This is a genomic window from Mesorhizobium sp. M1143, from assembly GCF_040318435.1.
Lineage (GTDB): Bacteria > Pseudomonadota > Alphaproteobacteria > Rhizobiales > Rhizobiaceae > Mesorhizobium.
In genome coordinates this window covers 108759-163158 of the sequence record NZ_JAMYMJ010000005.1, presented here as the reverse complement: position 1 = coordinate 163158, position 54400 = coordinate 108759, and the positions used below count along the sequence as shown (strand labels likewise).

Annotated in this window: 63 protein-coding genes and 1 tRNA gene (2 of these 64 only partly in view); 33 read left to right on the top strand and 31 right to left on the bottom strand. The window is 62.8% G+C overall.

Annotated features, from left to right (window positions below):
- Both NKH35_RS06665 and NKH35_RS06660 read right to left on the bottom strand, forming a co-directional pair.
- A protein-coding gene (locus tag NKH35_RS06665; RefSeq protein WP_352913865.1) for an alpha/beta hydrolase crosses the window boundary here: on the bottom strand, positions 1-38 show its 5' portion. 808 nt of this gene lie to the left of the window's left edge; 38 of the gene's 846 nt are visible here — the first part of the coding sequence; its start codon is at positions 36-38; its stop codon lies beyond the left edge, outside the window.
- A 53-nt stretch (positions 39-91) separates the two neighbouring features.
- On the bottom strand, positions 92-460 hold the full coding sequence (locus tag NKH35_RS06660) for a VOC family protein (protein ID WP_352913862.1): 369 nt from the start codon (positions 458-460) through the stop codon (positions 92-94).
- A gap of 146 nt (positions 461-606) precedes the next feature.
- Between NKH35_RS06660 and NKH35_RS06655 the strand changes: the two genes are divergently transcribed.
- The gene (locus NKH35_RS06655) at positions 607-915 is read left to right on the top strand and encodes a hypothetical protein (RefSeq protein WP_352913859.1); all 309 of its coding nucleotides are present in this window, start codon (positions 607-609) and stop codon (positions 913-915) included.
- Between the two features lie 32 nt (positions 916-947).
- Positions 948-1838 (top strand): sigma-70 family RNA polymerase sigma factor, encoded by an 891-nt coding sequence (locus NKH35_RS06650; RefSeq protein WP_352913856.1) that lies wholly within the window; start codon positions 948-950, stop codon positions 1836-1838.
- A gap of 30 nt (positions 1839-1868) precedes the next feature.
- On the opposite strand, the gene NKH35_RS06645 is transcribed toward NKH35_RS06650, so the two are convergent.
- The gene (locus tag NKH35_RS06645) at positions 1869-2597 is read right to left on the bottom strand and encodes a GntR family transcriptional regulator (RefSeq protein WP_023714481.1); all 729 of its coding nucleotides are present in this window, start codon (positions 2595-2597) and stop codon (positions 1869-1871) included.
- Positions 2598-2745: 148 nt separating this feature from the next.
- On the opposite strand from NKH35_RS06645, the gene NKH35_RS06640 reads away from it, so the two are divergent.
- Complete coding sequence (locus NKH35_RS06640; RefSeq protein ID WP_352854072.1) at positions 2746-3288, top strand: autotransporter; 543 nt, start codon at positions 2746-2748, stop codon at positions 3286-3288.
- A 254-nt stretch (positions 3289-3542) separates the two neighbouring features.
- Here NKH35_RS06640 and NKH35_RS06635 read toward each other — a convergent pair.
- Positions 3543-3619 (bottom strand) — tRNA-Arg (locus NKH35_RS06635).
- 195 nt (positions 3620-3814) lie between these two features.
- Positions 3815-5347 (bottom strand): ATP-binding protein, encoded by a 1533-nt coding sequence (locus NKH35_RS06630; protein WP_023732745.1) that lies wholly within the window; start codon positions 5345-5347, stop codon positions 3815-3817.
- A 367-nt stretch (positions 5348-5714) separates the two neighbouring features.
- On the opposite strand from NKH35_RS06630, the gene rpmH reads away from it, so the two are divergent.
- The 6 genes from rpmH to yihA all read left to right on the top strand — a co-directional run bounded on the left by rpmH (position 5715) and on the right by yihA (position 10567).
- The gene (rpmH, locus tag NKH35_RS06625) at positions 5715-5849 is read left to right on the top strand and encodes a 50S ribosomal protein L34 (RefSeq protein ID WP_008833937.1); all 135 of its coding nucleotides are present in this window, start codon (positions 5715-5717) and stop codon (positions 5847-5849) included.
- A 16-nt stretch (positions 5850-5865) separates the two neighbouring features.
- A complete protein-coding gene (rnpA, locus tag NKH35_RS06620) occupies positions 5866-6219 on the top strand; it encodes a ribonuclease P protein component (protein ID WP_023681360.1) in 354 nt (117 codons plus the stop codon).
- Between the two features lie 14 nt (positions 6220-6233).
- Positions 6234-8048 carry a membrane protein insertase YidC gene (gene yidC / locus NKH35_RS06615; protein WP_023681359.1) on the top strand — a complete coding sequence of 605 codons (1815 nt, stop codon included), beginning with the start codon at positions 6234-6236 and terminating at the stop codon, positions 8046-8048.
- A 339-nt stretch (positions 8049-8387) separates the two neighbouring features.
- A complete protein-coding gene (locus NKH35_RS06610) occupies positions 8388-8954 on the top strand; it encodes a fasciclin domain-containing protein (protein ID WP_352913852.1) in 567 nt (188 codons plus the stop codon).
- Between the two features lie 318 nt (positions 8955-9272).
- On the top strand, positions 9273-9911 hold the full coding sequence (locus NKH35_RS06605) for a CatB-related O-acetyltransferase (RefSeq protein ID WP_023732746.1): 639 nt from the start codon (positions 9273-9275) through the stop codon (positions 9909-9911).
- On the top strand, positions 9908-10567 hold the full coding sequence (gene yihA / locus NKH35_RS06600; protein WP_023673242.1) for a ribosome biogenesis GTP-binding protein YihA/YsxC: 660 nt from the start codon (positions 9908-9910) through the stop codon (positions 10565-10567). The genes NKH35_RS06605 and yihA overlap by 4 nt, the downstream gene beginning before the upstream one ends.
- A gap of 66 nt (positions 10568-10633) precedes the next feature.
- Here yihA and NKH35_RS06595 read toward each other — a convergent pair whose 3' ends face one another.
- Positions 10634-11377, bottom strand: coding sequence for a TetR/AcrR family transcriptional regulator (locus NKH35_RS06595; protein WP_023681357.1), 744 nt, complete (start codon positions 11375-11377; stop codon positions 10634-10636).
- 146 nt (positions 11378-11523) lie between these two features.
- On the opposite strand from NKH35_RS06595, the gene NKH35_RS06590 reads away from it, so the two are divergent.
- Both NKH35_RS06590 and NKH35_RS06585 read left to right on the top strand, forming a co-directional pair.
- Positions 11524-12705 carry an HlyD family secretion protein gene (locus NKH35_RS06590; RefSeq protein ID WP_023732747.1) on the top strand — a complete coding sequence of 394 codons (1182 nt, stop codon included), beginning with the start codon at positions 11524-11526 and terminating at the stop codon, positions 12703-12705.
- A gap of 21 nt (positions 12706-12726) precedes the next feature.
- Positions 12727-14328, top strand: coding sequence for a DHA2 family efflux MFS transporter permease subunit (locus NKH35_RS06585; RefSeq protein WP_352913848.1), 1602 nt, complete (start codon positions 12727-12729; stop codon positions 14326-14328).
- A 117-nt stretch (positions 14329-14445) separates the two neighbouring features.
- Here the strand turns inward: NKH35_RS06585 and NKH35_RS06580 are convergent, their stop codons facing one another.
- From NKH35_RS06580 to NKH35_RS06560, 5 genes are all read right to left on the bottom strand, one after another.
- Entirely contained in the window at positions 14446-15993 is a 1548-nt protein-coding gene (locus NKH35_RS06580; RefSeq protein ID WP_023732749.1) for an FAD-dependent monooxygenase, read from the bottom strand.
- Between the two features lie 152 nt (positions 15994-16145).
- Positions 16146-16646: a peptide-methionine (R)-S-oxide reductase MsrB gene (msrB, locus tag NKH35_RS06575; protein ID WP_023732750.1), complete on the bottom strand. Its 501-nt coding sequence runs from the start codon at positions 16644-16646 to the stop codon at positions 16146-16148.
- A 210-nt stretch (positions 16647-16856) separates the two neighbouring features.
- On the bottom strand, positions 16857-17414 hold the full coding sequence (locus tag NKH35_RS06570; RefSeq protein ID WP_023681353.1) for a fasciclin domain-containing protein: 558 nt from the start codon (positions 17412-17414) through the stop codon (positions 16857-16859).
- Positions 17415-17638: 224 nt separating this feature from the next.
- Positions 17639-18361 carry an anti-sigma factor gene (locus tag NKH35_RS06565; protein WP_023732751.1) on the bottom strand — a complete coding sequence of 241 codons (723 nt, stop codon included), beginning with the start codon at positions 18359-18361 and terminating at the stop codon, positions 17639-17641.
- Positions 18358-18897 carry a sigma-70 family RNA polymerase sigma factor gene (locus NKH35_RS06560; protein ID WP_352913844.1) on the bottom strand — a complete coding sequence of 180 codons (540 nt, stop codon included), beginning with the start codon at positions 18895-18897 and terminating at the stop codon, positions 18358-18360. The genes NKH35_RS06565 and NKH35_RS06560 overlap by 4 nt, the downstream gene beginning before the upstream one ends.
- Before the next feature lie 411 nt (positions 18898-19308).
- On the opposite strand from NKH35_RS06560, the gene NKH35_RS06555 reads away from it, so the two are divergent.
- Complete coding sequence (locus NKH35_RS06555; protein WP_023732753.1) at positions 19309-19467, top strand: hypothetical protein; 159 nt, start codon at positions 19309-19311, stop codon at positions 19465-19467.
- 100 nt (positions 19468-19567) lie between these two features.
- Positions 19568-20461, top strand: a complete 894-nt coding sequence (gene argB / locus NKH35_RS06550; RefSeq protein WP_013528489.1) for an acetylglutamate kinase — start codon at positions 19568-19570, stop codon at positions 20459-20461.
- A gap of 42 nt (positions 20462-20503) precedes the next feature.
- On the opposite strand, the gene NKH35_RS06545 is transcribed toward argB, so the two are convergent.
- From NKH35_RS06545 to NKH35_RS06535, 3 genes are all read right to left on the bottom strand, one after another.
- A complete protein-coding gene (locus NKH35_RS06545) occupies positions 20504-20902 on the bottom strand; it encodes a RidA family protein (protein WP_023687463.1) in 399 nt (132 codons plus the stop codon).
- A 108-nt stretch (positions 20903-21010) separates the two neighbouring features.
- A complete protein-coding gene (gene bchE, locus NKH35_RS06540) occupies positions 21011-22558 on the bottom strand; it encodes a magnesium-protoporphyrin IX monomethyl ester anaerobic oxidative cyclase (RefSeq protein ID WP_023732754.1) in 1548 nt (515 codons plus the stop codon).
- A 111-nt stretch (positions 22559-22669) separates the two neighbouring features.
- Positions 22670-23146 (bottom strand): Lrp/AsnC family transcriptional regulator, encoded by a 477-nt coding sequence (locus NKH35_RS06535; protein ID WP_023732755.1) that lies wholly within the window; start codon positions 23144-23146, stop codon positions 22670-22672.
- Positions 23147-23285: 139 nt separating this feature from the next.
- Here NKH35_RS06535 and phhA point away from each other — a divergent pair, with 139 nt between their 5' ends.
- A complete protein-coding gene (gene phhA, locus NKH35_RS06530) occupies positions 23286-24122 on the top strand; it encodes a phenylalanine 4-monooxygenase (protein WP_023732756.1) in 837 nt (278 codons plus the stop codon).
- 196 nt (positions 24123-24318) lie between these two features.
- Here phhA and NKH35_RS06525 read toward each other — a convergent pair whose 3' ends face one another.
- From NKH35_RS06525 to NKH35_RS06515, 3 genes are all read right to left on the bottom strand, one after another.
- A complete protein-coding gene (locus NKH35_RS06525) occupies positions 24319-25758 on the bottom strand; it encodes a GMC oxidoreductase (protein ID WP_023732757.1) in 1440 nt (479 codons plus the stop codon).
- Complete coding sequence (locus NKH35_RS06520; RefSeq protein WP_023681346.1) at positions 25755-25925, bottom strand: hypothetical protein; 171 nt, start codon at positions 25923-25925, stop codon at positions 25755-25757. The genes NKH35_RS06525 and NKH35_RS06520 overlap by 4 nt, the downstream gene beginning before the upstream one ends.
- Positions 25926-26098: 173 nt before the next feature.
- Positions 26099-26860 carry a GGDEF domain-containing protein gene (locus NKH35_RS06515; RefSeq protein WP_023681345.1) on the bottom strand — a complete coding sequence of 254 codons (762 nt, stop codon included), beginning with the start codon at positions 26858-26860 and terminating at the stop codon, positions 26099-26101.
- 174 nt (positions 26861-27034) lie between these two features.
- Here NKH35_RS06515 and NKH35_RS06510 point away from each other — a divergent pair, with 174 nt between their 5' ends.
- Positions 27035-27745 (top strand): pyrimidine 5'-nucleotidase, encoded by a 711-nt coding sequence (locus NKH35_RS06510; RefSeq protein ID WP_352913839.1) that lies wholly within the window; start codon positions 27035-27037, stop codon positions 27743-27745.
- Positions 27746-27833: 88 nt separating this feature from the next.
- On the opposite strand, the gene NKH35_RS06505 is transcribed toward NKH35_RS06510, so the two are convergent.
- Positions 27834-28679: an LOG family protein gene (locus NKH35_RS06505; RefSeq protein ID WP_023681343.1), complete on the bottom strand. Its 846-nt coding sequence runs from the start codon at positions 28677-28679 to the stop codon at positions 27834-27836.
- Between the two features lie 148 nt (positions 28680-28827).
- Between NKH35_RS06505 and dapD the strand changes: the two genes are divergently transcribed.
- Genes dapD through NKH35_RS06490 form a run of 3 tightly spaced genes read left to right on the top strand, consistent with a single transcriptional unit; the run spans position 28828 to position 30875 of the window.
- Entirely contained in the window at positions 28828-29682 is an 855-nt protein-coding gene (dapD, locus tag NKH35_RS06500) for a 2,3,4,5-tetrahydropyridine-2,6-dicarboxylate N-succinyltransferase (RefSeq protein WP_023696035.1), read from the top strand.
- Positions 29679-30083, top strand: a complete 405-nt coding sequence (locus NKH35_RS06495) for a DUF805 domain-containing protein (protein ID WP_081725464.1) — start codon at positions 29679-29681, stop codon at positions 30081-30083. The genes dapD and NKH35_RS06495 overlap by 4 nt, the downstream gene beginning before the upstream one ends.
- A 21-nt stretch (positions 30084-30104) precedes the next feature.
- Positions 30105-30875: a hypothetical protein gene (locus tag NKH35_RS06490; RefSeq protein WP_023732758.1), complete on the top strand. Its 771-nt coding sequence runs from the start codon at positions 30105-30107 to the stop codon at positions 30873-30875.
- A gap of 58 nt (positions 30876-30933) precedes the next feature.
- Here NKH35_RS06490 and NKH35_RS06485 read toward each other — a convergent pair whose 3' ends face one another.
- Positions 30934-31947, bottom strand: coding sequence for a 2-dehydropantoate 2-reductase (locus tag NKH35_RS06485; RefSeq protein WP_023732759.1), 1014 nt, complete (start codon positions 31945-31947; stop codon positions 30934-30936).
- A 115-nt stretch (positions 31948-32062) separates the two neighbouring features.
- Between NKH35_RS06485 and dapE the strand changes: the two genes are divergently transcribed.
- Both dapE and NKH35_RS06475 read left to right on the top strand, forming a co-directional pair.
- Entirely contained in the window at positions 32063-33253 is a 1191-nt protein-coding gene (gene dapE, locus NKH35_RS06480; RefSeq protein ID WP_023732760.1) for a succinyl-diaminopimelate desuccinylase, read from the top strand.
- A 2-nt stretch (positions 33254-33255) separates the two neighbouring features.
- Positions 33256-33861, top strand: a complete 606-nt coding sequence (locus tag NKH35_RS06475; protein ID WP_023752348.1) for a hypothetical protein — start codon at positions 33256-33258, stop codon at positions 33859-33861.
- On the opposite strand, the gene truA is transcribed toward NKH35_RS06475, so the two are convergent.
- The 6 genes from truA to def all read right to left on the bottom strand — a co-directional run bounded on the left by truA (position 33858) and on the right by def (position 37454).
- A complete protein-coding gene (gene truA / locus NKH35_RS06470) occupies positions 33858-34613 on the bottom strand; it encodes a tRNA pseudouridine(38-40) synthase TruA (protein WP_023732762.1) in 756 nt (251 codons plus the stop codon). The genes NKH35_RS06475 and truA overlap by 4 nt on opposite strands.
- An 11-nt stretch (positions 34614-34624) precedes the next feature.
- Positions 34625-35131: a GNAT family N-acetyltransferase gene (locus NKH35_RS06465; RefSeq protein ID WP_352913833.1), complete on the bottom strand. Its 507-nt coding sequence runs from the start codon at positions 35129-35131 to the stop codon at positions 34625-34627.
- Positions 35128-36078 (bottom strand): methionyl-tRNA formyltransferase, encoded by a 951-nt coding sequence (gene fmt / locus NKH35_RS06460; RefSeq protein ID WP_023703799.1) that lies wholly within the window; start codon positions 36076-36078, stop codon positions 35128-35130. The genes NKH35_RS06465 and fmt overlap by 4 nt, the downstream gene beginning before the upstream one ends.
- 38 nt (positions 36079-36116) lie before the next feature.
- Complete coding sequence (locus tag NKH35_RS06455) at positions 36117-36542, bottom strand: type II toxin-antitoxin system VapC family toxin (protein ID WP_023732763.1); 426 nt, start codon at positions 36540-36542, stop codon at positions 36117-36119.
- Positions 36539-36826 (bottom strand): hypothetical protein, encoded by a 288-nt coding sequence (locus NKH35_RS06450; protein ID WP_023696043.1) that lies wholly within the window; start codon positions 36824-36826, stop codon positions 36539-36541. The genes NKH35_RS06455 and NKH35_RS06450 overlap by 4 nt, the downstream gene beginning before the upstream one ends.
- 97 nt (positions 36827-36923) lie before the next feature.
- Positions 36924-37454: a peptide deformylase gene (def, locus tag NKH35_RS06445; RefSeq protein WP_023732764.1), complete on the bottom strand. Its 531-nt coding sequence runs from the start codon at positions 37452-37454 to the stop codon at positions 36924-36926.
- Positions 37455-37557: 103 nt separating this feature from the next.
- Between def and NKH35_RS06440 the strand changes: the two genes are divergently transcribed.
- The gene (locus NKH35_RS06440; RefSeq protein WP_352913828.1) at positions 37558-38811 is read left to right on the top strand and encodes a DNA recombination protein RmuC; all 1254 of its coding nucleotides are present in this window, start codon (positions 37558-37560) and stop codon (positions 38809-38811) included.
- Positions 38812-38872: 61 nt separating this feature from the next.
- Here NKH35_RS06440 and NKH35_RS06435 read toward each other — a convergent pair whose 3' ends face one another.
- The 4 genes from NKH35_RS06435 to NKH35_RS06420 form a co-directional block, all read right to left on the bottom strand.
- Complete coding sequence (locus tag NKH35_RS06435; protein WP_352913827.1) at positions 38873-39679, bottom strand: class I SAM-dependent methyltransferase; 807 nt, start codon at positions 39677-39679, stop codon at positions 38873-38875.
- Positions 39680-39760: 81 nt separating this feature from the next.
- Complete coding sequence (locus NKH35_RS06430; RefSeq protein WP_023728810.1) at positions 39761-40165, bottom strand: GFA family protein; 405 nt, start codon at positions 40163-40165, stop codon at positions 39761-39763.
- A gap of 77 nt (positions 40166-40242) precedes the next feature.
- Positions 40243-41196 carry a cation diffusion facilitator family transporter gene (locus NKH35_RS06425; RefSeq protein ID WP_023703803.1) on the bottom strand — a complete coding sequence of 318 codons (954 nt, stop codon included), beginning with the start codon at positions 41194-41196 and terminating at the stop codon, positions 40243-40245.
- A gap of 110 nt (positions 41197-41306) precedes the next feature.
- The gene (locus NKH35_RS06420) at positions 41307-42116 is read right to left on the bottom strand and encodes a transglutaminase-like domain-containing protein (RefSeq protein WP_023752351.1); all 810 of its coding nucleotides are present in this window, start codon (positions 42114-42116) and stop codon (positions 41307-41309) included.
- 213 nt (positions 42117-42329) lie between these two features.
- On the opposite strand from NKH35_RS06420, the gene NKH35_RS06415 reads away from it, so the two are divergent.
- Both NKH35_RS06415 and sugE read left to right on the top strand, forming a co-directional pair.
- On the top strand, positions 42330-42455 hold the full coding sequence (locus tag NKH35_RS06415) for a hypothetical protein (RefSeq protein WP_006200611.1): 126 nt from the start codon (positions 42330-42332) through the stop codon (positions 42453-42455).
- 213 nt (positions 42456-42668) lie between these two features.
- Positions 42669-42983 carry a quaternary ammonium compound efflux SMR transporter SugE gene (gene sugE, locus NKH35_RS06410; RefSeq protein WP_023681326.1) on the top strand — a complete coding sequence of 105 codons (315 nt, stop codon included), beginning with the start codon at positions 42669-42671 and terminating at the stop codon, positions 42981-42983.
- Between the two features lie 87 nt (positions 42984-43070).
- Here the strand turns inward: sugE and NKH35_RS06405 are convergent, their stop codons facing one another.
- Positions 43071-43499, bottom strand: a complete 429-nt coding sequence (locus tag NKH35_RS06405) for a DUF6481 family protein (RefSeq protein WP_023673205.1) — start codon at positions 43497-43499, stop codon at positions 43071-43073.
- A 234-nt stretch (positions 43500-43733) separates the two neighbouring features.
- On the opposite strand from NKH35_RS06405, the gene NKH35_RS06400 reads away from it, so the two are divergent.
- The 7 genes from NKH35_RS06400 (at position 43734) to pmtA (ending at position 51743) form a co-directional block, all read left to right on the top strand.
- The gene (locus tag NKH35_RS06400) at positions 43734-44795 is read left to right on the top strand and encodes an LLM class flavin-dependent oxidoreductase (RefSeq protein WP_023752352.1); all 1062 of its coding nucleotides are present in this window, start codon (positions 43734-43736) and stop codon (positions 44793-44795) included.
- A gap of 110 nt (positions 44796-44905) precedes the next feature.
- A complete protein-coding gene (locus NKH35_RS06395) occupies positions 44906-46075 on the top strand; it encodes an AI-2E family transporter (protein WP_023703805.1) in 1170 nt (389 codons plus the stop codon).
- A gap of 82 nt (positions 46076-46157) precedes the next feature.
- Positions 46158-46361, top strand: a complete 204-nt coding sequence (locus NKH35_RS06390; RefSeq protein ID WP_352913824.1) for a hypothetical protein — start codon at positions 46158-46160, stop codon at positions 46359-46361.
- Between the two features lie 22 nt (positions 46362-46383).
- Entirely contained in the window at positions 46384-47382 is a 999-nt protein-coding gene (locus tag NKH35_RS06385) for an LLM class flavin-dependent oxidoreductase (protein ID WP_352913821.1), read from the top strand.
- Between the two features lie 371 nt (positions 47383-47753).
- On the top strand, positions 47754-49670 hold the full coding sequence (gene dnaK, locus NKH35_RS06380) for a molecular chaperone DnaK (RefSeq protein WP_023673200.1): 1917 nt from the start codon (positions 47754-47756) through the stop codon (positions 49668-49670).
- A 219-nt stretch (positions 49671-49889) separates the two neighbouring features.
- Positions 49890-51020 (top strand): molecular chaperone DnaJ, encoded by a 1131-nt coding sequence (gene dnaJ / locus NKH35_RS06375; RefSeq protein WP_023681322.1) that lies wholly within the window; start codon positions 49890-49892, stop codon positions 51018-51020.
- A gap of 117 nt (positions 51021-51137) precedes the next feature.
- Positions 51138-51743, top strand: a complete 606-nt coding sequence (gene pmtA / locus NKH35_RS06370) for a phospholipid N-methyltransferase PmtA (protein ID WP_352545107.1) — start codon at positions 51138-51140, stop codon at positions 51741-51743.
- A 95-nt stretch (positions 51744-51838) separates the two neighbouring features.
- Here pmtA and NKH35_RS06365 read toward each other — a convergent pair whose 3' ends face one another.
- Positions 51839-52870 carry a LysR family transcriptional regulator gene (locus NKH35_RS06365; RefSeq protein ID WP_352913819.1) on the bottom strand — a complete coding sequence of 344 codons (1032 nt, stop codon included), beginning with the start codon at positions 52868-52870 and terminating at the stop codon, positions 51839-51841.
- Here NKH35_RS06365 and NKH35_RS06360 point away from each other — a divergent pair.
- From NKH35_RS06360 to pyrF, 3 genes are all read left to right on the top strand, one after another.
- Entirely contained in the window at positions 52869-53480 is a 612-nt protein-coding gene (locus NKH35_RS06360) for a LysE family translocator (protein ID WP_352545106.1), read from the top strand. The genes NKH35_RS06365 and NKH35_RS06360 overlap by 2 nt on opposite strands.
- Positions 53481-53601: 121 nt before the next feature.
- Positions 53602-54198 carry an NADPH-dependent FMN reductase gene (locus NKH35_RS06355; RefSeq protein ID WP_352913817.1) on the top strand — a complete coding sequence of 199 codons (597 nt, stop codon included), beginning with the start codon at positions 53602-53604 and terminating at the stop codon, positions 54196-54198.
- Positions 54195-54400 carry the 5' end (the start) of an orotidine-5'-phosphate decarboxylase gene (pyrF, locus tag NKH35_RS06350; RefSeq protein WP_023687488.1) on the top strand. The gene runs 508 nt beyond the window's last position, so only the first 206 of its 714 coding nucleotides appear in the window; its start codon is at positions 54195-54197; the stop codon falls past the right edge of the window. Before NKH35_RS06355 ends, pyrF begins: the two co-directional genes overlap by 4 nt.

The following is a 54400-nucleotide window of genomic DNA, read 5'->3' as shown; positions in this document are numbered from 1 at the left end:
GCGCCCGGTACTTTCAGCGTGGACGTTTGGGGGGTCATGTCCATCTCTCCTGTTGTTCTCATGTCAAAGTTCGGCTTTGCGCCGGGTCCGATCATTTGCCGGCGACAACCATGCGGTTGCCCTCGCTGTCGCGGAATTCGGCGACCGTGCGGCCCGGCTGCCAAGGCGCTTCCTGCGGCTCGGTGATGATTTCGACGCCGCGCGCCTTCAGGCCCGCGACCGTTGCCTCGACATCGCCATCGACGAGCACCAGCACGGGCTCAGTGCCCGGCGTGTCATCGGGGCGTTTGACGAAATGCAAATTGGTGACGGCGCCGGGAAATGTCAGCTCGATCCAGCGCCAGCCGCCGCTGTCGCCCATCAGCTGGTCCTCCGCCACCTGGCAAGCAAGATGGCCGGTGTAGAAGGCCTTGGCGCGGTCCTGGTCGAACACCGGCAATTCGGCAAACTGGATGTGCATGATGGATCTCTCCTGCTCCTCGACAGCTGCCGCGCAACCGTCCACGGGAAAGACGATCCGGACGATCGAAAAGATTCGCCGGCCGACGAATCTTTTCGAGGCCGCGAAACGTCTTCTCCGTGCAGAGTTGAAAATAGGAGACGACAATGGGCTACAATCTCATCCGCTACGGCGTGAAGGACGAAAGCATCGCCGAGAACCGTATGCTGGTTGCACAGGTGTTCGAGGCACTCGACGACACGAAGCCGCAATCCGTGCGCTACCTCGTCCTGGAACTGGAGAATGGCGAGTTCATCCATCTTGTCAGCCAGGATGGCGACGGCCTGACCGGGCTCGCAGCCTTCAAGGCCTTCAGCGCCGATCATGCCGGACGCCGCTCGACGCCGGTTGCCAGATCGCCGGCAAAGATCGTCGGCAATTATCGTATGCTGGCCGGCGAGGTCGTGCCGGCTTGAATGCAAAGACCGGCATTTTGGGAACGGACAGGATGAACACAGCAAAACTCGACCGCGTTGCCCTGGAGGCGATGCTCGGCTCCTTGCGACCGAAGCTGCACCGCTACTGCGCCCGCATGGCCGGCTCGGTGATCGATGGCGAGGACATCGTCCAGGAGACACTGATCAAGGCACTGCAGGCCATCGACGGCGACGCCGCCGTCGAGCGTCCGGAGCAATGGCTTTTCCGCATAGCCCACAATGCCGCGCAAGATCATCTGCGCCGGCGCCAGCGGGAGCAGGCGCGCATGAGCGAGACCGACATGACGACGATCGAAGACCCCTCCGCCAGCGCCGATGCGAGGCTCGCCACCGCCGCCAGCCTGCGAAGCTTCATGCAGCTGGCAACAGTGCAGCGCAGCGCCGTGATCCTTGTCGACGTGCTTGGCCTCAGCCTGCACGAAACCTGCGAAGTGTCCGGCGCGACCCTGGCTGCGACCAAGGCAGCGCTCCATCGCGGGCGGTCGCAGCTGCGCCTGCTGGCGTCACAGGACGAGCAGGCGCCTGCCCCAAAGCTCGACGCCGACGACGAGCGGCGCCTGCGCCGCTATGTCGACCTGTTCAACGCGCGCGACTTCGACGCCGTGCGCGCGTTGATCGCCGAGGATATCCAGCTTGAAGTCGTCAACCGCACCCGCATGCGCGGCAAGGCGCAGGTTTCCAACTATTTCGGCAATTACGACCGTGTCCAGAACTGGGCGCTGTCGCTCGGCTTCGTCGACGGCAGGCCGGCCATCCTGATCCGCAACCCGCAAACGGGAGATGACGCCGTGCGCGGCTTCATGCTGGTCGACTGGCAGGATGGAAAGGTCAGCCATATCCGCGATTTCCGCTACGCGCCCTATTGCCTTGCCGATGCGGACATCCGCTTCATCGACGAGTAAGCATCGGCCGGAGAGCGCGGGCTTCGCGCCTCAGGCGAAGCTTTGCAAATTGGCGTCCTGCAGCTTGGAGCCGGCGAGCAAGGCCTCGAGCACCTGCTTCTTGAGCGACAGGCACTGCGAGCGGGCAAGCTTTGCGATGGCCGAGACTTCGGCCAGCTCGCAGGCAAGCACCAACTCCTTCTGCTGGCCGATGATCGCTTGCGTGAAGTCGCGCGATTTGAAGCCGAGATGGAGGACACGCTCCGACTGGTCGAGCGTTTGGTCGAGCAGGCGAACCAGCCGCAGATTGCCGGAGAGTTCAGCCAGGGCCAGGCGAAAGGCGCGGTCGGCTGCCAGAAAGGCGACATGGCTGCGCAGCGTCTCCGGCTTCAGCACCTTCTGCGCCGCCAGCCTGATGTCGTCGAGCCCGCGTTCGGTGAGGTTGGCCGCGGCCACCCGGAACACTTCCGGCTCGATCAGGCTGCGGACGTCGAAAATCTCGTTGACGTCGCGCAGGCTAAGCGGTGCGATGACATAGCCACGGCGCGGCTCGCTCTTGATCAGCCCTTCCTGCGTCAGGCGGGCCAAAGCCGAGCGGATCGTCGCCTTCCTGATCTGGTAGCGGTCGCCGATCTGCTTTTCGGTCAGGCTTTCGCCGGGTTGCAGGACGCAGGCGACGATGTCGCTCTTGAGCTGCTCATAAGCTTCCTCGCTGCGCAATATGTCGGCGGTCGACGGCGCCTTGACGGCGGACGGTGACACTGATTTCGGAAGAGCCATATCTGCCTGCCCGTTTGGTCTGCCCGCGTGGTCTGCCCGCGTAGTCTGCTTGCCCGTTTCGACCATCCGGGTTGACGGGTCTGTCGGCATTCGCTAGCCTGAGCATCTCAGCTGTATTGGTTGAGCTTCCCAATGGAGATGACGACAAATGTCTCTTGCCGCCAACTCGCCTCTCTACGCCGTAACCGCCGGTATCGTCAACGCAGCCAAAGGTGCTCATGCCATCGAACGGGTCAAGGCGGTGCTGCGCGAACACACCGACTGCTTCCATGCATCAGGCGTGCTCGCGCATGAGGAAGACGACGATGAGGTGCTGCTGCATGCCAGCCCTGACTTGACCATCTACCACATCACGCTGTCGCCCGGCCTGCGGTACCCGCCGCACAACCATCTAATGGATGCGCTGATCGGCATCTACAAGGGCAGCGAGACCAACTTCATCTATCCCGTCGACGGCAGCGAGATCGATGCGCCGGAACGCCACGACATCGCGGCGCCCGCGGTGGTGCACATGACCCCTGATACGGTGCACGCGGTGGCCAACACCGGCAGCGCCCGCTCAGGCGCCCTGCATGTCTATCTCGGCAATCTTACCGAGACCCACCGCCACATGTGGAGCCCGGACAGCAACCAGGCAGAGCCGTTCGACAATATGCGGTATCTGGCTGGTGCGAGGCCGATTGGGTCCTGATCCGGGATAGGCGGAATAACGGTCGCCGCATACCGGCCCATTTCAAGAACACCGCAGCGCGTTGATTAGCGCAGTTAGTGCGGCAGGCTGATGCTGGCGACTGGGGTAATACATGAAGAAGCCTGGAATAGGCGGCGTCCAGTTCTCCAGCACTCGAATGAGGCGGTGCTCGGCAACGTGTTCCGCGACCTGCTCTTCATATGTGAGCCCAAGACCGGCTAGCGGATCGCAGGAAATCACAGTTTCGGCGGAAATGGCGCGCCCGAAGAGATTCGAACTCCTGACCCCCAGATTCGTAGTCTGGTGCTCTATCCAGCTGAGCTACGGGCGCGCAACAGGCCATGCTTTACATAGCCCCGCTAACCGATCCTGACGACCAGCCGCGACAAGACGTGTTCCCTAGCGACTGAATTTCCGAAAAGCAAGCCAATCCGGCAAAAGTTTTGTCGCAGCTGCTTTCGACGGTGTCGATCAAGGTGTGCTGAGATTCAGCTAAAGTCCGGCTTCGGCTGAATATCAATACTGCTCAGGCCGGGCGGCGCAGGCCGTTGCGGGCCTGGTCGAGGCGGACCGGCTGGTCGGGGATGGTGACGGCGAAGGTGGTGCGTCCGCCGATCGATTCGACCAGCTCCACCGTGCCGCCATGGGCGCGGATCAGTTCGTGCGCGATGGCCAGGCCAAGGCCGGTGCCGCCGCTGCGGGCCGAGCCGCGAAACGCCGCGAACAGGTTTTCTCGAGCCTTCGCCGGCAGGCCGGGACCGGTGTCGGTGACAATGATGCGGCTTACGCTGCCTATGCGCTCGGCCGATACGGCGAGCCGGCGCACCAGCGCGCTCTCGGCGTCGGCCGCCATCGCCTGGACCGCGTTGCGACAGAGATTGGTGAGCACGCGAAACAGCTGGTCGGAATCGGCATCGACCTCGAAGGCGAGCTCGACGGCATTGACGAATTCGATGCCGCCCTCGATGTCGAGCAGGCCGTGGACGTCGTCGACCAGCTGGCGCAGCCGCAAGCGGCGGCGTGAGGGCGCCGGCTCCTGCGTGCGACCATAGTGGAGCACGCCTTCGGAATAGGAGACGGCTCGGTCGAGCGCGCGCAACAGCTTTGGCGCGAAGGCCTGCACCGTCGGGTCCTTGACCAGGCGCAAGCGGTCCGACATCAGCTGCGCCGAGGCCAGGATGTTGCGCATGTCGTGGTTGATCTTGGAGACGGCGAGGCCAAGGTCGGCAAGGTGCTTCTGCTCCGACAGCATCTTTTGCAGCCGTTCCTGCATCTGCGACAGTTCGCGCTCGGCAACGCCGATCTCGTCGGCGCGGGCGGCCGGGTGGATGATGCGCCCTGGATCGTCGGGCGCCTCGGAGAAGGACAGCATCGAGCGCGTCATGGTGCGGATCGGGCCGATCATGATCAGGTCGATCGCGGCATAGACCAGCATTGCGGTGAACAGCGAGATCAGCAGTGAGACGAAGGCGACGTTGCGCGAATAGCGCAGCATGGCGTTGCGCAGGGAATAGTCGGGCATGATCAGCTCGAATTCCTTGTCGCTGTCGACGACCGGGCCGAACACCCGCAGCATGCGCTTGCCGCCGAAGAACAGCGTATCCAGCGCCCCGGTCATGCCCTTGATCATGCCGACATTGGCGATGTCGATGTGCTCGTCGACCTGCGGCGGCATCTCGGCCACCACCAGCAGGCGCGATACGCCGCCGTCGCGCACCGCGATCGCCTTGGCGCCGATTGCCATCAGCACGTCGTTCTGGGCGGCGCGGGAGAGCGAATTGGGCTCGCCCTGCACCAGCACGATCGACACCGCGGCAGCGGTGCTTAGCCGCTCCTTCAGCCAGGCCAGGCGGTAGCTGGCGATCCAGGGCAGGAAAATGAGGACTTCGGCCAGGAGCACGAAGACAATGGTGAGCAAGAGCAGCTTGGTCGACAGGCCGCGCGCCAAGGGCACTGAACGATTGGGCACCGAACGGCTCGCAACCGGGCGAACGGTCGCCGGGCTGGCATCGGCTGTCGCCGGGCCGCTCCCTTCATCCGCTGATGCAACTTCGCTCATTAAGGCCTGTCTTCACAAACGCTTGATCGGTTGAGATTAGGTGATTGCGGCTTTTTTGCCAATTTCATCCTTCGTTGGACGATGGTGCCAGCAATAAAGATAGCCTCGAACTGGGTGTTCGCGCCGCGACGAACGGGGTGTCGCGTCGTGACGAACTGGCAGTTCGCACTGCGACGAACTGGCGTTCGCGCTGCGACGAACTCATAGTTCGCGCTGGATTGACTCCCAAAACCCTTCTTTCTATAAGCCGCTCACGCTCGGGCCATTCGTCCCGGCGCGGTTTCGATCGCGCCAATGCCGGCCCGGCAAAGCTCCTGTTACACAGTGACAGAATCAAGAAGGGCCGCACCCCGCGGTATTAAAACAAATGAAGCGTACCTACCAACCGTCCAAACTCGTCCGCAAACGCCGGCACGGTTTCCGTGCTCGCATGGCCACCAAGGGTGGTCGCGGCGTCGTCGCAGCTCGCCGCAACCGCGGCCGCAAGCGGCTCAGCGCCTGAACGGAAGACGAGATCGTTGCCCGCAACCGGCAAGCCAGTGGGACCAAACCCCAAGCGGCTTCTGAAACGTGCGGAATTCCTGGCCGTCCGCCGCGGTGAAAAGCGGCGCGGGCGGCTTTTTCTCGTTGAAGTTCTCGACCGCAAAGACGGTCTGCCGCCGCGCGTCGGCTTCACCGTCACCAAGAAGGTCGGCAATGCGGTTGTGCGCAACCGCGTCAGGCGGCGGCTGAAAGAAGCCGTGCGCACCCATGCCGCAAGTGACATGGCGCCCGGCAATGACTATGTCATTGTCGGGCGTGAAGACGTGCTCACCATTCCGTTCGGCCACTTGAAGGCCGAACTCTCCCGCCGTCTCAGCGGAACACGATAGGCCAAGGGCTTTCGATGGAAAATAACCGGAACTTCTACATCACCATCGTCTTGTCGGTGCTGATCCTCGGGCTGTGGCAATATTTCTATGTGCTGCCGCGGAGCGAACAGCAGCGCGAGGCGGCCCGCATCGAAGAGCAGCGGGCGGCGGAGCAGAAGAAGGCGGCCGAGGCCGCCAATCCCGGCGGCACGCCGGCGCCCGCGGCGCCCGGCGCCATTCCAAACGCGCCCGGCACCTATGTCACGACGCCGGAAGGCCGCGCGCAGGAAGTGGCCAAGACGGCCCGCGTCAACATCGACACGCCGAGCCTGTCGGGCTCGATCAACCTCACCGGCGCCCGCCTCGACGACCTAAAGCTCAAGCACTACACCGAGACGGTCGACAAGACATCGCCGCAGATCCAGCTGCTCAATCCGCAGGCGCTGCCCACCGGCTATTATGCCGAGATCGGCTTTGTCGGCAGCGACACGACCGGCACGGTGCCGGGCCCGGAAACGGTCTGGAGCGTCGACGGCAATGCGACGCTGACGCCGGCGACGCCAGTGACGCTGACCTTCACCAACGACAAGGGCCTGACCTTCAAGCGCACGATCTCCGTCGACGGCGACTACATGTTCACCGTTTCCGATGCGGTGCAGAATTCAGGCTCGACCCCCGTCACGCTGTCCAATTACGGCCGCGTCATCCGTTTCGACAAGCCGGCCGTCGCCAGCTCCTATGTGCTGCATGAAGGCCTGATCGGCGTCACGGGAACCGAAGGCCTGCAGGAGCACAAATACGCCGACATCGAGAAGAACAAGCTCTATACGCCGAGCAAATCGACCGATGGCTGGCTTGGCATCACCGACAAATATTGGGCGGTCACCCTGGTGCCGACCGAGAAGCAGCCCTTCCAGCCGCACTATGCCTATTACGACAATGGCCGCCCGCGCTACCAGTCGGACTTCCTCACCGACCCGATCACCATTGCCGCCGGCCAGTCGGCGACGGTCGAGACCGAGATCTTCGCCGGCGCCAAGGAAGTCAACAAGATCAACGCCTACGCCCAGGATCGCCAGATCAGGCTGTTCGACCGGCTGATCGATTGGGGATGGTTCATCTGGATCACCAAGCCGATGTTCTACCTGATCGACACGCTGTACAAATTCTTCGGCAATTTCGGTCTGGCCATCCTTGCCACCACCGTCGTCGTCAAAACCCTCTTCTTCCCGCTCGCCAACAAATCCTATGCGTCGATGGCGAACATGAAGAAGGTGCAGCCCAAGATGCTCGAGATCCGCGAGAAATACGCGGACGACAAGATGAAGCAGCAACAGGCGATGATGGAGCTGTACAAGACCGAGAAGATCAATCCGCTCGCCGGCTGCTGGCCGGTGGCGCTGCAGATCCCGGTGTTCTTCTCGCTCTACAAGGTGCTCTACATCACCATCGAGATGCGGCACGCGCCGTTCTTCGGCTGGGTCCAGGATCTGGCCGCGCCCGATCCGACCTCGGTCTTCAACCTGTTCGGCCTGCTGCCCTTCGCGCCGCCGGCATTCCTGCCGCATATGGGCGCCTGGGCGGTGGTCATGGGCATCACCATGTTCCTGCAGATGCGCATGAACCCGACGCCGCCGGATCCGACGCAGGCGCAGATCTTCACCTGGATGCCGGTGATCTTCACCTTCATGATGGGCAGCTTCCCGGCCGGCCTCGTCATCTACTGGGCCTGGAACAACACGCTGTCGATCCTGCAGCAGGGCGTGATCATGAAGCGCCAGGGCGCCAAGATCGAATTGTGGGACAATCTGACGGCATTGTTCCGAAAGAAACCCTCGCCAGCTGAATAAACAGCGTGGCAATCAAAGCCCCGGCTCGTCCGGTGTTTTTGTGGACGAGGCGCGCATCACGTTCCCGTGAGGCGCGAAACTTGCGGCGTGCAACCGGCGTGGCTGCTGCTTGTACCGCCAAGGCCGATCAACACCGATCAGCTCTAATCCGAAGACCGCTGTTTTTGATCCGTGACCCCGTCATGTCCATCGCGGGGATGCGGCGCGTGGAATGGGCATTCGCCTTTAAATATTTGTTATCATTATCCTTTTTTACTCTGCACCGAAACTTTCCCGCAATCGCCGCGTAACTCTTCCCGACAATCGAATCAACAATTGTCGCACCAGAAGGGTTCTCCAATGGCAAAGTCCATCCTCAAGGCATTCTGCTTTTCCGCCGGCCTGGCTCTATCGGGCCTCGCAGCTACGACGGCCTATACGCTCGCCAATCCCGCCGTTGGCGGCGCTGCGATGCTGACCTCGAAGAACATCGTCGAGAACGCCCTCAACTCGCCGATCCACAAGACGCTGGTTGCCGCCGTCAAGGCCGCCGGCCTGGTCGACACGCTGGAAAGCGCGGGACCCTTCACGGTGTTTGCGCCGACCGATTCCGCCTTCAAGAAACTGCCGGCCGGCACCGTCGCCACGCTGGTGAAGCCCGAAAATAAGGACAAGCTGACCAAGATCCTGACCGCCCATGTCGTGGCCGGCAAGATCTCGGCCAAGGATATGATGACCAAGGCCAAGGCGATGGGTGGCAAGTATGAAATGAAGACCGTCAGCGGCGACACGCTGATCGCCGAGGTAAAAAAAGGCGCGCTTTATATCGTCGACGAATCCGGCGGCGCCGCCAGGTTAACGGTCGCCGACGTCAACCAGTCGAACGGCGTCATCCACGTCGTCAACAAGGTGCTGTTGCCGAAGTAACGGCTTTACGCAACGGGGAATGACGGCGGGCTGCGACGGGCTTTCTCGGTCTGCCTTCCCCACCTCACGAGGAGGTGCCATTCTTTTGAAGCCGTCTTCGACACCACCGGGGTCCTGCTTGTCCTTCGCAGGGCCCCGTTTTTTTTGTTTCAGGGCGCCTTAGCCGACGGCGGCGGTCGACCTGATCGTGATCTGCCGCGGCACGAACTGAACATCGAAGCCCAGCAGGGCTCGCTCATCGGGCGATTGGTGCTATAGGGCGGATCACGCCATCTCGAATGGCGGCTTTAATTTGCGCCACTCTCGACGGATCTCGCCATGGACGGACCCAACCCAGACATCAAACACCCGATCCCGATGCACCCCCGCGTCGGCTTCCTCAAGCCCCTGGTCACCGCGCCGAATATCGAGATCGGCGAGTTCACCTACTATGACGATCCTGACGGACCGGACAAATTCGCCGAGCGGTGCGTGCTGCATCATTATCCCTTCATCGGCGACAAGCTGATCATCGGCAAGTTCTGCGCCATCGCCGAGGGCGCGCGCTTCATCATGAACGGCGCCAACCATGCCATGTCCGGCTTTTCCACCTATCCGTTCAACATTTTCGGCCATGGCTGGGAGCAAGGCTTCGACCCGAAGACGTGGTCGCAGGAACTGCGCGGCGACACGGTGGTCGGCAATGATGTATGGATCGGCATGGATGCGGTGATCATGCCCGGCGTGTCGGTCGGCAATGGCGCCATCGTGGCGGCGAAATCGGTGGTGACGCATGACGTGCCGGCCTATGCGATCGTCGCCGGCAATGCGGCAAAGGTGGTGAAGATGCGTTTCGACGACAGGACGGTCAGGCGGCTGCTTTCCGTGGCGTGGTGGAACTGGCCGGTGGACAAGATCGGCCGCAACCTCAACGCCATTCGGGGCGCCGATATTTCCAGGCTGGAGGCAGCGATTTGAACGCGCTGGGCAACACCGTCATCGGAACCGACCTGTTCACCAAGGGGTGGATCTTCATCCGCGGCGTGCCGGCGATGAAGTTCCTGCCGCCGGAGGGGCCGCCGGAGATCGCCTTTGCCGGCCGCTCCAATGTCGGCAAGTCGTCGCTGATCAATGCGCTGGTCGGCCATAACGGGCTGGCGCGCACCTCCAACACGCCGGGGCGCACGCAGGAGCTCAACTATTTCGTGCCGGGCGGGTTTTCCGGCGAAGGCACCGACTTGCCGCCAATGGCGCTGGTCGACATGCCGGGCTACGGCTATGCCAGCGCGCCGAAGGAAAAGGTGGACGATTGGACCAAGCTGGTCTTCGACTATCTCAAGGGCCGCGTGACGCTGAAGCGGGTCTATGTGCTGATCGATTCCCGCCATGGCATCAAAGCCAAGGACGACGAAGTGCTGTCGCTGCTCGACAAGGCGGCGGTGTCCTACCAGATCGTGCTGACCAAGACCGACAAGATCAAGGCCGCCGGCGTGCCGCAGCTGATCGAAGAGACATTACTGAAGATCAAGAAGCGGCCGGCGGCGTTTCCGTTCGTGCTCGCCACGTCGTCGGAAAAGGGCGAGGGTCTGGACGAACTGCGCGCGGCGATCGTGCTGGCGGCCAATGGCGGTTAAAAGCAACTCCGGGAAAAGTGTGAAGCGGTTTTCCGTCCGGAGTTGCGAAAAAAGACCTTTGGCTAACTAGGCCTTTGCCTTGGACTTCGCCTCGAGCGCGATCATCTGGTGGCTTTCTTCCTCGGCAAGCTTTTCGGTGCCGTAGGACTTCAGGAACAGGCTGACGCCCGACCGCACGATGTGGTCGATTTCATCCTGGCTCGGCGCCTTGGTGCGGTAGGCGAAGATGCACTGGCGAAACAGGCCGGCGAGGCACAGTTCGGTGAATTGATAGGCGGCAAGATCGACATCATCGATCTTGAGCAGGCCGCGTTCTATGGCTGCATTGAGGAACTTGACCACCTTGTCGTGGCCGCGTTTGGGGCCGCGTTCGTAAAACCGCGCGCCCATGTCCGGTATCCTGTCGGAGGCGCCGATCACGGTGCGTTGCGCCTGGATGACCTTGGCCGAGGTGATCTTCATCGACAGCACCTTGCCGAACTTCACCAGCGTCTGGCGCAGATCGTCGGCGCGGTCGAGCATGTCGTACATGTTCTTGAAGATGGTGCCGCGCTCTTCCTCGATCAGCGCCTCGAACAGCTCTTCCTTGTTGGCGAAGTAGACATAGATCGTGCCCTTGGAGACGCCGGCCTCGCGGGTAATGTCGTTCATCGACGCCGCTTCGAAGCCCTTGTCGATGAACACGCGCCGCGCGCCCTCGATAATCTGGCTGCGCTTGACCGGATCCTGGCCCGCCGCCGGGCGGCCGCGACGCGCACTATCCAGCACATCGCACGGATCATTTTCGACGTCGGGTAACGTGTCGGCCATTAAAGTCACACCTCGCGAAATAATTCGAACCGAGCGGTTCGATTGCTCTTGATATGGGCCTGCTTTAGCGCTATGTCAACGTTCGCATCGAACCGAACGGTTCAGTATAACACATTTTCCTTATGTAGCTACGGTAGCGAGATATCATGTCCTCGAACACGCCAACCACCGCCGAAGTCCGCCCCTTTCCCAACGCCAAGGTCTCGCCGGTTATCGAAGCGCCGGAAGCGCCCATCAAGCCTGCCGCCGAAGTTTTGGCCGAGGTGCCGGCCAAGAAGAAGCGGTCGGCTCGCTCGTTCATGCTGCCGATCATCGGCCTCGCTCTGCTCAGCGCCGGCGCCTGGTATGGCTATAATTACTGGACCGACGGCCGGTTCCTGATCTCGACCGACGATGCCTATGTCCAGGCCGACATGTCGTTCGTCTCGCCGAAGATTTCCGGCTATGTCGATCAAGTCAAGGTCTCGGAGAACCAGCAGGTCAAGGCCGGCGATCCGCTGCTGACGATCGACGACGGCGACTACAGAATAGCCGTTGCCCAGGCGGAGGCGCAGATCGCCACGCTGGCCAAGACGCTCGACCGTATCGACGCGCAGACCAAGGCGGCGCAAGCTTCGCTGCAACAGGCGCAGGCGCAGAAGGTCGCCGACCAGGCGGCAGCCGACAACGCCGCTCGCGCCCAGCAGCGCGCCGCGCAACTGGTCAAGACGCATGTCGGCACACAGGCGCAACTGGACGATGCCCAGACCGCTCTCGACCAGGCCAATGCGGCCCTCGTCGGCGCCGACGCGCAGATTGCAGCCGCACAGGCCAATATCGGCGTGTTCGAAGCGCAGCGCGCCGAATCGGCCAGCACGCTGGCTTCGCTGCGGCTGAACCGCGACAAGGCCGCGCGCGATCTGTCCTTCACCGTGCTCAAGGCGCCTTATGACGGCGTCGTCGGCAACCGCTCGGTCGAGCAGGGCGACCTCGTCAGCCCGGGCCAGAAGCTCGCCGTCGTGGTGCCGCTGGACAAGCTCTACATCGTTGCCAACTTCAAGGAGACGCAGCTGGCCAAGCTGGTGCCCGGCGAGAAGGTGCGGGTCTCGGTCGACGCCACGGACGGCCATGATTTCGAAGGCACGGTGTCGTCGCTGGCGCCGGCTTCGGGTGCGGTGTTCTCGCTGCTGCCGCCGGAAAATGCCACCGGCAACTTCACCAAGGTGGTGCAGCGCATCCCGGTTCGCATCGACGTTCCGGCCGATGTGCTGAAGGCAGGCAGGCTGCGCGCCGGCCTGAGCGTGGTCGTCGCCGTCGACAGCCGCACGGCTCCGGCTACGGCGAACTGAGCGAAAGCCGGGAGCAACGCCATGGCAACCGCAACCATAACCGCAGGAGCGGCGCCGGCGCCTGCCATGCCGGCGGTGCCGACGACCATCTCGACGCGCCGCCTCATCGCCTTCCTGGCGATGGTGTTCGGCATGTTCATGGCGATCCTCGACATCCAGATCGTCTCAGCCTCGCTGGCCGAGATCCAGGCCGGCCTCAGCGCCAGTTCCGATGAAATTCCATGGGTGCAGACCGCCTATCTGATCGCCGAGGTGGTGATGATCCCGCTGTCGGGCTTCCTCAGCCGGATGCTGTCGACGCGCGTGCTGTTTGCAGGCGCCGCGGCCGGCTTCCCGGCGGCCCGCGCGCTGGCCGCGACCGCCACCAACATCGACCAGATGATCGTCTACCGAGCCATCCAGGGCTTTATCGGCGGCGGCATGATCCCGAGCGTTTTCGCCGCCGCCTTCACCATCTTCCCGCCGTCGCGCCGCGCCATGGTGTCGCCGATGATCGGCCTGGTGGCGACGCTGGCGCCGACCATCGGCCCGACCGTCGGCGGCTATATCAGCCATGCCATGTCGTGGCACTGGCTGTTCCTCATCAATGTCATTCCAGGCATTCTGGTGACGGTCACGACCTGGACCCTGATCGATTTCGACAAGCCCAATCTCGGCCTGTTCAGCAAGTTCGACTGGTGGGGCCTTGCCGGCATGGCGGCGTTTCTCGGCTGCATGGAATATGTGCTCGAGGAAGGTCCGAACCATGACTGGCTGCAGGAACAGGCCGTGTTCATCTGCGCCATCATCATGGTTGTCGGTGCGGCGCTGTTCTTCTGGCGTGCCTTCACCGCCGAGGAGCCGATCGTCGATCTCAGGGCCTTCACCAACGTCAATTTCGCCTTCGGTTCGCTGTTCTCTTTCGTCATCGGCATCGGCCTGTACGGTCTGACCTATCTCTACCCGGTGTTCCTCGGGCGCATCCGCGGCTACGATTCCATGATGATCGGCGAAGCCTTGTTCGTCAGCGGCCTGGCGATGTTCGTCACTGCGCCGATTTCCGGCATCCTGTCGAGCAAGATGGATTTGCGCATCATGATGATGATCGGGCTGTTCGGCTTCGCTGCCGGCACATGGTGGATGACGCATCTGACCGCCGACTGGGATTTCTGGGAATTGCTGATCCCGCAGATCCTGCGCGGCAGCTCGATGATGCTGTGCATGGTGCCGATCAACAACATTGCGCTCGGCACCTTGCCGCCGGACCGGCTGAAGAACGCGTCGGGCCTGTTCAACCTGACCCGCAACCTCGGCGGTGCGGTCGGCCTTGCCGTCATCAACACCGTGCTGATCGATCGCAGCGCCTTCCACTACGCCAGGCTGGCCGAGCATGTGGAATGGGGCAGTGCGGCGGCGCAGACCAAGCTGCAGAACATGACGCTCGACTTCCAGCAGACTCCCGGCCTCGACGCCACCAAGGCGGCGATCTCCAAACTGTCGGGCATGGTCCAGCAGCAGGCGTCGCTGCTGTCGTTCATGGATGTGTTCACCATGCTGACCGTGCTGTTCGCGACCATGGCGGTCTTCACCCTGGTCATCGCCAAGCCGGCGCCGCCCGCGGGCAGCGGTGGCGGAGGCCATTGAGCGCGCCGGACCCCCCGCCTGGCGCCCTCATGTGTGACCCCGGAAATCACCCCCGATTTCCGGGGTCACGCTTAAGCATCGATCGTTGTCAAGCTCCTTGGTCGAACACCCGGCGCGCTATGCTGCGGCAGGCGGCCCAAACCATTTGGTCAGCGAGTCGGTTAGCCCGGCTGCTTCAGGGCCGCCGACCCAGGCCACATAACCGTCAGGCCGGACCAGCACTGCGCGTGGGGCTTCGACTGCCCCCAGCACCGGAAGCTCCCATGCGCCATCGTAGCTGGCGTCGACAGTCCGAACCCGATCAGCCCACGGGCGGATGTCCAAAGCGCCGGGTTTTTCAAAGTTGAGCAGCAGCGGCCGGGCGTCGTGCAGCAGGGCAAAGACCGGCAGCGGACCGGCAGCGGTGACGAGGTCGAGATCAGGCATGCGACGTCCCAGCAGCGGATGCCCTTCGCCAAGATCGTAGTGAATGTCCAGGCCGGACATCATCCCGGCAAAACGCTTGCGCGGCTCTTCCATGGCGAGCAGTTCGGCCATTGTATCGCGCAACGCTTTGGTACGCTCGTCTTCGCGACGCAGCGCGACCGACGCCATGGTGTTTTTCATCACACGCGCGGCAATCGGGTGGCGCTCTGCCTGGTAGCTGTCGAGCAGGCTTTCGGGCGCAGTTTTCCTGACAACCTGGGCGAGCTTCCAGCCCAGATTGACCGCGTCGTGCACACCGGTCTGCAGACCCTGTCCGCCGTCCGGCGGATGGACATGCGCGGCGTCGCCGGCGAGCAGCACCCGCCCCTTGCGGTATGAGGCTGCCTGCCGGGTCATGTCGGTGAAGCGGGCCAGCGATGTCGGATTGTGGACGCCATAATCGGTGCCGTAGACGGCAATGAGCGCCTCGCTGAGATCGCGCAAAGTTGGCTCGCCGCCAGCCCCGACCTCGCGCTCGGTCACCAGCACCCGTACCGTACCGCCTTCCAGTCTGCTGAGGCCGTGAATTCCGATGGCATCGCGGTGGATACCCCATTGCGGCTCTTCTGTCACCTCGATCTCGGCGATCAAATTGCTGGTTGTCGGCTCGGAACCGGGGAACTCTATGCCCCCCGCCTTGCGCACGAGGCTTCTGCCGCCGTCGCAGCCGACAAGATAATCGGCACGAAGCGACCCGCCATCTGTCAGCGCGAAATCGACGCCGCCTGCATCCTGCACAAAGCCTGTCACCTCGCGGCCACGGTAGACCGTGACACCAAGTTCATCGACCCAGCAGGTAAGGATGCGCTCTATGTGCTTTTGCCACAGCGCCAGCCCGTAATTGTGGCGGGTGGGGAAGTCGCTGATGTCAAGCGAAACGCCGGCGAAACCTGCGACCTGTGCGGTCTGGCCTTGCGACAGGAACCGATCGGCAATGCCGCGCTGGTCGAAGATCTCGATGGTGCGCGAATGCAGGCCGCCCGAGCGCGCGCCGGCGAGATCCTGGTTCTCGCGCCGCTCGACGATGGCGACATCGATGCCGGCCAGGGAAAGCTCGCCGGCCAGCATCAACCCGGTCGGGCCGCCGCCGGCGATCACCACGGAATGGGATATTCGCGGCCGGTCCGCATCAACACCGTCGGTCGATTTGGCGGTCGATTTGGGCTCGCCGTCGCGAGCCCGTGCTTTGGTTGGTTGCATAGATTCTGGCCCTCTCGTTAGGGCTGCGGAATCTACGCATAAAAAGCCGTCTGCCAATTCTTGAAGTTGACTGTTTTCGCCCCATTTCAATAGATAGGAGGAGGTCGTCACGCCGGCTCCAAATCCCCACCCCGCTAAAAGACGCCGAACGGTCAGGCAGTTGCCGGCTTGAAGCTGAGCGCAACGCCGTTGATGCAGTGGCGCAGGCCGGTCGGCGCCGGGCCATCGTCGAAGACATGGCCGAGATGACCGCCGCAGCGGCGGCAATGAACCTCGGTGCGGGACATGCCCAGCGAACGGTCCTCGGTCTTGCCGACGGCGTTGGCAATCTCTTGCCAGAAGCTCGGCCAGCCGGTGCCGGAATCGAACTTGGTCTCCGAGGAATAGACCGGCAGGTCGCAGCCGGCGCAGGCGAAAATGCCTTTGCGGTGCTCGTTGAGCAGCGGGCTGGTGCCGGGATACTCGGTGCCTTCCTTGCGCAGCACGTTGAAGGCTTCATCCGACAGGATGGCGTGCCACTCGGCGTCGGTCTTGGTGACCTCGAAGGTTTCAGCAGCTCTGGCGGGTTGGGGTCCGCCCATGCGCAGCGTTGCCACCGCGCCGGCAACTGCGGCAACGGCGACGCCACTCAAAAGCAAGTCGCGACGGTTCATGACAGAAATCCTCCTGCGGGTTGTTTTGCCAGATTTGGCCGCCACTGGAAAATCAAAAGCCGGTGACGGTTGCCCTGCAAACGAACGCTCCACACCGGCTCCGCGCTTGTTGCGGACGGGATGGAGCGCTCGGTCGTTTGCTCGGCCCACGGGGGCGGGGCCGCGCAATCTGCAGGAGCTTACCGCCTGTTCGTCGGCGGCAGGGCTTTGTTACATCTTCGGCAGCAGGACCTTGTCGATGACGTGGATGACGCCGTTCGACTGCTCGACATCGGCGATCGTCACATTGGCGACATTGCCGTTCTCGTCGGTCACGGTGACCTTGCCGCCATCAGCCTTGAGCGACAGCTCGCAGCCGCCAACCGTCTTGACCTTATGGGTGCCGCCATCGGCCTTGGCCATCGAGGCGACATCGGCGCCCATCGCTTTAGCGCCGATGACATGGCAGGTCAGGATCTTGGTGAGCTTGTCCTTGTTCTCGGGCTTGAGCAGCGTCTCGACCGTGCCAGCCGGAAGCGCGGCGAAGGCCTCATTGGTCGGCGCGAACACGGTGAACGGGCCGGCGCCCTGCAGTGTCTCGACCAGGCCGGCAGCCTTGACGGCGGCGACCAGTGTCGTGTGATCCTTCGAATTGACGGCGTTCTCAACGATGTTCTTGTTGGCGTACATGGCGGCGCCGCCAACCATCGGATTCTCGGCATAGGCGATTGTGGCGAGGGCGGAGACGGCAATGGTACCGGCGAGCAAAAGGGTGGCGATTCTACGCATAGTGTTCGAACTCCTCAGGGTTATTGTTTCCTCTTTCGGGAACATGAGGAGATACGTAATAGAACTGCCTGAGTTTCCGCGCGCCGGGAAAAATTTATCCTTTATCTTGTCGGCGAATTATCTCCGGAGATCGAATCTCTAATCTCCAGCAGCGTATCCAAAACGAAAACAGCGGAAGATGTACTTCCGCTGCCTTCATTGTCACGTCATGATCTTACGATTTATCAGATGCCCTTCAGGTCGCCCGCGGCAACGACCGGTCCGGTCGGCTGTCCGGTCGTCGAACCGCCCGTCGGCTCGACGCTGACGGCAAGCACGGCGCCTTGCGCCAGCTTCTGCTGCACTGCCGGGGTAACCGGAATGTGCGTGACCTGGCCGGCGGGAATGACACCCATCGAGACCGGCGCATTCTTGCCTTCGATCATCCACAGTTCGAAGTCCTTGCCGGCGGCGCGTTCGCCCGAAACCAGCGACAGGCCGACATCGCGGCGGGATGCGTCGTAGACGACGAGGTATTTGACATCGCTGCCTTCGGCGGCCAGCGAGGCGACGAGGCGCTCCTGTGGCACGACGACCGGCGACCTGACGTAGGGCACGGCGACATAGAGTACCAGGGCCGCGAGAGCCGCTGCGGTGAGGCCGCGCCAGAAGGCAAGGCTGGACCAGAGACTGCCGCTCGGCGCCGTCATCGACGCCGCGGTGGAGGAGAACAGCCGGCGATCGATAGCCGGCTTGACCGTGGCCGGCGGCTCTACCTCAGCATAAGCGGCAGCGATCGGCGAGAGGTTCACTTCCCAGGAATCGACGAGACGGGCAAAGCCGGTCTCCGCGTCGATGCGTCCGGAGGCTATCTGGCGCTCATCCGCCGGCAGCACGCCGAGAACGTATTCGGCTGCGAGCAGGTCGTCGCCTCCACGTTCCGGTCCATTTTCTTCTGCCAGGGTCATCTTTCCAGACATTCTCTAAGTTTCAACAGGCTGCGGCGCAGCCATGTCCGCATCGTGTTGAGCGGAACCTTATGACGTTCCGCGAGCTCGGCGTAACTTTCGCCGTTCAAATACGCACCCCGAACGGCTTGCGCCCGGTCTTGTTCCAACTCTTCAAGGCACTGATAGATGCGCTCGGATTCACCGCCCGCAACAACCATAGCCTCTGGCCCGGGACCGGGGTCAGCCACGTCGAGCGCGCCATCGATATCGGCAGCAGGCTTGCGTCGCGACCGGATGCGATCAATCGCATGATTGCGTGCTATGGCCACCAGCCAGGAGATTGGGCTGAGATCAGAAACAGCGAAACGATCCGCCTTCGTCCACACTTTGACGAAGACCTCTTGCAGCGCTTCTTCCGCATCTCCGCGATCCTTCAATACACGAAGGCACACGCCGAAAAGTTTCGCACTGGTTTGCCGGTAAAGCAGATCGAACGCAGTCCGATCCTTCGTCGAGGTCCGGACAATCAGGGTGGAGATATCCTGCGGCGTCATACGGACAAGCTAAGCGATCACAATTTGTTTGCAAAGGCAGAAATCTTGTTGTCCACGCAATCGATGTCCGCGCCCAATCGCCAGTAATCGCCGGTCGGTTGCCAAGGAAATCGGCTGTCGTTAGCCTCCCGCAGATAGGGGAACAGCAATGTCGGCCGAACGGATGCTGTGGGAGAACGATGCGACCGGCTTGGCAGAGCTGTTGCACAGAGGCGAGATCTCGCCGCCGGACCTTGTCGATGCTGCGATCGCGCGCGCCGAGGCAACCCGATCATTGCGCATCCGCCGCTTGCCTGCGCGCCATGGACCCGAAGGGGGCCGACGAGCTCATCGAAACCTGCTCGAAAAATTGCATCTGACCCGTGCCTTGGAGATCAGATCCCTGTTTGGGCGATTGATGGACAAGAGCCTGTGGTTCACCACTGGCCAGCGATCCAGAATGGCCTGCCGCTCGACATCCAGGGCGTCGGCCGCCCCGGCGACGAGCAGACGGTTTTGTCGCTCGCCGCGCAGATGGAGAAGATTTCCGGCTGGCTGACGCGGCGGGCGCCGCTCAAGGTGCCGGCCTGATCCGGCAGATTTCATCATCGTGATAGCAAAGCTGTTTGCGGCCTGGGCCAATTCCCGCTAAGACGCCGCCGTCCTTACCCGCATCCAGGGAACCATGCCGATGACGGAGATCACCGCCACCGCCGAAATGCAGGCCGCCCTGCTCTCGCGGGCCCTGCCCTATATGCAGCGCTACGAGCACAAGACGGTGGTGGTGAAATATGGCGGTCATGCCATGGGCGATATCGAGCTCGGCAAGGCTTTCGCCCGTGACATCGCGCTGCTGAAGCAGTCCGGCGTCAACCCGATCGTCGTCCATGGCGGCGGGCCGCAGATCGGCGCCATGCTGGCCAAGATGGGCATCGAATCCAAGTTCGAAGGCGGACTGCGCGTCACGGATCAGAAGACGGTCGAAATCGTCGAGATGGTGCTGGCCGGTTCGATCAACAAGGAGATCGTCGCGCTGATCAACGCCGAGGGCGAATGGGCGATCGGCCTGTGCGGCAAGGACGGCAACATGGTGTTCGCCGAAAAGGCTCGCAAGACCATGATCGACCCGGATTCCAACATCGAGCGTGTGCTCGATCTCGGTTTCGTCGGCGAACCGGTCGAAGTCGACCGCACCCTGCTCGACCTGCTGGCGCGCTCCGAAATGATCCCGGTGCTGGCGCCGGTGGCGCCCGGCCGCGATGGCCATACCTACAACATCAATGCCGACACCTTCGCCGGCGCCATCGCCGGCGCCTGCCAGGCGACGCGCCTTTTGTTCCTGACCGACGTGCCCGGCGTGCTCGACAAGAACAAGAAGCTGATCGACGAGCTGACGGTGGCCGAAGCCAAGGCGCTGATCAAGGACGGCACGGTGTCGGGCGGCATGATCCCCAAAGTCGAGACCTGCATCGAGGCGATCGAGCGCGGCGTCGAAGGCGTCGTCATCCTCAACGGCAAGACGCCGCATGCGGTGCTGCTGGAATTGTTCACCGAACACGGCGCCGGCACGCTAATCGTGCCCTGAGGTGCAACTGGCTTGGCGGCCAGTTGGTCGGCTGGCCAGCCCTTAGGCAGGCTGGGGCAGGCGCGCGATGACCTTTATCTCGAAGTCGAAGCCGGCTAACCAGTTGACGCCGACCGCCGTCCAATTGGTGTAGGGCGGTTCACCGAACACCTTCAGCCGAACGGCATCGATCACGGGCCATTGCGTTGCCGGATCGGTGTGGAAGGTGGTCACGTCGACTATATCGTCGAACGTGGCGCCCGCTGCTTTCAGCACTGCCGCGAGATTATCGAAGGCAAGCTGGACCTGCTTTTCGAAGACAGGTTCGGGCGACCCGTCCTCGCGGCTGCCGACCTGGCCCGAGACAAACAAAAGATCGCCTGATCGGATTGCAGCAGAATAGCGATTTATCTCGTAGAGAGCCTGCCGGCCGGCAGGAAAGATCGCGTCACGTTTGGTCATTTTCACTCCATTGTCCGGGGCACTCACATACGTCCCGTATGCATGAGGTGAGTACATACGCTGCGTATGTCAATACGCATACGGTAGGTATGAAGGGCAGCGAGCCCGTCAGGCGCCGGCCGAGATCGCGACAGCCGCTTCGGCCGGCTTGAGCGGCGGGCGCATGTCGACCATGGATTCCTCATCGGCATCCTGCGGCGCGCCCCAGAACTCAGCCAGCGTCGGACCATCCTTGAGGCGGCGGTCGCGGGCCAGAAAACCCCAGACCTCGCGGAACCAGACGCGGCGGCCCATTTGCGTGTACCAGCGCATCGAATGGCGCTGTTCGGGATCGGGGTGGAAGAGAATGCGCGCCAGCGCCTTCGGCCGCGACTGCACCGCGACCTCGATCAGCTTGACCGAGAAGAACAGCATCCACGGTTTCAGCCGCGTCATCTGCAGCACCTGGTGCTTGTAGTCCCACAGCCGGGCATCCGTCTGGATCACCTTGCGGTCCTTGGCGATGCGGAAGAACGGCGTCCAGCGGTGCGGCGTGACATAGAGCGCCTGGATCTGGTCGGGGTCATAGGCAAGCAGCTGGCGAAAGCCGCGCCACAGATCGCGAAAGGTCTCATCCTCGAACCCCGCCACCCAGGTCGCCATGGACAGTATGCCATGCTGGCGGAGCAGCCGGATCGCCTCGCGGTCGGATGAGGTGCTGCCGCCCTTGCGGATCAGTTGAAGCGTCTGCTCGTCGGTGTTTTCCATGCCGAGCAGCCAGCGGATGACGCCGGCCTTGCGATAGAGGTGCAGGATGTCGGCATCGCGCACGATGTCGTCGGCCCGGGTCGAGCCGACGATCAGCACCGGCACGTTCTCGGCGATCAGCGCATCGAGAAAGGCGCGCCAAACCTTCTTCGATACGGTCGGGTTTTCGTCGGCGAGGTTGATCAGTTCGACGCCGTGCTGGCGGTGCAGCCAGGCAATCTCCTGCGCAAATTTCTTGGGGTCGCGGTGCCGCCAGCGGGTCCAGAAACCGCGCTGGCCGCAATAGTTGCACAGATGCGGGCAGCCCCGCGAAAACTGCATGACCACGGCGCGCTTGCCGCCCCAATAGCTGTAGCGGCGGTGATCGATCAGCTCCCAGCTGACGCGGTACTCGTCCAGATTGGCAGTGGTCCCGGCCGGCCGCGTCGCGAAGGGGCGGCCGAGATCGTCGCGATAGGCGATACCCGCGACATCGCCCAGCGGCCGGCGATTGTCCAGTGCCACGACCAGGGCAAGGATGGTTGCCTCGCCCTCGCCGCGCACGATGAAGTCGAAGACATCGCTCGCCGCCAATATGTCGCGCCAGTGATAGGTCGGGAACACGCCGCCATAGATCACCAGCGTCGCCGGCTCGAGCGCCTTGACCATGCGGGCGATCGCGAGCGCGGTGGGATGCGCCGAGGTCGAGCCGGAGTGGCCGATCAGGATGCAATCGGGCTGGCCGCTGAGCGCATCGCGCACCAGCGTTTCCAACGGCATCGGCCCGAATTCGGCATCGACCAGCCGGACTTTATGGCCGGCGTCGATAAGCGGGCCGCCCAGTGCCAGCAGGCCGAGCGGTGGCAGATGGTCATCGGGCACGCGGCTGCCGATGGCGGTGTGCGGCGGATTGATCAGCACGATGTTCATGACGGACCTTTGAGCGACGGTCCGCATGGCGTAGCCGGCGTTTCAGTTTCGCATTTGGGCTCCGTCCAGCAGTTTGCGTGCAGCTTTTCCGCAGAAATGGCGATGCGTGTCCTACCGCCTGAGATGGGCGAGCGGCACGTGGCCCGGGCCCTTGATGTTCTGCAGCACCAGCTGGGTGTGAACGTCGCGCACGCCGGCAAGGCGCATCAGGCGGTGCATGACGAAGGCGTTGAGTTCGTCGACCGACGGCACCATGACGTGCAGCAGGAAATCGTGGTCGCCGGTCATCGTCCAGCATGACGACACTTCGTCCATGCGTTGCACGGCGGCGATGAAGCTTTCGGGCGAACCGTCGCTGTGGCTGGTGAGGCGCACCTGGATGAACACCTCGACCATCAGGCCGACGGCGCGGCGGTTGAGCACGGCGGCAAAGCCCTTGATGATGCCGGCCTCCTGCAGCGCCTCGAAGCGGCGGGCGCAAGGCGTCGTCGACAGGCCGATCTCCTGCGCCAGTTCGGACACGGGCTTGCGTCCATCGCGCTGAAGAACATCCAGCATCTTGATCTCGAAATCGTCGAACTGAGGCATTTTCACTCTCTTTCAGCTTCTGCTTGGTGATTTTTACCTCAAATCATGGACCCAAGCCATCATCAAAGCTGAATTGCCTCGCCGGCCGCCGCTAGACTCTGCGGACAGATTCAAGTGTCACGATCAGGGGAGAAGAACCATGACGACGATGAGCGTTGCCGAATATGCCCGTGATTGCGCGGCGCAAGGCCTGCGTGGCGACTATTCAGTGTGCCGTTCCGACTTCACCGTAGCGCAGGGCTACAACTACAGCGCCGACGAACAGGCGGTGTGGCGCACGTTGTGCGACCGGCAGACCAAGCTGACGCAGAAGCTGGCGCACCATTCCTATCTCGATGGGATCGCCGCACTCGGCCTGCTCGACAAGATCCCGGATTTCGGCGCGGTCTCAGACAAGCTGCGCAAGCTGACCGGCTGGGAAATCGTCGCCGTGCCTGGCCTCATCCCGGCCGCGCCCTTCTTCGACCATCTCGCCAACCGGCGCTTTCCGGTGACCAACTGGCTGCGCACCAAGGACGAGCTCGACTACATCGTCGAACCCGACATGTTCCACGACTTCTTCGGCCATGTGCCCATCCTGACACAGCCGGTGTTTGCCGACTTCATGCAGATGTATGGCGAAAAGGCCGAGAGCGTGATTGCACTGGGCGGTGACGAGATGATCACCCGGCTCTACTGGTACACCGCCGAATACGGGCTGATACAGGAGGAGGGCCAGAAGCGGAAAGCTTTCGGCGCCGGGCTGATGTCGTCGTTCACCGAATTGCAGTTCGCCGTCGCGAGCCCGGACGCGCACCACGTGCCCTTCGACCTCGAAACGGTGATGCGCACCGGCTACGAGATCGACAAGTTCCAGCGCGCCTATTTCGTGCTGCCGTCCTTCGACGTGTTGCGCGATGCGTTCCGGACCGCCGATTTCAAGGCGATCGTCGCCCGCCGCAAGGGGCAGCCGGCGCTGGATCCAGCGACGGTTTAGCAAATCCTGAAGGGTTTGCGCGGCACCTACCCCCACCCTTAATCCCTCCCCACAAAGGAGGACGGAGATCTCGTTGGCGCTGATTTCCGAGGGTTTCGACACCAAGGCATGGGTAGCGCCGGCAGCAATCCTGTCGCGCCGTTCGCTTTTTTGACAATCAGACGGTAATGACTTCGTCACACCGTGGATGACTTCGTCACACCGTGATTACTTTGGTCAGATGGTCGCCTAGCCGGCAGGCAAGCGCTGTGATCGTCGTCGTTGGATTGCATTCGCCAGAGGTGCAGAATACCGAGGAACCACCGACATAGAGATTATCCATGCCGTGCACCTTGCAGTTGGCGTCGACCACGCTCTTGACGACATCGGTGCCCATGCGCGTGCCGCCCATGTGGTGGTGGCCGGCCAGTTCCTCATCCGTCGGGTAGTCCTCGCCATTGGTCAGCCAGTCCATGATGCGGACGCGGCCGAGGTCCTTCTCGATCAGCGTCGTTCCGAACAACTTGAGCCCCTCGAGGATGGTGCGGCGCTCCAACGGCGACTTCTTCCAGTGCAGCTCGATGCGCGGCACGCCGGCACGGTCGACATCGGTCTTCGACAATTCGATATGGTTCGAGGCCAGCGGCGCCTGTTCCCAGGCGACGTAGAGCTGGGCGGCGCAGCGCAGGTTCTGGCTGAGCTGGTAGGCGACCCATTCGGCGGCCTCGGGCGCGGTGCAGGCGAGGTCGGCAATCAGGCTCTTGACGCCGGCATAGGGCGTCTCGATCAGGCGTATGCCGAAATTCATGATCTGCAGCCGCTCCATGGCGGCGAGCGTCGGCGAGAAGAACGCCTCGTTGACGGCATCAACCTCGAACTCCCTGTAATCGGCCAGGATGGCATTGCCGCCCTCGAAGGTCGGGTGCTCCATCCAGTAGCGGCCAAGTGCCGTGGCGTTCGGCACCACGCCGCCATTCGAGCGCTGGTTCGACCATAGAAGCAGCCGCGAATTCTCCAGCCCGCCGGCGCAGACGATGAAATAATCGGCGCTGAAGGCGCCGGCATCCTTGCCGTTCGACCACAGCCTGGCGCCGGTCACTCGTTTGCCGTCCCCGGCAAGTTCGGTGGCATAGGTGTTGAGCACGAGCGCTATGTTCTTGCTCTTGTCGAGCTCGTCGGAGAATTTCTCGCCAAAGCGCACGGCCGGGCTCTTGATCAGCTGCACCCAGCGTATGTCGTCTGAAATCGGCACATCGGGCTTGAAGTCGGGAAGCTCGAGTATGTCGTGCAGCTCGGACAGATAGGGCTCGATGTCGGTCCGGGCGATTGGCCAGCCGGTGTCCGGCGCCCATGCCTTGGGCTCAAAGTCCTGCTTGTCGAGCACGCGGCACCAGCCGGCCCAGTGGTTCGACGACCCGCCCATGAAGCGCAGCCGGGTGATGTCGAGATCGAAATATTGATCGCCGACCGTGGAGCCGCGGTAGAAATCCTGCGACTGGTCGCTGAATTCGCGTGCGCCGGCCTCCAGCACCACGACCGGAATGCCGGCGGCGCCGAGCTTTCTGGCAATGGTGGTGCCGGCCGGCCCGGAGCCGAGAATGCAGACCTTGGGCTTGAAATCCGAGGCTCGAAACGTCTCATAGCTGTCGAAGATCATGCCAGGTCGCTCCGCTTCAGGATCCAGCCATTGACCACGACGATCTCGTCGGGATCGGCCGGGGGGCGGTCGCTGTCAGGCTGCTTGCGAAAAAGCTGTAGCGCCGGCATCGCAATCAGCGCCTGCACGATGGTGCGGCGCGATATTTTCCTGATGAAGAAACTCATGACACGTCTCTGGATGGGGGCTTCGATCCACGCATGGCGTTCCCTGAACGGCACACCGGCCAGACATGCCATTCCCGTGCCAAGCCTTGCCTGTAAACGAGTTACAACCCGGTAAACGGCGCAGTTGCGTGGAAACAATGTTGGCGAACCGTTAACAGCCCCACCACCAACACCTAGGCAGCTTCGGAAATGTCCCGGTCGAGGATCGACAAATTGCGGCCGCGGTGCTTGGCCTCGTAGAGCCGGCGGTCGGCGGCGCGCATCAGGTCCGAGACATCGGCATCTTGCGCACAGGTGATGCCGCCGATCGAGACGGTCAGCGGCACCGTGCGCTCGTCGACCGGACGAAAGCGGACCAGCTCGACTTCACGGCGGATGCGCTCGGCCACGCGCCGGGCTTCGGCTTCCGTAGCGCCGACCAGGAAGGCGCCGAACTCCTCACCGCCAATGCGGCCGAGCACGTCGCCGCTGCGGACGCCGCGCTCGATGGCGCTGGCGATTAACACCAGTGCGTCATCGCCGGTCAGATGGCCGAAACTGTCGTTGATCGCCTTGAAATGGTCGGCGTCGATGATCAGCAGCGCGCCGCGATCGGATTTGCGCCGCGAGCCGTCCAACGCGGCAAAGAAGCTCTCGCGGTTGAGCATGCCGGTCATGTCGTCGCGGCTCGCCTTCGCCGACAGGCGCCGATGCGCGGCGGCGAGCTGGGCATGCGCGCGGGCGAGATCGCGATGCGCGTTTTTCAGTCGGTCGCTCTGCCAGAAGGTGCTGGCGCAGGCGATCCAGGCGAGCGCCAGCGGGCACACCGTCGATGTCAGCCAGACAGTGCGGTCGACCGGAAAACCCATGGCGGGAACGATGATCAGCGTCAGCAAAAGCGAGATGGCTACCGAGCCGAATGCGACCGCGGCGGACTTTAAGACTATGCGACTCATCGCTGGCTCCCACTGAACCGTCTCTGTGCCAGCAAGCCCTGAAGGCCACCTTTCCGTGATGGCTAAAATTTGAATGGTGAGCCCATTTTTACAACTCTAGATGCACATAGGTTGTGGATAAGCTCTACATCAGAAAGGGGTTCGAACGGCAGATATTTCATGCCATAACACGCCATGACCACGCTGCCCGATCCCGCCCGCTTCGCCCATGTCACCGACTGGGTGTTCGACCTCGACAACACGCTTTATCCGCACCATTCGAATCTGTTTTCGCAGATCGACGTCAAGATGACGGCCTATGTCGGAGAACTGCTCACGCTGCCGCGCGAGGAAGCGCGCAAGCTGCAGAAGGAACTCTATCAGGAATATGGCACGACGCTGAACGGGCTGATGACGCGTCACGGCATCGACCCCGACGACTTTCTCGAAAAGGTGCATGATATCGACTATTCGTGGCTGGTGCCGGATCCGGTGCTGGGCACCGCTATCCGCCAGCTGCCCGGCCGCAAGTTCATCTTCACCAATGGCGACCGCAGGCACGCCGAGCGCACCGCGCGCCAGCTCGGCATACTCGACCATTTCGACGACATTTTTGATATCGTCGCCGCCGGGCTGACGCCGAAGCCGTCGCGGCAGACCTATGAGAAGTTTGCCGAACTGCACGCCGTCACCGGACACAATGCGGTGATGTTCGAGGATCTCGCCCGCAACCTCGAGGTGCCGAAATCACTGGGCATGACCACGGTGCTGGTGGTGCCGCGCAATTTCGAGCCGACCTTTGCCGAGATCTGGGAGCGCGATCCGGCCAATGAGGACGACGTCGATTTCGTCACCGACGATCTCGCGACGTTTCTGACGGGGATAGTGGAGGGGGTAGAGGATTGAGGAGCTGAAGAATTGAAGAACTGGTGAAAGGGAGACCGATCCGGACCTCCTTTTCCTCAATTCTTCAGTTCTTCAATTCCCGGTTCCCCTACTCCCCCAACTTGTAGAAGCGGCTGATGATCCCCCAGGCCTCGTCGGCGGTGTCGACAAAGTCGATGATATCCTGGTCGCCGGGCGTGATGGTGCCTTGTTCGGCCAGGAAATCGAGGTCGATCGCGCGCTGCCAGAACGCCTTGCCGAACAGGATCACCGGCACGCGCTCCATGCGGCCGGTCTGGATCAGCGTCAGCGTCTCGAAGAATTCGTCCATGGTGCCGAAGCCGCCCGGAAACACCGCGACGGCCTTGGCGCGCATGACGAAATGCATCTTGCGGATGGCGAAATAGTGGAAGTTGAAGCACAGCTCCGGGGTCACATAGGCGTTCGGCGCCTGCTCGTGTGGCAGGACGATGTTGAGGCCGATCGACGGCGCGCCGACATCGTCGGCGCCGCGATTTCCCGCCTCCATCACGCCTGGGCCGCCACCGGTGACGACGACGAATTCGCGGTAGTAGGACGTGGCCGATTGCTGTGAGCAGAGGCGGGCGAATTTGCGCGCCTCCTCGTAGTATTTGCTGTTTTCCTCGAGGTTTTTCTTCTGCGTCTCGTTCTTGGCGGCCCAGGCCTCGCCGCCGGGCTCGGGAATACGCGCGCCGCCGAACAGGATGACCGTCGAGCGGATGCCGCGCTCGGCCAGGATCATTTCGGGCTTCAAGAGCTCAAGCTGCAAGCGCACAGCGCGCAATTCCCGGCGCGTCATGAAGTCGGGATCGTTCCAGGCCAGCCGGTAGGTTTCGGCGCGAGTCTGCGGCGTGTCGGGCACGCTTTTCGACCGCTCCAGATCCTCGTCCGAATGCGGCAGCGGCGTCCATCCCGCCTTTTCCATAGGAGTCATATGCTTTCTACCCGTCCCAACAGTTCACTTGCGCCGTCCCATGGCGCACCCGCGATTGACCCCCAATACGCCTTAACATAGGGTCCGCGCGACTTTCAAAACAAGGTTAAGGCCGACGGCCTTAACAGCGTGGTAACGGAGCGAATTCATGTCGAAGCCTGATCTGGCCAGCCTCGAAAAGACCATCGAGAAGGCCTTCGAGGAGCGCGACACGATTTCGACCGCGACCCGTGGCGAAACGCGCGACGCCATCCAGTCCTCACTCGACCTGCTCGACCGTGGCACCGTGCGGGTCGCCGAGCGCCAGCCGGATGGCAAATGGCATGTCAACCAGTGGCTGAAGAAGGCGGTGCTGCTCTCCTTCCGGCTCTATCCGATGGAGATCATCAAGGGCGGCCCCGGGCAGGCGGTCTGGTGGGACAAGGTGGCGTCGAAGTTCGACGGCTGGAGCGCGGTCGACTTCGAGAAGGCAGGCTTCCGCGCCGTGCCGTCTTCGATCGTGCGCCGTTCTGCCTATGTCGCGCCGGGCGCGGTGCTGATGCCGTCCTTCGTCAATGTCGGCGCCTATGTCGATAGCGGCACCATGGTCGACACCTGGGCCTCGGTCGGCTCCTGCGCCCAGATCGGCAAGAATGTGCACCTCTCGGGCGGCGTCGGCATCGGCGGGGTGCTGGAGCCGATGCAGGCCGGCCCGACCATCATCGAGGACAATTGCTTCATCGGCGCGCGCTCCGAAGTGGTCGAGGGCTGCATCGTGCGCGAAGGCTCGGTGCTCGGAATGGGTGTGTTCATCGGCCAGTCGACCAAGATCGTCGACCGCGCCACCGGCGAAGTGTTTTATGGCGAGGTGCCGCCGAATTCGGTCGTCGTCGCCGGCTCGATGCCGGGCAAGGCCTTTCCGAACAACGAGCCGGGCCCTGGCCTCTACTGCGCCGTCATCGTCAAGCGCGTCGATGCCAAGACCCGCTCGAAAACCTCGATCAACGAACTGCTGCGTGATTGATCCTGTCCGAGCAACCAGAGCGCTCCAGATTGCCCAACACACCACCACTTCCCTGGCTTTTCTTCAGCCTCTCAGGGCGCGTCAGCCCAAGTGCCTACGTGCTCGCCGGGCTGCTGCTGGTGCTTGCACAGTTTTTCCCGCTCTACCAGTTGTCGAGACTGGAACCCGGCACCGCAACCAGCCAGAACTGGGCACTTGTGTTCTGGGTCGTTTTGCTGATCTCGACATGGTCGAGCTTTGCGGTAACCGCAAAGCGGTTTCATGATTTCGGCAAGCCGACTTATTACGCGTTGATCTCTCTTATCATCGGCCCCATTCTTCTCATCGTTCTAGCGTGTTTCCGCGGTGACCCCGGTCCGAACCGCTACGGCAAACGCAGCAACGCGCCGGCTGAACCATGAGCGCCGACCGGATATCTCGCCATGCGCTACCGCACGCTTGATCCGAAACTGATCATCGACACCGCCGAGCGGCTGGAAGAGCGCGTCGCCGAGCGTTTTCCCGATGCCGGCCTGCGCGGCGTCGCCGCCGAACTGGTGTCGCTGTCGCGCGACCTGGCCAAGGCGGCGCAGGCGCTGGAAGCGCCGATCTGGTGGCTGCGCGGCGCCATCGTCGCCGCTGTTGCCGCCGGCGCGCTGATCTTCCTATTCGTCGGCACCATCCTGCCGCTCATCCATATCTCGCAGGCCGACGATGCGGTGCAGTCGGTGCAAGGCATCGAAGCCACGATCAACATGATGATCCTTGCCGTGCTTGGCCTGCTGGCGCTAATCCGCACCGAGGAGCGCATCAAGCGCAAGCGGGTGTTTCGCCAGCTGCATGGGTTGAGATCGCTGATCCATGTCATCGACATGCACCAGCTGACCAAGGATCCGGCGGCATTGTCCGCCAATTTCAGGCCGACCGCGCATTCGCCGGCGCGCATCACCAATGCCGCCGACCTGGCGCGCTACCTCGACTATTGCTCGGAGATGCTGTCGATCACCGGCAAGATCGCGGCGCTGTTTGCGCAGTCCGTCAATGACGATGTGGTCATCGACGGCGTCAACGACGTCGAGAACCTGGCGTCCAACCTGTCGCGCAAGATCTGGCAGAAGATCACGCTGATCGAGAACCACCCGGCTGCGCAGCCCCTGCCGGCGCCAGGCTCGGCGAGCAAAGCGCCGGCTCCGAGGCGCGCACCAAAGCTGTGACGCGGCGGGCCCACGCGCCTATTTTGCGGGCCAAGGCCCGAGGCTCGCGGCAAGTAGACTATCCAGTGACGGTTTCCGGCGTCAGCCCGGGTGAGCCGCGCTTTTCCCGCTCGGCCTGCCGCACCAGCACGGTGACCCGCTTCAGCAGAGGCGCCGGCGTGCCGGCCTTTTCGGCGAGGTTCAGGACGGCCCCCTGCAGGTCACCGATCTCGGTCGGCCGACCACGTTGGAGGTCGTCCCACATCGACGAGCGCGCCTGCGGGTCGATGGCGAGCATGCGGCGGGCGACCAGCCGGAACAGCCAGTCCGGCAGCCGGAGCAGTTTCGGCAGCAGGACGGGATGCAAGCCGCCGATCCGCGCCGGCGCGATATGTAACGCCTTCATCGCCGCCAGGGCCTCGTCGATCTGACCGGCCAGGATTCGCCGCCAGCGGCGATCGGCAAGTTCGCTCGCCAGCGGCAGGCCGGACAATGCGACAAGCGCGTTGTTGAGGTTGATCAGCAGCTTGCCCCACTGAACGGCTTTCATGTCGGGATGGGTTTCCACGCCAAGCCCTTCGACATCGAGAAGGCCGGCAAGGCCGGTCACGCCATCTTCGATCATGACCTTGCCGTCGCTGGCGCGATGCAGGTGAAGCGGCAAATTGCCTATGGCCGACTGGACGACATTGAACGGCACCATGCCGGCGAGCACAGTCCGTCCACCGAGCCCGGCGCGTAACCGGTCGGCATTGCCGACGCCGTTCTGCAGGCTGACCACCACGACATCGCCGCGCGCATGTCCGGCAACAAGCGACGCCATCTCCTCGGTAGCGCCGTTCTTGACCGTCACCAGCACCACGTCGGCACTGGCGAGGGCAGCGGCGGGATCGGTGGTGACGGACTCCGGCCGGATGGATCGGTCGCGACCATCGAGATCGGTGATGCGCAGGCCACCGTCCAGCAAGGCCGTCGCGATGCCTGGCCGCGCCAAAAACACCACCTTGCGTCCGGCCAGCGCCAGGCAACCGCCGACATAGCAGCCGATGCTGCCGGCGCCGGCAATGACGATGGTCTTTTCGGCGTTGGCCATGCGATTATCTCGTGTTGGCCTGCACTATACGACATGAAAACCATAATGTCGGCGGCAGGACCGGTCATCATCTCTGGCCGTGACAGGCCTTTCGCTTTCGATTATCGCTTTGCCCATGAAACTGCCGACCGATCCCGCCGCCAACCTCGCGACCCTCATACGCTGCGCCTCCGTAACGCCCGCCGAGGGCGGCGCGCTGGCTGCCCTGGAAGGCATGCTGAAGCCGCTCGGCTTTTCCGTCGAACGCCCGGTGTTTTCCGAAGACGGCACCCCCGACATCGAGAACCTCTACGCGCGCCGCTCCGGCAATGGGCCGCATCTGATGTTTGCCGGCCATACCGACGTGGTGCCGGCGGGCGACGAGGCGTCGTGGACGCATCCGCCCTTTGCCGCTGAGATCGCCAAGGGCGAGATGTACGGCCGCGGCGCCGTCGACATGAAGGGTGGCATTGCCTGTTTCATCGCTGCCGTGGCGCGCCATGTCGAGAACAAGGGTGGTCCGAAAGGCTCGGTCTCGCTGCTGATTACCGGCGACGAGGAGGGGCCGGCCATCAACGGGACGACAAAACTGCTCGACTGGGCGGCGGCCAGGGGCGAGAAATGGGACGCCGCGATCGTCGGCGAGCCCACCAATCCGGACACGCTCGGCGACATGATCAAGATCGGCCGGCGTGGCTCGATGTCGGGCAGTGTCACGGTCAACGGCCGCCAAGGCCATGTCGCCTATCCATTGCTCGCCGACAATCCGGTGCGCGGCCTGATCAGCCTGGTCGACGCCTTGCTGTCGCCCGTCTTCGACAAGGGCACGAAGGATTTTCAGCCGACCAATCTGGAAGTGACCTCGATCGATGTCGGCAACCCGGCGACCAATGTTATTCCGGCCAAGGCGACAGCCACCTTCAACATCCGCTTCAACGACACATGGACTGCCGAGACGGTGCAGGCCGAGATCCATAACCGCCTCGACCAGGCGGCGAAGCGCAAGAAATACCGGACCGGCAAGACGCCGGTCGACTACGAGCTGATCTGGCGCGACCGGCCGAGCCATGTCTTCCTGACGCGCGACGACAAGCTGATCGGGACGCTGCGCGGGTCGATCAAGGCGACGGTCGGCAAGGAGCCGGCGCTGTCCACCTCGGGCGGAACCTCGGATGCGCGTTTCATCAAGGACTATTGCCCGGTGGTCGAGTTCGGCCTCGTCGGCAAGACCATGCACATGGTCGACGAGCGCGTCGCACTGGCCGACCTCGAGACGCTGACCCAAATCTACCAGCGCTTCATCGATGACTGGTTCGAGCAGGGCTGATCATGCTTTCGGTTGACGAGACCTCTTCATCGCTTAACGGCGCCTGGCGGCTGATGCTCGGAAAGGCCGACGGCTTGCGGCTGCTCGACCTTTCGGCGGACGGCTTCTGGAATTCCTTCTTCGCCATCGTCGTCGCCGCGCCGGCGATGATCGTCGGCTGGGTCGGCACGGCCAACGAGATCGGCGACCCCAATGCGTTCGCCGGGCGGCTGGGCATGTTGATTCGCCTGGCGACCGTCGACATCGGCTCGTGGCTGCTGCCCCTGGTTGTGCTTGCCCTGGTCGCATCGCGCGCCGGCATCGGCGACCGCTTCGTCCACTATGTCGTCGCCAGCAACTGGGCGTCCGCGATCACCGCCTGGATGCTGCTGCCTTCAGCGTTGATCAGGCTTTTCCTGCCGTCCGACAACCCGGTTGCCGAATTGGTGTGGCTGGTTCTGGTGGTGCTGTCGCTGGTACTCACCTGGCGGATGACCAACGCCGCGATCGGCAAGGGCGCGGCTGTCGGCAGTGCCGTGTTCGCAGGCATGTTGGTGGTGTCTCTGGCCGTCTTGTTCGGCCTGGTGGCGCTGCTCGGCATCACTGTGCCGACCGCCGCTCCGGCTTAGAACTTTTCCGGATAGTCTACACCGACGAGAAAAAGCCCGTCGGGCGGCGCCACCTGGCCGCAGGCGGCGCGGTCTTGCGCCGCGAGCGCGGCCTTGAGGTCGGCGGCGGTCCAGCCGCCGTCGCCGACGCGTTTCAGCGAACCGACCATGGAGCGCACCTGGTTGTGCAGGAAAGAGCGCGCCGAGGCCCTGACTTCGATCAGGTCGCCCTGGCGGCTTACATCGAGCAGCTCCAGCGTCCGCACCGGACTGTTGGCCTGGCATTGCGTCGAGCGGAAGGTGGTAAAGTCATGTCGGCCGAGCAGGACTTTCGCCGCTTCGTGCATGGCGTCCGCATCGAGCCGCTTCGGCACCCACCAGACCTTGCCCTTTTCCATCGCTGCAGGCGCGCGCCGGTTGAGGATGCGGTAGAGATAGTGCCGTCCGGTGGCCGAGAAACGGGCGTCGAACTCATTGGGGACAACCGTCGCCTGCAGGATGGCGATGCGCGCGCCTGCCGCCTGCAGGTGCGCGTTGACGGCGTCGCGCACCTTGTCGTTTGGCCATGCCTTGGCGAGGTCGACATGCGCCACCTGGGCGGTCGCATGCACCCCGGCGTCGGTGCGGCCGGCGGCGCGTATCCGCACCGCCTCACCGCAGAATTTCTCGATCGCCTGCTCTATCGCCTGCTGCACCGAAGGCTGATCCGCCTGGTGTTGCCAGCCGGCGAAGAGGCTGCCGTCATATTCGATATCGAGACGAAAACGCGGCATACACCCTTCGTTCAGGCGGCGAGTGCGGTAAAGGCCTGGGCGTAGACCAGTTTGCCTTTTTCGGGTGCGTCACCCCAGGCCAGCGCCTGCAGCGCTTCGCCCTGATATTCGCTCTCGAACTTTTCGGCGCGCGCATGATTGTAGCCGAAGCGGCCGTAATAGGCCGGATCGCCCAACACAACGGCGAGCGTCTCGCCGGCATCCCTGAGGCGGATATGCGCCTCGCGGATCAGCGCACCGCCAATGCCCGAGCCGTGGAACGAAGGTTCCACCGCCAACGGCGCCAGCGCCACGGCTGCAAACTGCTTGCCGCCGTTCTGGACGAACAGCCTGGAAAGCAGGATGTGGCCGACCACCTGGCCGTCTTCTTCCGCCACCAGTTCGACAACGGCGTCGCCGCCGGTGACCAGAGCGTCGACCAGCCCGGCCTCCGCCTGCTGGCCGAATGCGTGTTCCTCGACCAGGCGTATGGCCTCGCGGTCCCGCGGCGTCGCGCCGCGTATCGACATCATGCTCATGAGAACTTCATTCCTTTTTCGATCTTGGCCCCGCGCAGAAACTCCTGCGCGGCAGCGGGCTTTCCGCCCGCCCGTTGAACTTCGACCAGCCTGACCGCGCCCGACCCGCAGGCGACCGTCAGCCGGTCATCGAGAATTCCTCCCGACTCGCCCATGCTTTCAGAAAGCGTGCCTTCCAAAAGCGTCGAGCGAAGCAGTTTCAGCCGTTCCGTGCGGCCGCCGATGTCGGCCTCGCACCAGGCGCCGGGAAATGGCGACAGGCCGCGAATGTGATTGTGGACCTCCGCAGCCGGGCGCGTCCAGTCCACACGTGTCTCCGACTTATCGATTTTCCTGGCGTAGGTCACCCCGTCAGCCGCCTGCAAAGTCGATGCCAGGGTATTTGTCTCCAATCGGGACAGCGCTTCCACCATCAGCGTGGCAGCAATATTCATCAAGCGGTCGTGCAGATCGCCGGCCGTCATGTCGGGCTCTATGGCGCATTTTTCAACCAGTGCCACCGGACCGGTGTCCAGGCCCTCTTCCATGCGCATCACCATCATGCCGGTTTCGACGTCGCCGGCCATAATGGCTCGCTGGATGGGAGCTGCACCACGCCAACGCGGCAAAAGCGAGGCGTGGCCATTGAGGCAGCCGAGGCGCGGAGCCTCCAGAATAGCCTTAGGCAACAGCAAACCATACGCGACGACGACTGCGACATCGGCACGCAACGCATGGAAAGCAGCTTGCTCGCCCTCGCCCTTCAGCGACAGCGGCGTGCGCACTTCGATGCCCAGCCGCTCAGCCTCGCGCTGCACCGGCGACGGTGTCAGCTCCAGACCGCGGCGGCCGGCGGCGCGCGGCGGCTGGGTGTAGACGGCTGCTATCTCGTGCTCGGCCTCGGCAATCGCGCGCAGCACCGGCACCGAAAACTCCGGCGTGCCCATGAAGATGACGCGAAGCGGCATTTTTCGTCCAGTATCCTGTTCTGCGCGCGGCAGTCCGCTCAAGCGTCTGCTTCAAACGGGTTTACGATCTTGAGGTCAAGCTCTTCGAAGTCCTTAATATTGCGCGTCGCCAGCATAGCGTCGTGCGACAGGCAGATGGCAGCGATCATGGCATCGGAAAGGCTGATCGGCCGGCCGATAGTTTCCCGCATTGCCCGGAGCTTGCCCGCCAGACGGGGAATGGGACCGGCAAATTCGACGACACGTCCCGAAAACTGCTTCGAAACCAGGTGGTCAAGTGCACGGACGTGGCGGTCCGAGCCGGTCTTGTTCAGAAACCTTTCGGCTCCAAAGGACTGCTCCATGACAACAGGACCGCAGAGATAGAGGTCGAGCAGGTCCTGTCTGCGAAACCACTTAGCGACGTTTGGATCGGGCGCGGGCCGGCTCGCTTCCGAGACGACATTGGTATCGAGGATTATCACTCGAAATTCTCAATGGTGCGGCCAAAGTCGCGTTTCCGTTCCGCTTCGATCTCATCCATCATCTGCGCAAATTCGTCGCTGATTGCATTTTCCGAGGCGAAGGCAGCGCGAATCGCATCCCAAGCCGTGAGTCCAGGCTCGGCCTTGCCTTCTTTTTCCGCAACCATGCCTTTTCGCAATAAATCGATCGCCTTGATCGAGAGGCTTTGGCCGCCCTTGCGTGCCGCATGCTCGATTTCACGCTTCAACGGCTCGGGAATATCTCTGATCAACATATCGCCCATCGGAGTCTCCAGTCTGATATCAATGATATCACGCAAGGAAGCGTCTCTCAATAGGGGCGGGTCGAGAGGGATGTTGTGCGAGCCGCCGAAAGCAGGGCTATCCCACCAGCTTGCCCGGCGCCTTGTCCTTGGCGAGCTTCTTGAACTTCTTGACCACCATGTCGCGCTTCAGCTTCGAGATGTGGTCGATGAACAGCACACCGTTGAGATGGTCGATCTCGTGCTGCAGGCAGGTCGCCATCAGGCCTTCGGCCTCGATCTCCTGCAGCTTGCCGTCGCGGTCGAGATATTTCACGCGCACCGAGGCGGGACGCTCGACCTCGGCGTAATAGTCCGGGATCGACAGGCAGCCTTCCTCGTAGACGGAGCGAGCGTCGGCGCTTTCGAGGATTTCGGGATTGATGAAGACATGCGGCGCCGGCGGCTCGTCTTCCTTGGCGAGGTCGATGACCAGCATGCGCAGCGGCTCGCCAATCTGGATTGCGGCCAAGCCGATGCCCGGCGCATCATACATCGTCGCCAGCATGTCGTCGGTCAGTTTGCGCAAAGGCGCGTCGACGCGTTCGACCGGTTTGGAAACCTGGCGCAGGATAGGATCGGGAAGGATGATGAGCGGCTTGATCGACATGGCGCCTCACCTAAAACGTCGCAGGAGAAGCGTCAACCGGTGCGAATCGGTCTCGTTCACGTTTTGATCTGTGCCAGGTCTGCGAATCGGCTATGCTGGCGGGATGAACGACCTGAGCACCATCCTTTCCGAACCCGTTGCCCGGCTTGGCGCGACGACGATCACGATCGGCCATGCACTGGCCATCGGCGCGCTGGTGTTTCTCGGCCTGTTCCTGGCGCTTGTCGTGGCGCTGTGGCGATCGGCCAAGGCGCGCACCATCGCCGCGGCGGAAGCCGCCGACCACGCCCGCGACGCCGGGGCGCGGATGGCCGGCATTTTGCAAAGCCAGGCCGAGATGCAGGGCCGCATGGGCGCCATCGCCGACGTGTTCGGCGCAAGGCAGGCCGAACTCAACCAGTCGATCGGCCAGCGCCTCGACGCCATGACCGGCCGACTCGGCCAAACCATGACCGAACAGACCAAATCGACGCATGAGAGCCTCGCCAAACTGCAGGAACGGCTGGCGGTCATCGACACCGCGCAAGGCAACATTCAGTCGCTGGCCGGCCAGGTCGTGCAATTGCAGGCGATCCTGTCCAACAAGCAGACGCGCGGCGCCTTCGGCCAGTCGCGCATGGAGGCGATCGTCGCCGACGGCCTTCCGATGGGCGCCTACGAGTTCCAGGCAACGCTGTCAAACGGCAGCCGTCCCGACTGCCTGGTCAGGATGCCGAACGGTGCGCCGCAGCTTGCCATCGACGCCAAGTTTCCGCTGGAAGCCTGGAACGCCATCCGCGCCGCCGATGGCGCCGAACAACAGAAGATCGCGGCCCAGGCTTTCCGCCGCGACATCGAAATTCACGTCCGCGATATCTCGGAAAAATACCTGATCCAGGGCGAGACGCAGGACACCGCTTTCATGTTCGTGCCGTCGGAATCGGTGTTCGCCGAAATCCACGAGAATTTCGACGCCGTGGTCCAGAAGGCGCACCGGGCGCGTGTCATCATCGTCTCACCGTCGCTTTTGATGCTGTCGATCCAGGTCATCCAGGCCATCCTCAAGGACGCCCGCATGCGCGAACAGGCGCATCTGATCCAGGGCGAGGTGATCCGGCTGATGGAGGACGTCGCGCGTGTCGACGAACGCGTGCGCCGGCTGCAGACGCATTTTGGCCAGTCGGCCAAGGATATCGACGAGATACTGGTGTCGACCTCGAAGGTGACCAAGCGCGGCCAAAAGATCGAAGCGCTGGAGTTTGGCGAAAGCGAAGCCGAAGTGCGCGGTGGCGGACCCGCCAAGGCCGAAGCCGGGGTGCGGGTGGCGGATTCCAAGACGGGGCAGCTCAGGCTACGTGTCGTCGAAGGCGACGATTAAAGTCTTTGTTTTGATGCATGTCGTTGTCCCAGAACCGCGGCACACTTCTGGGCGCCATGCATTAGACCGTAGCCACGATCACGTGCGCCTGGATCTTGGCCGCAACCTCGCGGCTGCCGTGTCTGGCTGCAATTACGGACGCGGCGTGATCGGTTGCGGCTTCCAATTTTCCTCGGGCCTCGATTTCATTGCGAAGCGGAGTTCCCTGGCAATAGGCAACCGCCGGAAGGCGCGGCGAGGGGGCACGGCTTTGTTCGGCCCTCGTGTCGATCACCACACGGGAGAAACCTGCGGCTTCCAACTCGCCGCGGATCAATGCAATGTCATTGTAGCCGTGCGGCGTGCGGGCGAGAAAGCGGGGCGGATCGTTCGGAAAAATCTCCGCAAGAGCATTCGTCACATCATTGGCGAATACATTCTCTTCGATGCGATCCCACACGTTGAACAGGAAATGGCCGCCGGTCTTCAGGACCCGCTTTGCTTCGCGATAGCCGGCGGCTCGGTCGGGAAAGAACATCGCACCGAACTGACAGCAAACGAGATCGAAAGCTGCATCTTCGAACGGCAGCGCCAGAGCATCCGCCTGACGCCATTGTATACGACTGTCGGGAGCTTGTCGCGAGGCCGCGTAGTCGAGCATAGGCTGGTTGAGGTCGGTCACGACATAGCTTGCGTCGGGAGACAGTTTTGGAGCCAATGCGCGGGTGACAACGCCGGTGCCGGCGGCGACTTCCAGGACGGCGCCGGGCGACAAGGACGCTGCCCGTCGTGCCAAATCCGCGGCGAACGGCTCGAAGATCAGCGGCACCATGTAGCGGTCGTAGTTTTCCGGAATCGAGCCGGCAAACACTTTGTCCGTTTCCGACATTGCTATCCCCCGCCATCCGTTTGATGGCTAGCCTAGCACATTATTGGCTGGTTTGGGCCGCGTTTAACCGGGAGGCAGGTGCTACTGCGCCTCTACGATGCTTACGCCCTCGAATTCCGGAAGCCAGTGCAGGGCCGATCGGTGCCATTTCTGTTGGGTCGGAACGAGATCCTCGCGTTGCCGCGCGGTCCCCGCCCTGATCCCATAGACCTTCGGCCCGTCGCCAACCGACGTTGCGTAAAGATGCGAACCGCAGTCGCCGCAGAACGCCTGGGCACGCTTGGCGCCGCTCGATCCCGTCTTGATATAAACCTTCGGTGTTCCCTTGGTGATCCTATAATGATCCTCAGGCGCTGGAACAGTGACACGAAAGGCGGTGCCGGTCAGTTGCTGGCAGTCGGTGCAATGACAGATAGAGGTCTTTTCCGGGTCGACCTCTGCTTCATAAGTTATGGCGCCGCAATGACACCCACCATCGATTTTCATGGTTGATTCTCCGAATTCCGTCGAGTGATCTTAGCGGGACCAGGCGATGGGGCCAACGGTGGACTGCTGGTCCAGAACTAGTCCGACGCCGCCTCGACCTGCTTGCGCCGGTGCTCCCAAGTTCCGGTCGTCTGCGGCTTGACGAACAGCCTGGTGATCTCCGGCATTTCTTTTTTCAAGAGCGCCTCGATGCGCTCGACACAGGCTTCGATCTCAGGCGCCGTCAGATGGTCCTCGAATTCGATGCTCAGCCCAGCGACGATCTGTCGAGGGCCGAGATGGACGGTGAGAACGCCGTTGGCCCGCTGCACTGCCGGATCCTGCTGGGCGATGGTCAGCACCTTGGCCTGCACTTCCGGCGAGGCCGGCTCACCGATGAGCAATCCCTTGCTTTCGCGCGCCAGAAAGATGGCGGTGGCGCCGAGGATCATCGCGATGCCGATCGAGGCGACGCCGTCGAGTTCGGGCATGTCGAGGAGTTCGGCCGCCAATATGCCGGCGAAGGCGACGAACAGACCGAGCAGGGCGGCGCTGTCCTCGAACAGGATCGTGTAGACGCTCGGATCCTTGCTCGATTGCACGGCCTGCAGCCAGCCTTGCTTGCCCTTCTGCTGGCGGAACTCCTTCAGCGCCACGTACCAGGAGCTGCCCTCGAACAGCATTGAGAGGCCCAGCACGATGTAGTTGATTTTGGGATTGGCGACCGGCTCAGGCGCCATGATGTGGACGACGCCTTCATAGAAGGACACGCCGGCGCCGAGCGCGAATACGAGCAGGGCGACAATGAAGCTCCAGAAATACAGCTCGCGGCCATGGCCGAGCGGATGCGTGCGGTCCGGCGGGCGGGCGGCGCGGTGCATGCCGTAGAGCAGCAGCCCGCCATTGCCGGTATCCACCAGCGAGTGCACGCCTTCCGACAGCATCGCCGAGCTGCCGGTGAAGAAGGCGGCGACGAATTTGGTCACAGCAATAGCGAGATTACCGGCGAGCGCCGCGTAGATGACCGTCTTCGACCCGCCATGTGCTGCCATGCTGTCCCTCCAAGGAACCTGATGTAACGCCCCTGAGCTCCACAGGCATCACAACGCACGAATCGCCCGGTCGTTCAGGGTCTTGTAGGCCAGCTTGCGGAAAGACGCCCCTATTCGATGATCTCGTCCGTCCACACCTTGAAACCAGCCAGCGTGCCCGGTCCGAAGATGTGGGTCAGCGGCACGTCGGCGGCGTCGCGACCCGACGCGATCAGGATGCGGCCGATGCGTGGCGAATTGTTGCGCGGGTCAAAGACATGCCAGCGGCCACCGAGATAGACCTCCATCCAGGCTGCGAAATCCATGCTCGCCCAAGGTTTGGGCAGGCCGATGTCGCTGATGTAGCCGGTGCAGTAGCGGGTCGGGATGTTGAGCGCACGGCAGAAGGTGACCGCGAGGTGGGCAAAGTCACGGCAGACGCCGCTTTGCTCGCGATAGGCTTCCGCCGCGGTGCGGGTCGGCCGCGCATTGCCGTAGCTGAAGACGATGTGGTTGTGGACGAAGTCGCAGACCTCCTGGACGCGCGCAATGCCAAGCGGCGTATGCCCGAACAGCCGCCAGGCTTCGCTGGCCAGCAGATCGCTCTCGCAAAAGCGGCTCGGCAACAGGAAGAGCAATGTGTCCGACGGCAGATCGCGCACCTCGTGCTGCCAGGCCATCAGGTCGCCCATCTCGAACGTGCCGGGGTCGCGGATTACCGAATCGGTGCCGAAGGTGAAGCGCCCGGGCGGGGCGACGAAACGGTTGCACCAATTGCCGAAACTGTCGCGGTAGCTCTGGATCGGCACCGGCGGGTTGGAGGTCAGGAAATCCGGGCGCTCGAGATCGGAGGCCCTGGAGTAGTGGACATTGAGCATCGCGATCAGCGGCGTTTCCTGCGGAAAATCGAAACTCATCTCGCTGCCGATGCGGATTCGCATTGTCGTCCTGACCGCACCGCCTGATCATCGCCGGGCGAAGGCATGGCCGATGCTGCAGTGCGAAGACAACCATGGCACGGACCGCAATGGTTTGCGAGCAAATTAGAAACCGGTTGAAAGCGGCCCGCCGGCGCCGGCGACAGACGCCAGCCCTCTTGCAGTCCGGCGTTTCTCTTGTTTCACTTGGCCTCCCAGCAACTGGAGGAACGAATCATGGCTAAAGGTGCGATGAAGGCGGGCAAGGAAGCTCGGAAGCCGAAAAAAGACGCCAAGAAGCCTGCCGCGGCTCCGGCGCTGAAGGCGCCGCCCGTGAAGGCGATGAGGCTCAAGGAAAAGTAAGCCCGCCTTAGGTCGTCAATATCTAGGGACGGTTGAGATCCGGGCAAACCGTTTCGGCGCAGATTTTGACACCGGCGGCATGAACGATGCTGCCGGTGTTTTGTTGATCCGACCGGCGCAGCCGCTTATACCGAAGCGGCGAGGACGACCTCGCGCCTTTCTCAAAAGTCCGGCCGGGACGCCCCGCCATCCTCATGGAAGGAGTGCATCCCGATGTCGTGGATTTTTCTGTTCTTCGCTGGTCTGTTCGAAATTGGCTGGGCGATCGGCCTCAAATACACCGACGGCTTCTCGAAGCCGCTGCCGACGGTGCTCACCGTCGCCTCGATGATCATCAGCCTGGGGTTGCTCGGCCTGGCGCTCAAGACGCTGCCTGTCGGGACGGCCTATGCGGTGTGGACCGGCATCGGCACGGTCGGCACGGCGCTGCTTGGCATCTGGCTGCTGGGCGAGCCGGCGACGGCCATCCGGCTCGCCTGCATCGCGCTCATCGTCTGCGGCATTATGGGGCTGAAGCTCGCCGCCTGAGCTCCGAGGCATCAAATCCTTAAATTAGGCAAACGCCTTCAGGGCCGCTGCAAGGCGACCCTGATGTCGATCGTTTCGATCGAAGCGTTAGCGGGCGGAGAAGCCCGGAGGCGTCCTGCCGGTACGCTGCTTGCGGGCCGCATAGCGTGCGTCGCGCTTGGCCTTGCGTTCGGCTTCGTCGGCCAGCAAACGGGCAATGCGCTCGTTTTCTTCGGCTTCCTTGATCTTCGCTTCAGCCTGCGCTGCCTCTTCGGCCGCAATTCGCGCCGCTTCGGCTGCTGCCTCGCGCTCGGCCTTCTCGACCGCCTCGCGTGCCAGCTTTTCCTGCTTCAGCCTGGCCTTTTCGGCCTCGCGTATTTCGCGAGCCTCAAGAATCGCCTTGCGTTCGGCCTGTTTGGCCAGAACCGCAGGATCATCAGCCGCCGGCTTTGACTTGAAGCGCTCCAGAAGCGCCTTCTTTGCCTCGTTCGCGGCATTGCGCCGCTCGAAAATGTCTTTTTCCCTGTAGATAGCCAAGTCCACTTCCCTGAAGTCAATTCGCGACGCTTACATACGCGCGAAAACCGAGAGTTCAAGCGCCAAAACGGTATGCCAGCCATGAAAGTTTATGCTGTTGCAGCCGGGAGACGCGTTTTCCCTGAAACAAAGCCGGCCGAAACCGACATGCACTGTTCACTATCCGCCCCTCTGGCGGCCGGGGCGGCTCGCCGCTACCTCTAGCGGCAAATCAGAACATTTGGATGACATGCCATGGAACTCGGTCTCTACACTTTCGCCGACGTCAGCCCGGAGCCCGGCCCCGGCGCGATCGGCCCGCATCAGCGGCTGCGCAATCTGATCGAGGAGGTCGAGCTGGCCGACCAGGTCGGCCTCGACGTCTTTGGTCTGGGCGAACATCACCGCCCCGACTATGCCGCGTCCGCGCCGGTGGTGACGCTGGCCGCTGCCGCCGAACGCACCAAGCGCATCAAGCTGACCAGCGCGGTCACCGTGCTGTCCTCCGACGATCCGGTGCGCGTCTTCCAGCAGTTCGCAACGCTCGACCTTTTGTCGGGCGGCCGGGCCGAGATCATGGCCGGGCGCGGCTCGTTCATCGAATCCTTCCCGCTGTTCGGCTACAATCTCGAGGACTATGACGAGTTGTTCGCCGAAAAGCTCGATTTGCTGCTGGCCATACGCGACAGCGTCAAAGTCACCTGGTCCGGCAATCTGCGCGCGTCGATCAATGACCGCGGCGTCTATCCGCGGCCGCTGCAGGACAAATTGCCGATCTGGATCGCAATAGGTGGAACGCCGCAATCTGCGGCGCGCGCGGGCGTGCTCGGCCTGCCGCTGGCGCTGGCCATCATCGGCGGTGAGCCGGCGCGGTTTGCACCGCTGTTCGACATTTATCGCGATGCCGCCAGGCGGGCCGGTACCGACCCCTCGTGCCTTGCCACCAGCATCAATGTGCACGGCTTCATCGCCGGCACCACTGAACAGGCGGCCGACGATTTCTATGGCCCGCAGGCCGAAGTGATGAACCGCATCGGCCGCGAGCGCGGCTGGGGCCCGACCTCGCGGGCGCATTTCGATCAGTCGCGTGGTCCGAACGGCGCGCTGTTCGTCGGCGATCCGGAGCAGGTGGCGGAAAAGATCGTCGCCCAGCACAAGATCTTCAACAATGACCGCTTTCTGCTGCAGATGGCGATCGGCGCCATGCCGCACACCAAGATCATGAAGGCGATCGAACTCTACGGCACCAAGGTGGCGCCGATCGTGCGCAAGGAGACCGCCAAGCCCGGCGTCGCCGTCGCAGCGCCAGCCGCCTGAGCGACGGGCGGCCCGGATTGAGGGCCTTGCCGGCTAACGGAACCTTGGGCTTGCAGAGGCGTTTCCGTCGTCGGAATGCACCAATTGCGGTGCGCCGCTGAGGGAAAATCATGAAAGCCGAACCCGCCGCTTTGGGTGCTGGCCTTGCCGAAACCGAAGAGGCGAGAGTTGTGGCGCGTGCCGACACGCATCTGATGCGTTCGCTGCTCATCGGGATCTTCCTGTTCATGGCCATCTACGCGCTGTATTTCGCGCGTGCTTTCTTCATGCCGGTCATCCTCGCCTTCCTGCTGACGCTGACGCTGACACCAATCGTGCGCTTCCTGCGCAAGCGCGGCATTCCGGAAGTGGTTTCGGCGACAATGTTGGTCGTGCTGTCGATCTGCGTCTTCGGCGTTGCCGGCTATCTGCTCAGCGGCCCGGTCATCGACCTTCTCAACAACACCTCGTCGATCGGCCAACAACTTACCGAACGGCTGGCGCAATTGCGGCGTCCGCTCGAGAGGATCATGCAGATCTCGCATCAGATCGAGCAGATGACGGAGACCTCGCAGGAGCCGGGCATCCAGAAGGTGGCGATGGCGCAGTCCGGTGTCCTGTCGGCCGCCGCCAGCAACGTCCTGTCGGCGGGGACAAGCCTGACCATCATCTTCGTGCTGTCGCTGTTCCTGCTGGCGTCGGGCACGATGTTCTATGAGAAGATCATCCAGTCCTTCGCCAGCCTCAGCGAGAAGAAGCGGGCCTTGCGCGTCGTCTATGACGTCGAGCGCGAAATCTCGCATTATCTGCTCACCGTCACCGTCATCAATGCCGGTCTCGGCGCGGTTATCGGCCTTGGCCTGTGGGCGCTCGGCATGCCCAACCCGCTGGTCTGGGGAACGATGGCGGCGCTGCTCAACTTCCTGCCATATGTCGGCGCGCTGATCACCATCGTGCTGGTCAGCGTCATTGCGATGATCAGCTTCGACTCGATCTCCTACGCCCTTTTGGCGCCGGGCTTCGTGCTTTTGTGCGACATCGTCGAAGGCCAGTTCGTTACGCCGATGGTTGTCGGCCGACGCCTCGAGATCAACGCCGTGGCGATCTTCATCGCCATCGCTTTCTGGTCCTGGCTTTGGGGCTTTGTCGGCGCGCTGATGGCGGTGCCGCTGCTGGTCGTCGTCAAAGTATTCTGCGATCATTTCGATGGCCTCAGCCATGTCGGCAATTTTCTCGCCGCACAGCAGACGGCCGTGGTGGAGGAAGAAGCGGCCGAAGAGAACGGAAAGGCAGCGGCATAAGCTTGCCGCGCCTGTCCGTCATCGCGCATTTGTTGTCTTCAGGCGGAGTGCCTATATCGAGCCGGTCAAGCCGGACCCTGCGATGAACGATGCCTCCTTCGACCTCGATTCCTATTTCGACCGCATCGGCTATCGCGGCCCGATCGATGCTCCGCTCGGCACGCTGAGCGCGCCGCATCGCCAGCGTCCGGAGGCGATCCCGTTCGAGAATATGGACCCGTTGCTTGGCACCAGCTCGACATCGTCATTCCCGACCGCGCCTTCGAAACCAGGGTCAGGCAGTTGAACATCGTAAAGGCTTGAGGCCCATGACCGCACTTTCCGTTCTCGACCTGTCGCCGATCGTCGAAGGCAGCGACGCCTCGCAATCGCTGGCAAATTCGCTCGACCTGGCCCGCCATGCCGAGCGGCTCGGCTACAAGCGCTACTGGCTGGCCGAGCACCACAACATGCCGGGCATCGCCAGCGCGGCGACCGCCGTCGTCATCGCCCATGTCGCCGACGGCACCAAGACCATCCGCGTCGGCGCCGGCGGCATCATGCTGCCCAACCATGCGCCGCTGGTGATTGCCGAGCAGTTCGGCACGCTGGCGGCACTGCACCCCGGCCGCATTGACCTCGGCCTCGGCCGGGCGCCCGGCACCGACATGGGAACGGCGCGTGCGCTGCGCCGCAATCTCGAGGCGTCAGACAATTTCCCCCAGGATGTCGTCGAGCTGATGGGCTATTTCCAGCCGGCCGCGGAAGGCCAGCGTATCCACGCCGTGCCCGGCGAAGGCCAGAAGGTGCCGGTCTGGATCCTCGGTTCCAGCCTCTATGGCGCGCAGCTCGCCGCCATGCTCGGCCTGCCCTATGCATTCGCCTCGCATTTCGCGCCGGCCGAACTGGACCATGCGCTGGAGATCTACCGTTCGCGCTTCCAGCCTTCGGAACAGCTGGACAAGCCCTATGTCATGCTCGGCCTCAATGTTTTCGCCGCACCAACCGACTCTGAGGCCAAACTGCTGTTCACCTCGCTGCAGCAGGCCTTCGTCAATCTGCGCACCGGGCGGGCCGGCCGCCTGCCGCCGCCGGTCGAGGGCTATGACCAGACGCTCGAGCCGATGGCAAAAACCATGATTTCGCAGGCGCTGTCCTGCGCCGTCGTCGGCTCTCCCGAAACCGTCCGGCAAGGCATAGACGCGTTCGTGCGCCGCACCGGCGCAGACGAGCTGATGGTGACCGCGCAGATCTTCGACCATGCGGCACGCGTGCGCTCGTTCGAAATCCTGGCCGAGGCGCATAAATCGCTGTCGCAGGCCCCGTGACGCTTTTGCCTGTGTCTGCTGTGGGCAGGCGCCTTCCTCAGCCAGGAGCCGCCTCTCTCACGCATAGGTGACGTTTTCTTGTGGTTTCGAAGCCCTGACTGGGCGCTTCGCCGGGGGATCGCGCAGATCCTGGGGTTTTGAGCGCGGTTTGAGCACATCCGGGCCGCCGGGCGGCTGTTCAAAGGCGCCAAGCGCGGCGCGGTGGATGCCATGCGCAGAATGCTTGCGCCCGATGCCGCCTGTTCTTATATACGCGCCAAGCCGCCCAGTGCCGGAATGCCGGTTGCCGGAGCGGAATTTCTTGTGAACAGGGGCTTTCGTCGGAACGCCTTACGGGTCCTGAGAGCCTGCTTAGCGGAGAGACTAGAAAAATGGCAAAAGTAATCGGTATCGATCTCGGCACCACCAACTCCTGCATCGCCATCATGGATGGCAAGGAGCCCAAGGTCATTGAAAATGCGGAAGGCGCGCGCACGACGCCTTCCATCGTCGCCATCTCGGGCGACGGCGAACGTCTCGTCGGCCAGCCGGCCAAGCGCCAGGCGGTCACCAATCCTGAAAACACCATCTTCGCGGTCAAGCGCCTGATCGGCCGCCGCTATGACGACCCGGTGACGGAGAAGGACAAGAAGCTTGTCCCCTACAAGATCGTCAAGGGCGACAATGGCGATGCCTGGGTCGAGGCCGGCGGCAAGAAGCAGTCGCCCAGCCAGATCTCGGCCATGATCCTGCAGAAGATGAAGGAAACGGCGGAGGCCTATCTCGGCGAGAAGGTCGAGAAGGCGGTCATCACCGTTCCGGCCTATTTCAATGACGCCCAGCGCCAGGCCACCAAGGACGCCGGCAAGATCGCCGGCCTTGAGGTGCTGCGCATCATCAACGAGCCGACGGCTGCAGCACTTGCCTACGGCCTCGACAAGAAGGATGGCAAGACCATTGCCGTCTATGACCTTGGCGGCGGCACGTTCGACATTTCGGTGCTCGAAATCGGCGACGGCGTGTTCGAAGTGAAGTCGACCAATGGCGACACCTTCCTCGGCGGCGAGGATTTCGACATGCGTCTCGTCGAATACCTGGCGGCCGAGTTCAAGAAGGAACAGGGCATCGACCTGAAGAACGACAAGCTTGCGCTGCAGCGCCTCAAGGAGGCGGCTGAAAAGGCCAAGATCGAGCTGTCGTCGACGACGCAGACGGAAATCAACCTGCCCTTCATCACCGCCGACGCGACCGGCCCCAAGCACCTGACGCTGAAGCTGACCCGTGCCAAGTTCGAGCAGCTGGTCGACGATCTCGTCCAGCGCACCATCGAGCCCTGCAAGGCGGCGCTCAAGGATGCCGGGCTGAAGGCTGGCGAGATCGACGAAGTGGTCCTGGTCGGCGGCATGACCCGCATGCCCAAGATCCAGGAGATCGTGAAGCAGTTCTTCGGCAAGGAGCCGCACAAGGGCGTCAACCCGGATGAAGTCGTCGCTTTGGGCGCCGCCATCCAGGCCGGCGTGCTGCAGGGCGACGTGAAGGACGTGCTGCTGCTCGACGTGACGCCGCTGTCGCTCGGCATCGAGACGCTGGGTGGCGTGTTCACCCGCCTGATCGAACGCAACACGACCATCCCGACCAAGAAGAGCCAGGTGTTCTCGACCGCTGAAGACAGTCAGTCGGCCGTGACCATCCGCGTCTTCCAGGGCGAGCGTGAAATGGCTGCCGACAACAAGGCGCTCGGCCAGTTCGACCTGGTCGGCATTCCGCCGGCGCCGCGCGGCGTGCCGCAGATCGAGGTCACTTTCGACATCGACGCCAACGGCATCGTCAACGTTTCGGCCAAGGACAAGGGCACCGGCAAGGAGCACCAGATCCGCATCCAGGCCTCTGGTGGCCTTTCGGACGCCGACATCGAGAAGATGGTCAAGGACGCCGAAGCCAATGCCGAGACCGACAAGCAGCGGCGTGCTTTGGTCGAGGCCCGCAACCAGGCCGAGGCGCTGGTGCACTCCTCCGAGAAGTCGCTGAAGGAATATGGCGACAAGGTTTCGGAAACCGAGCGCACGGCGATATCGGAGGCTATCACGGCGCTGAAGGCTGCTGCCGAAGGCGACGATGCCGCCGACATCGAGGCCAAGTCGCAGACGCTTGCCGAAGCATCCATGAAGCTCGGCCAGGCCATGTACGAAGCTTCGCAGAAGGAAGCGGCGGAAGCCGACGCCAAGGCGGACGCGGCCAAGGATAGCGATGTGGTCGACGCCGATTTCGAGGAAATCGACGAAAACGACGAGAAGAAGAAGTCGGCCTGACCGGTTGACGGCAAATAAAGCGGAAAGCCCGGCGCAAAGCCGGGCTTTTTTGCAACCCTCGCTGAAAAAGTGCGGGCCTTGCCGAAAATGTCACTGAAAAACACAGGCACAAGCGCGCCGGCCCTAGCATCCGGGCAGCACCGCTCCTAAATCGAGACAACGTGCCGGCAAACGACGCAACATGCATCAAGACGTTGAGCATCCGGACTGCGGGAAAAGATGAAAGCTGATTTCTACGAGACGCTGGGCGTGCAGAAGGGCGCCGACGAGAAGGAGCTCAAGAGCGCTTTCCGCAAGCTGGCCATGCAGTTCCATCCCGACCGCAATCCCGGCGATCACTCATGCGAGCACAAGTTCAAGGAAATCAACGAAGCCTACGAAACGCTGAAGGACCCGCAGAAGCGCGCGGCCTATGACCGTTTCGGTCACGCCGCCTTCGAGCAGGGCGGCATGAATGGCGGCGCGCAAGGTTTTGGCGCCGGCGGCTTCGCCGACATTTTCGAGGATATTTTCGGCGACATGATGGGCGGGCGCCAGCGCCGCTCGTCGGGCGGCCGCGAACGCGGCGCCGATTTGCGCTACAATATGGAAATCACGCTGGAAGAAGCGTTTGCCGGCAAGACCGCGCAAATCCGCGTGCCGGCCTCGATCTCATGCACGGAATGCTCCGGGACCGGCGCCAAGCCCGGCACCCAGCCGGTGACCTGCTCGATGTGCCATGGCCACGGCAAGGTACGAGCGACGCAAGGCTTCTTCTCGATCGAGCGTACCTGCCCGCAATGCCAAGGCCGCGGCCAGACGATCAAGGACCCGTGCCCGAAATGCGCCGGCCAAGGCCGCGTCACCGAGGAACGCTCGCTGTCGGTCAATATCCCGGCCGGCATTGAGGACGGCACCCGCATCCGGCTTGCCAATGAGGGCGAGGCGGGCCTGCGCGGCGGCCCATCGGGCGACCTCTATATTTTTCTGGCGGTGAAGCCGCATGAATTCTTCCAGCGCGACGGCGCCGATCTCTACTGCAAGGTGCCGATATCGATGACGACGGCCGCCCTTGGCGGCTCGTTCGAGGTGACGACGCTGGACGGCAGTCAGACCAAGGTGAAAGTGACCGAAGGCACGCAGAACGGCCGCCAGTTCCGCCTCAAGGGCAAGGGCATGCCGGTGCTGCGCCAGCCCAATGTCGGCGACCTCTATATCCAGACCGCGGTCGAAACGCCGCAGAACCTGTCGCGCCGCCAGCGCGAGCTGCTGGAAGAATTCGAGCAGCTGTCGTCGAAGGACAATTCGCCCCAGTCGAGCGGCTTTTTCGCCCGCATGAAGGACTTTTTCGAATCCTTCGGCGAGCACTGAACCCAAACTAAGGCCGCCACGCTTCCCGAACGTCATCAACATCTTATGCCAGATCGCGCCTTGCCTTGGACCTGTTAGCTGCTAAGTAGCGTTCGGGGAGTGTTGAGGAGAACTTGCATGGCACGTGGTCCGGGATTGCGGAAGGCGCTGGCGGAAAAGTTCGACGACGAACTCAAATTCTTCAAAGGCTGGATCGACAAGCCGAAGTCGGTCGGTTCGATCGTGCCGACAAGCTCCATCACCGCCCGCAAGATGGCTTCCATCGTCAATCCGAAGTCCGGCCTGCCGGTGCTTGAAGTCGGACCCGGCACAGGCGTCATCACCCGTGCAATCCTCGCCCAGGGCGTTAAGCCCGAAGACCTGTACGCGGTCGAATATTCCACCGATTTCGTGCGCCATCTGCGCCAGCTCTACCCCGGCGTCAACGTCATCGAGGGCGATGCCTTCAATCTCAACGCCACGCTTGGCGAGAAGAGCGGGATGGTTTTCGATTCCGTCGTCTCCGGCGTGCCGCTGCTCAATTTTCCGGTCGCACAGCGGATCGCCTATATTGAAAGCCTGCTAGACCGCATCCCGGTTGGACGGCCGATCGTGCAGCTGACCTATGGGCCGTTGTCGCCGATCCCGCCCGGCCGCGGCAATTACACGGTCAAGCATTTCGACTTCATCTTCCGCAACATCCCGCCGACGCAGCTGTGGATCTACCGGCGCGAAGCGCATTAGCTGGTATTGGGGGCGGGAGAAGTCTCTGGCGCCTTGTAGAGGATCGACGTCTCCCGAAGGAAGCTCGATTGAGGGTCGATCCACATCCTTGACTGTTATCCGCCTCGCAAACTCGTGGCGACCTCTCTGATCGCCGCGCACATGGCCCGCACGGCCGTTGCTTCGGCGCTGCTGGAGAACAGAAGCAGCAGAGGCCGACGCGCACGCGGCTCCAGAGGACGCCTCGCGACGGTTCGCTGCCAATCGGCCGGAAACGCCAGGCCTGGCGCAATCGACAAACCGCGCCCGGCCCCAACCAGAGCAAGCAGCGCCGCCATATCGCTCGCCGACAGGATGACAACTGGCGCAACGCCAAAATCCTGGAACAATTCGGCAAGCATTGGTCCGCAGCCGCCGCTCGACATGATGAATGGCTGGCCGTCGAGAGCGCGGATCGGAAATGACCCGCCATGGACTGAGTTCTTTTGCGATGACGCCACAAAGAGTTCGTCGTCGACAAGTTCCTCGGCTTGGCAATTGCCGGCGATGTAGGACAGTCCAATATCGGCGGCACCGCGATCGACCCACTCCGCCACCTCGGTATCCGTGCCCAAGAGCAGTTCGACAGCAAGCTCCGGGTGCCGGACGGAAGTAATGTTCAACGCATATGGAGCAATCTTTACCGAGGCGCTGCTGACCAGCGCGAGCCGTACTCTGCCTTTGATGGAGTGTTCCCGTAGGCCGACAAGACGGCCTAAAGCATGCAAAGCGGCGCGCGCCGCGTCCAAAGCCGCCTCGCCGGTCGCGGTGAAAGCGACACCGCGCCGATCACGTATGACGAGGGGCGCGCCAACGATCTCCTCCAGCGCCTTCATTGCATGGCTTATGGCCGATTGAGAAAGACAGAGCCGATCGGCGGTTTTGGTGAAGCTGCGCGTCTCGCTGAGCGATGTCAGGACGCGCAGCATCGTGATGTTGATATTAGCTTTGTTCATGGCTGCCGAAATATCTTTCATTTCGCTCATATTAACGAGCGCTGTAGGTTTTGTGAAGGTGAGGGAAACGACCCTCGAAATCGGCGAGCGGCTTTCCTGGCTCTCCGGCATGCAGGCGTGCGGTACGACGAGACTGAAACTGGAGTATCGCATGAGCTACCTTCCGCAATTCCTGACCCTTGCTTCGGTCTTCCTGCTCGGCGCCATGAGCCCAGGACCCGATTTTGTAGCCGTGACTTCCCATGCGCTGATCAGCCGTCGCGCGGGGTTCCATGTGGCGCTTGGCATTGCCGCAGCGATCATGGTGTGGGCGGCTCTCGCGATTTGTGGCCTGGGCCTCGTACTGACGCAGATTGCATGGGCTCACCTTGCCGTCCGGATCGCCGGTGCCGTGTATCTCGGTTACCTGGGCAGCAAGATCCTTTTGTCGGCTTGGCAGGCGCGGCCACCGCTGGTCGTCGGTGGCGCAGAGACTACGGCTCCTTGGCGAAGCGGATTCGTTGTCGGAATTACAAATCCGAAGACGGCCGCGTTCTTCGCGAGCCTGTTCATATCGGTATTGCCGATGCAGGCTCCGATCTGGGTCCAGGCAGTGTCGCTGGCCATAATCGGGCTGGTCGCGATGGCGTGGTTTGGGCTTGTCGCGCTAATGTTCTCCACAAGAAGGGTTCGGTCGGTATATGGCAGCGTCCGCAGGCCGATAGATGCCTTGCTCGGAGTTGCACTCATCGCGCTGAGTGCAAGAATTGCGGTCACCCACTAGCAATAGCCCAGCTGCTCGGCACACCTTCGCGCGCTTGCCCCCCCGATCGTTTCCGTTTTTTGAGCCAGTGCGTTGATTTGCGCAGCCTCTGGCTGTACCTGTCCGGGAACAAGAGTGGCCAATGGCTGTGATCGCGAAAATCCTCGTCTTTGCCGGCTCGGTGCGCAGCGGCGCCTTCAGCGGCAGGACCGCCGATGTGGCGCAGAAGGAGCTGGCCATGCAAGGCGCCGAGGTGACGCGCATTTCGCTGGCCGACTATCCGCTGCCGATCATCGACGAGGACCTCGAAAAGGAAAAAGGCGTTCCCGACAACGCCGTGAAGCTTGGCCGGCTGATCGCCGCCAATGACGGGCTGCTGATCGCGACGCCCGAATATAATGGCTCGATCCCGACATTGCTCAAGAACACGATCGACTGGGTGAGCCGGGTGCGCCTGGATGGCGGCCGGCCGGTGAGGCCGCTTGTCGGCAAGGTCGCCGGCCTGTGCTCGTCTTCCAACGGACATTTCGCCGGGATCCGCTGCATCAACCATCTGCGCGCCGTGCTGGTGCGCTGCCAGCTGGAGATGGTGACGCCGGAATGCTCGGTATCCGATGGCGGCAATGCCTTCGACGGCGACGGCAATTTCAGGGATGATAGACTGACCAAATCGATGGAGCACCTATGCCGCACGCTGATCGAAACCTCGCGCATGCTGTCGACCCGGACCGGGGCATGATTTCCACAGCCATGCAGGCCCATACGATGAGAGACAGGCTGATCGTCGGCCTCGACGTGCCGACGGTGAAAGAGGCCGAACAGGCGGTGCGCGAACTCGACGGCGTCGTCTCCTTCTACAAGATCGGCTATCAGTTGGCCTTCGCCGGCGGGCTCGACTTCGCCAGGGAGTTGGCCAGCGGCGGCACGAAGATCTTCCTCGA

Bases quoted from the DNA above. Each gene is read 5' to 3' on its own strand.
- NKH35_RS06440 (WP_352913828.1), top strand. From the start codon at position 37,558: ATGAACGACCTGAGCACCATCCTTTCCGAACCCGTTGCCCGGCTTGGC.
- def (WP_023732764.1), bottom strand. From the start codon at position 37,454: ATGTCGATCAAGCCGCTCATCATCCTTCCCGATCCTATCCTGCGCCAG.
- NKH35_RS06640 (WP_352854072.1), top strand. From the start codon at position 2,746: ATGTCTCTTGCCGCCAACTCGCCTCTCTACGCCGTAACCGCCGGTATC.
- NKH35_RS06655 (WP_352913859.1), top strand. From the start codon at position 607: ATGGGCTACAATCTCATCCGCTACGGCGTGAAGGACGAAAGCATCGCC.
- sugE (WP_023681326.1), top strand. From the start codon at position 42,669: ATGTCGTGGATTTTTCTGTTCTTCGCTGGTCTGTTCGAAATTGGCTGG.
- NKH35_RS06525 (WP_023732757.1), bottom strand. From the start codon at position 25,758: ATGATCTTCGACAGCTATGAGACGTTTCGAGCCTCGGATTTCAAGCCC.
- dapD (WP_023696035.1), top strand. From the start codon at position 28,828: ATGTCGAAGCCTGATCTGGCCAGCCTCGAAAAGACCATCGAGAAGGCC.
- NKH35_RS06580 (WP_023732749.1), bottom strand. From the start codon at position 15,993: ATGCAACCAACCAAAGCACGGGCTCGCGACGGCGAGCCCAAATCGACC.
- NKH35_RS06365 (WP_352913819.1), bottom strand. From the start codon at position 52,870: ATGCGATACTCCAGTTTCAGTCTCGTCGTACCGCACGCCTGCATGCCG.
- NKH35_RS06645 (WP_023714481.1), bottom strand. From the start codon at position 2,597: ATGGCTCTTCCGAAATCAGTGTCACCGTCCGCCGTCAAGGCGCCGTCG.
- NKH35_RS06520 (WP_023681346.1), bottom strand. From the start codon at position 25,925: ATGAGTTTCTTCATCAGGAAAATATCGCGCCGCACCATCGTGCAGGCG.
- NKH35_RS06385 (WP_352913821.1), top strand. From the start codon at position 46,384: ATGACCGCACTTTCCGTTCTCGACCTGTCGCCGATCGTCGAAGGCAGC.
- NKH35_RS06430 (WP_023728810.1), bottom strand. From the start codon at position 40,165: ATGAAAATCGATGGTGGGTGTCATTGCGGCGCCATAACTTATGAAGCA.
- NKH35_RS06585 (WP_352913848.1), top strand. From the start codon at position 12,727: ATGGCAACCGCAACCATAACCGCAGGAGCGGCGCCGGCGCCTGCCATG.
- NKH35_RS06490 (WP_023732758.1), top strand. From the start codon at position 30,105: ATGCGCTACCGCACGCTTGATCCGAAACTGATCATCGACACCGCCGAG.
- NKH35_RS06360 (WP_352545106.1), top strand. From the start codon at position 52,869: ATGAGCTACCTTCCGCAATTCCTGACCCTTGCTTCGGTCTTCCTGCTC.
- NKH35_RS06570 (WP_023681353.1), bottom strand. From the start codon at position 17,414: ATGCGTAGAATCGCCACCCTTTTGCTCGCCGGTACCATTGCCGTCTCC.
- NKH35_RS06560 (WP_352913844.1), bottom strand. From the start codon at position 18,897: ATGACGCCGCAGGATATCTCCACCCTGATTGTCCGGACCTCGACGAAG.
- NKH35_RS06505 (WP_023681343.1), bottom strand. From the start codon at position 28,679: ATGACTCCTATGGAAAAGGCGGGATGGACGCCGCTGCCGCATTCGGAC.
- NKH35_RS06400 (WP_023752352.1), top strand. From the start codon at position 43,734: ATGGAACTCGGTCTCTACACTTTCGCCGACGTCAGCCCGGAGCCCGGC.
- NKH35_RS06485 (WP_023732759.1), bottom strand. From the start codon at position 31,947: ATGGCCAACGCCGAAAAGACCATCGTCATTGCCGGCGCCGGCAGCATC.
- NKH35_RS06630 (WP_023732745.1), bottom strand. From the start codon at position 5,347: ATGAGCGAAGTTGCATCAGCGGATGAAGGGAGCGGCCCGGCGACAGCC.
- dapE (WP_023732760.1), top strand. From the start codon at position 32,063: ATGAAACTGCCGACCGATCCCGCCGCCAACCTCGCGACCCTCATACGC.
- NKH35_RS06415 (WP_006200611.1), top strand. From the start codon at position 42,330: ATGGCTAAAGGTGCGATGAAGGCGGGCAAGGAAGCTCGGAAGCCGAAA.
- NKH35_RS06590 (WP_023732747.1), top strand. From the start codon at position 11,524: ATGTCCTCGAACACGCCAACCACCGCCGAAGTCCGCCCCTTTCCCAAC.
- NKH35_RS06395 (WP_023703805.1), top strand. From the start codon at position 44,906: ATGAAAGCCGAACCCGCCGCTTTGGGTGCTGGCCTTGCCGAAACCGAA.
- NKH35_RS06355 (WP_352913817.1), top strand. From the start codon at position 53,602: ATGGCTGTGATCGCGAAAATCCTCGTCTTTGCCGGCTCGGTGCGCAGC.
- dnaJ (WP_023681322.1), top strand. From the start codon at position 49,890: ATGAAAGCTGATTTCTACGAGACGCTGGGCGTGCAGAAGGGCGCCGAC.
- NKH35_RS06545 (WP_023687463.1), bottom strand. From the start codon at position 20,902: ATGACCAAACGTGACGCGATCTTTCCTGCCGGCCGGCAGGCTCTCTAC.
- bchE (WP_023732754.1), bottom strand. From the start codon at position 22,558: ATGAACATCGTGCTGATCAATCCGCCGCACACCGCCATCGGCAGCCGC.
- NKH35_RS06435 (WP_352913827.1), bottom strand. From the start codon at position 39,679: ATGTCGGAAACGGACAAAGTGTTTGCCGGCTCGATTCCGGAAAACTAC.
- NKH35_RS06535 (WP_023732755.1), bottom strand. From the start codon at position 23,146: ATGCCTCAGTTCGACGATTTCGAGATCAAGATGCTGGATGTTCTTCAG.
- NKH35_RS06425 (WP_023703803.1), bottom strand. From the start codon at position 41,196: ATGGCAGCACATGGCGGGTCGAAGACGGTCATCTACGCGGCGCTCGCC.
- msrB (WP_023732750.1), bottom strand. From the start codon at position 16,646: ATGAACCGTCGCGACTTGCTTTTGAGTGGCGTCGCCGTTGCCGCAGTT.
- rpmH (WP_008833937.1), top strand. From the start codon at position 5,715: ATGAAGCGTACCTACCAACCGTCCAAACTCGTCCGCAAACGCCGGCAC.
- NKH35_RS06390 (WP_352913824.1), top strand. From the start codon at position 46,158: ATGAACGATGCCTCCTTCGACCTCGATTCCTATTTCGACCGCATCGGC.
- NKH35_RS06650 (WP_352913856.1), top strand. From the start codon at position 948: ATGAACACAGCAAAACTCGACCGCGTTGCCCTGGAGGCGATGCTCGGC.
- phhA (WP_023732756.1), top strand. From the start codon at position 23,286: ATGACGACGATGAGCGTTGCCGAATATGCCCGTGATTGCGCGGCGCAA.
- pmtA (WP_352545107.1), top strand. From the start codon at position 51,138: ATGGCACGTGGTCCGGGATTGCGGAAGGCGCTGGCGGAAAAGTTCGAC.
- NKH35_RS06595 (WP_023681357.1), bottom strand. From the start codon at position 11,377: ATGGCCGACACGTTACCCGACGTCGAAAATGATCCGTGCGATGTGCTG.
- NKH35_RS06605 (WP_023732746.1), top strand. From the start codon at position 9,273: ATGGACGGACCCAACCCAGACATCAAACACCCGATCCCGATGCACCCC.
- fmt (WP_023703799.1), bottom strand. From the start codon at position 36,078: ATGCCGCTTCGCGTCATCTTCATGGGCACGCCGGAGTTTTCGGTGCCG.
- NKH35_RS06610 (WP_352913852.1), top strand. From the start codon at position 8,388: ATGGCAAAGTCCATCCTCAAGGCATTCTGCTTTTCCGCCGGCCTGGCT.
- dnaK (WP_023673200.1), top strand. From the start codon at position 47,754: ATGGCAAAAGTAATCGGTATCGATCTCGGCACCACCAACTCCTGCATC.
- yidC (WP_023681359.1), top strand. From the start codon at position 6,234: ATGGAAAATAACCGGAACTTCTACATCACCATCGTCTTGTCGGTGCTG.
- NKH35_RS06475 (WP_023752348.1), top strand. From the start codon at position 33,256: ATGCTTTCGGTTGACGAGACCTCTTCATCGCTTAACGGCGCCTGGCGG.
- NKH35_RS06660 (WP_352913862.1), bottom strand. From the start codon at position 460: ATGCACATCCAGTTTGCCGAATTGCCGGTGTTCGACCAGGACCGCGCC.
- NKH35_RS06515 (WP_023681345.1), bottom strand. From the start codon at position 26,860: ATGAGTCGCATAGTCTTAAAGTCCGCCGCGGTCGCATTCGGCTCGGTA.
- NKH35_RS06565 (WP_023732751.1), bottom strand. From the start codon at position 18,361: ATGACCCTGGCAGAAGAAAATGGACCGGAACGTGGAGGCGACGACCTG.
- NKH35_RS06465 (WP_352913833.1), bottom strand. From the start codon at position 35,131: ATGAGCATGATGTCGATACGCGGCGCGACGCCGCGGGACCGCGAGGCC.
- argB (WP_013528489.1), top strand. From the start codon at position 19,568: ATGACGGAGATCACCGCCACCGCCGAAATGCAGGCCGCCCTGCTCTCG.
- NKH35_RS06450 (WP_023696043.1), bottom strand. From the start codon at position 36,826: ATGGGCGATATGTTGATCAGAGATATTCCCGAGCCGTTGAAGCGTGAA.
- NKH35_RS06510 (WP_352913839.1), top strand. From the start codon at position 27,035: ATGACCACGCTGCCCGATCCCGCCCGCTTCGCCCATGTCACCGACTGG.
- truA (WP_023732762.1), bottom strand. From the start codon at position 34,613: ATGCCGCGTTTTCGTCTCGATATCGAATATGACGGCAGCCTCTTCGCC.
- NKH35_RS06420 (WP_023752351.1), bottom strand. From the start codon at position 42,116: ATGCGAATCCGCATCGGCAGCGAGATGAGTTTCGATTTTCCGCAGGAA.